Origin of the sequence: Cobetia sp. 2AS, from assembly GCF_029846355.1 — a bacterium.
GTDB classification, from domain to species: Bacteria; Pseudomonadota; Gammaproteobacteria; order Pseudomonadales; family Halomonadaceae; genus Cobetia; species Cobetia amphilecti.
The window spans coordinates 1,153,431-1,211,101 of record NZ_JARWKQ010000001.1 but is presented as its reverse complement, the minus strand read 5'-3'; the positions used below and the strand labels follow the sequence as shown (position 1 = coordinate 1,211,101).

The 57,671-nt window shown below is 61.8% G+C and carries 47 protein-coding genes (2 of these 47 cut by a window edge); 22 read left to right on the top strand and 25 right to left on the bottom strand.

Going from position 1 to position 57,671, the window contains the following annotated elements:
- The 3 genes from QD356_RS05135 to uraH all read right to left on the bottom strand — a co-directional run.
- Nucleotides 1–1,095, bottom strand: partial view of a methyl-accepting chemotaxis protein gene (locus QD356_RS05135; RefSeq protein WP_192838213.1) — the 5' portion only. Its footprint begins 1,047 nt before the window's first position; only the first 1,095 of its 2,142 coding nucleotides appear in the window; its start codon is at nucleotides 1,093–1,095; the stop codon falls past the left edge of the window.
- Nucleotides 1,096–1,285: 190 nt separating this feature from the next.
- Nucleotides 1,286–2,533, bottom strand: coding sequence for a urate hydroxylase PuuD (locus tag QD356_RS05130; protein ID WP_192838212.1), 1,248 nt, complete (start codon nucleotides 2,531–2,533; stop codon nucleotides 1,286–1,288).
- A 9-nt stretch (nucleotides 2,534–2,542) separates the two neighbouring features.
- Nucleotides 2,543–2,896, bottom strand: coding sequence for a hydroxyisourate hydrolase (uraH, locus tag QD356_RS05125; RefSeq protein ID WP_192838211.1), 354 nt, complete (start codon nucleotides 2,894–2,896; stop codon nucleotides 2,543–2,545).
- Nucleotides 2,897–3,293: 397 nt separating this feature from the next.
- Between uraH and uraD the strand changes: the two genes are divergently transcribed.
- A complete protein-coding gene (gene uraD / locus QD356_RS05120; protein ID WP_192838210.1) occupies nucleotides 3,294–3,827 on the top strand; it encodes a 2-oxo-4-hydroxy-4-carboxy-5-ureidoimidazoline decarboxylase in 534 nt (177 codons plus the stop codon).
- A 64-nt stretch (nucleotides 3,828–3,891) separates the two neighbouring features.
- Here the strand turns inward: uraD and QD356_RS05115 are convergent, their stop codons facing one another.
- Both QD356_RS05115 and QD356_RS05110 read right to left on the bottom strand, forming a co-directional pair.
- The gene (locus QD356_RS05115; RefSeq protein ID WP_192838209.1) at nucleotides 3,892–5,229 is read right to left on the bottom strand and encodes an allantoate amidohydrolase; all 1,338 of its coding nucleotides are present in this window, start codon (nucleotides 5,227–5,229) and stop codon (nucleotides 3,892–3,894) included.
- Complete coding sequence (locus tag QD356_RS05110; protein WP_279876985.1) at nucleotides 5,226–6,509, bottom strand: alanine--glyoxylate aminotransferase family protein; 1,284 nt, start codon at nucleotides 6,507–6,509, stop codon at nucleotides 5,226–5,228. Before QD356_RS05110 ends, QD356_RS05115 begins: the two co-directional genes overlap by 4 nt.
- Before the next feature lie 467 nt (nucleotides 6,510–6,976).
- Between QD356_RS05110 and QD356_RS05105 the strand changes: the two genes are divergently transcribed.
- Nucleotides 6,977–7,801 carry an inositol monophosphatase family protein gene (locus tag QD356_RS05105; protein ID WP_176676991.1) on the top strand — a complete coding sequence of 275 codons (825 nt, stop codon included), beginning with the start codon at nucleotides 6,977–6,979 and terminating at the stop codon, nucleotides 7,799–7,801.
- A gap of 156 nt (nucleotides 7,802–7,957) precedes the next feature.
- Here QD356_RS05105 and QD356_RS05100 read toward each other — a convergent pair whose 3' ends face one another.
- The 3 genes from QD356_RS05100 to QD356_RS05090 form a co-directional block, all read right to left on the bottom strand.
- Complete coding sequence (locus QD356_RS05100; protein WP_192838208.1) at nucleotides 7,958–9,022, bottom strand: ParA family protein; 1,065 nt, start codon at nucleotides 9,020–9,022, stop codon at nucleotides 7,958–7,960.
- Between the two features lie 103 nt (nucleotides 9,023–9,125).
- Nucleotides 9,126–9,791 carry a 7-cyano-7-deazaguanine/7-aminomethyl-7-deazaguanine transporter gene (locus QD356_RS05095; RefSeq protein WP_107334879.1) on the bottom strand — a complete coding sequence of 222 codons (666 nt, stop codon included), beginning with the start codon at nucleotides 9,789–9,791 and terminating at the stop codon, nucleotides 9,126–9,128.
- A 337-nt stretch (nucleotides 9,792–10,128) separates the two neighbouring features.
- Nucleotides 10,129–11,580 (bottom strand): sodium:alanine symporter family protein, encoded by a 1,452-nt coding sequence (locus tag QD356_RS05090; protein ID WP_054556053.1) that lies wholly within the window; start codon nucleotides 11,578–11,580, stop codon nucleotides 10,129–10,131.
- Nucleotides 11,581–12,087: 507 nt separating this feature from the next.
- Here QD356_RS05090 and QD356_RS05085 point away from each other — a divergent pair.
- Nucleotides 12,088–13,689, top strand: coding sequence for a Na+/H+ antiporter NhaC family protein (locus QD356_RS05085; RefSeq protein ID WP_192838207.1), 1,602 nt, complete (start codon nucleotides 12,088–12,090; stop codon nucleotides 13,687–13,689).
- A gap of 128 nt (nucleotides 13,690–13,817) precedes the next feature.
- Here QD356_RS05085 and QD356_RS05080 read toward each other — a convergent pair whose 3' ends face one another.
- Nucleotides 13,818–15,788, bottom strand: a complete 1,971-nt coding sequence (locus QD356_RS05080; protein WP_192838206.1) for an AMP-binding protein — start codon at nucleotides 15,786–15,788, stop codon at nucleotides 13,818–13,820.
- A 567-nt stretch (nucleotides 15,789–16,355) separates the two neighbouring features.
- Here QD356_RS05080 and QD356_RS05075 point away from each other — a divergent pair.
- Nucleotides 16,356–16,670 (top strand): metalloregulator ArsR/SmtB family transcription factor, encoded by a 315-nt coding sequence (locus tag QD356_RS05075; protein WP_054556050.1) that lies wholly within the window; start codon nucleotides 16,356–16,358, stop codon nucleotides 16,668–16,670.
- A 166-nt stretch (nucleotides 16,671–16,836) separates the two neighbouring features.
- Here the strand turns inward: QD356_RS05075 and sohB are convergent, their stop codons facing one another.
- Entirely contained in the window at nucleotides 16,837–17,940 is a 1,104-nt protein-coding gene (gene sohB / locus QD356_RS05070; protein ID WP_192838205.1) for a protease SohB, read from the bottom strand.
- Nucleotides 17,941–18,499: 559 nt separating this feature from the next.
- On the opposite strand from sohB, the gene QD356_RS05065 reads away from it, so the two are divergent.
- Nucleotides 18,500–18,817 (top strand): SCP2 sterol-binding domain-containing protein, encoded by a 318-nt coding sequence (locus tag QD356_RS05065; protein WP_043332726.1) that lies wholly within the window; start codon nucleotides 18,500–18,502, stop codon nucleotides 18,815–18,817.
- A gap of 124 nt (nucleotides 18,818–18,941) precedes the next feature.
- On the opposite strand, the gene nudC is transcribed toward QD356_RS05065, so the two are convergent.
- The 4 genes from nudC to QD356_RS05045 all read right to left on the bottom strand — a co-directional run bounded on the left by nudC (nucleotide 18,942) and on the right by QD356_RS05045 (nucleotide 22,325).
- Nucleotides 18,942–19,715, bottom strand: a complete 774-nt coding sequence (nudC, locus tag QD356_RS05060) for an NAD(+) diphosphatase (RefSeq protein WP_107334885.1) — start codon at nucleotides 19,713–19,715, stop codon at nucleotides 18,942–18,944.
- Nucleotides 19,715–20,521, bottom strand: coding sequence for a DNA polymerase III subunit epsilon (gene dnaQ, locus QD356_RS05055; protein ID WP_192838204.1), 807 nt, complete (start codon nucleotides 20,519–20,521; stop codon nucleotides 19,715–19,717). The genes nudC and dnaQ overlap by 1 nt, the downstream gene beginning before the upstream one ends.
- Nucleotides 20,522–20,670: 149 nt before the next feature.
- The gene (gene rnhA, locus QD356_RS05050) at nucleotides 20,671–21,105 is read right to left on the bottom strand and encodes a ribonuclease HI (protein ID WP_054556047.1); all 435 of its coding nucleotides are present in this window, start codon (nucleotides 21,103–21,105) and stop codon (nucleotides 20,671–20,673) included.
- A 353-nt stretch (nucleotides 21,106–21,458) separates the two neighbouring features.
- Nucleotides 21,459–22,325: a class I SAM-dependent methyltransferase gene (locus QD356_RS05045; protein WP_192838203.1), complete on the bottom strand. Its 867-nt coding sequence runs from the start codon at nucleotides 22,323–22,325 to the stop codon at nucleotides 21,459–21,461.
- Between the two features lie 747 nt (nucleotides 22,326–23,072).
- Here QD356_RS05045 and gloB point away from each other — a divergent pair.
- From gloB to QD356_RS04995, 10 genes are all read left to right on the top strand, one after another.
- A complete protein-coding gene (gene gloB, locus QD356_RS05040) occupies nucleotides 23,073–23,861 on the top strand; it encodes a hydroxyacylglutathione hydrolase (RefSeq protein WP_192838202.1) in 789 nt (262 codons plus the stop codon).
- A 208-nt stretch (nucleotides 23,862–24,069) separates the two neighbouring features.
- Nucleotides 24,070–25,476, top strand: a complete 1,407-nt coding sequence (locus QD356_RS05035) for a LysM peptidoglycan-binding domain-containing protein (protein ID WP_225996428.1) — start codon at nucleotides 24,070–24,072, stop codon at nucleotides 25,474–25,476.
- Nucleotides 25,477–25,847: 371 nt separating this feature from the next.
- Nucleotides 25,848–27,848 carry an extracellular solute-binding protein gene (locus QD356_RS05030; RefSeq protein WP_225996427.1) on the top strand — a complete coding sequence of 667 codons (2,001 nt, stop codon included), beginning with the start codon at nucleotides 25,848–25,850 and terminating at the stop codon, nucleotides 27,846–27,848.
- A 198-nt stretch (nucleotides 27,849–28,046) separates the two neighbouring features.
- The gene (gene yejB / locus QD356_RS05025; protein ID WP_192838201.1) at nucleotides 28,047–29,135 is read left to right on the top strand and encodes a microcin C ABC transporter permease YejB; all 1,089 of its coding nucleotides are present in this window, start codon (nucleotides 28,047–28,049) and stop codon (nucleotides 29,133–29,135) included.
- A gap of 1 nt (nucleotide 29,136) precedes the next feature.
- On the top strand, nucleotides 29,137–30,261 hold the full coding sequence (locus QD356_RS05020; protein WP_192838200.1) for an ABC transporter permease: 1,125 nt from the start codon (nucleotides 29,137–29,139) through the stop codon (nucleotides 30,259–30,261).
- A complete protein-coding gene (locus QD356_RS05015; protein ID WP_192838199.1) occupies nucleotides 30,258–31,913 on the top strand; it encodes a dipeptide ABC transporter ATP-binding protein in 1,656 nt (551 codons plus the stop codon). The genes QD356_RS05020 and QD356_RS05015 overlap by 4 nt, the downstream gene beginning before the upstream one ends.
- A gap of 323 nt (nucleotides 31,914–32,236) precedes the next feature.
- A complete protein-coding gene (locus QD356_RS05010) occupies nucleotides 32,237–33,547 on the top strand; it encodes an imelysin family protein (RefSeq protein WP_225996426.1) in 1,311 nt (436 codons plus the stop codon).
- Nucleotides 33,548–33,742: 195 nt separating this feature from the next.
- Nucleotides 33,743–35,245, top strand: coding sequence for a di-heme oxidoredictase family protein (locus QD356_RS05005; protein WP_225996425.1), 1,503 nt, complete (start codon nucleotides 33,743–33,745; stop codon nucleotides 35,243–35,245).
- Between the two features lie 16 nt (nucleotides 35,246–35,261).
- Nucleotides 35,262–36,440, top strand: a complete 1,179-nt coding sequence (locus QD356_RS05000) for an imelysin family protein (RefSeq protein WP_192838198.1) — start codon at nucleotides 35,262–35,264, stop codon at nucleotides 36,438–36,440.
- A gap of 101 nt (nucleotides 36,441–36,541) precedes the next feature.
- Entirely contained in the window at nucleotides 36,542–37,708 is a 1,167-nt protein-coding gene (locus QD356_RS04995) for a DUF1513 domain-containing protein (RefSeq protein WP_192838197.1), read from the top strand.
- Between the two features lie 73 nt (nucleotides 37,709–37,781).
- On the opposite strand, the gene QD356_RS04990 is transcribed toward QD356_RS04995, so the two are convergent.
- Complete coding sequence (locus QD356_RS04990) at nucleotides 37,782–40,229, bottom strand: DNA polymerase II (RefSeq protein WP_279876963.1); 2,448 nt, start codon at nucleotides 40,227–40,229, stop codon at nucleotides 37,782–37,784.
- A 216-nt stretch (nucleotides 40,230–40,445) separates the two neighbouring features.
- On the opposite strand from QD356_RS04990, the gene QD356_RS04985 reads away from it, so the two are divergent.
- The 3 genes from QD356_RS04985 to QD356_RS04975 all read left to right on the top strand — a co-directional run bounded on the left by QD356_RS04985 (nucleotide 40,446) and on the right by QD356_RS04975 (nucleotide 44,480).
- Entirely contained in the window at nucleotides 40,446–41,837 is a 1,392-nt protein-coding gene (locus tag QD356_RS04985; protein WP_192838195.1) for a diguanylate cyclase, read from the top strand.
- Nucleotides 41,838–42,033: 196 nt separating this feature from the next.
- Nucleotides 42,034–43,125: a GlxA family transcriptional regulator gene (locus QD356_RS04980; protein WP_225996424.1), complete on the top strand. Its 1,092-nt coding sequence runs from the start codon at nucleotides 42,034–42,036 to the stop codon at nucleotides 43,123–43,125.
- A 128-nt stretch (nucleotides 43,126–43,253) separates the two neighbouring features.
- Nucleotides 43,254–44,480, top strand: coding sequence for a TauD/TfdA family dioxygenase (locus QD356_RS04975; protein ID WP_192838194.1), 1,227 nt, complete (start codon nucleotides 43,254–43,256; stop codon nucleotides 44,478–44,480).
- 62 nt (nucleotides 44,481–44,542) lie between these two features.
- Here QD356_RS04975 and QD356_RS04970 read toward each other — a convergent pair whose 3' ends face one another.
- The 6 genes from QD356_RS04970 to QD356_RS04945 all read right to left on the bottom strand — a co-directional run bounded on the left by QD356_RS04970 (nucleotide 44,543) and on the right by QD356_RS04945 (nucleotide 50,847).
- Complete coding sequence (locus QD356_RS04970) at nucleotides 44,543–45,043, bottom strand: hypothetical protein (protein ID WP_279876959.1); 501 nt, start codon at nucleotides 45,041–45,043, stop codon at nucleotides 44,543–44,545.
- Between the two features lie 55 nt (nucleotides 45,044–45,098).
- Nucleotides 45,099–45,830 carry a cytochrome c gene (locus tag QD356_RS04965; protein WP_192838192.1) on the bottom strand — a complete coding sequence of 244 codons (732 nt, stop codon included), beginning with the start codon at nucleotides 45,828–45,830 and terminating at the stop codon, nucleotides 45,099–45,101.
- Between the two features lie 225 nt (nucleotides 45,831–46,055).
- Nucleotides 46,056–46,838, bottom strand: coding sequence for a copper resistance protein B (locus QD356_RS04960; RefSeq protein ID WP_192838191.1), 783 nt, complete (start codon nucleotides 46,836–46,838; stop codon nucleotides 46,056–46,058).
- A 9-nt stretch (nucleotides 46,839–46,847) separates the two neighbouring features.
- A complete protein-coding gene (locus tag QD356_RS04955) occupies nucleotides 46,848–48,776 on the bottom strand; it encodes a copper resistance system multicopper oxidase (protein WP_192838190.1) in 1,929 nt (642 codons plus the stop codon).
- Between the two features lie 84 nt (nucleotides 48,777–48,860).
- Nucleotides 48,861–50,195 carry an ATP-binding protein gene (locus QD356_RS04950; protein ID WP_225996423.1) on the bottom strand — a complete coding sequence of 445 codons (1,335 nt, stop codon included), beginning with the start codon at nucleotides 50,193–50,195 and terminating at the stop codon, nucleotides 48,861–48,863.
- On the bottom strand, nucleotides 50,173–50,847 hold the full coding sequence (locus QD356_RS04945) for a response regulator transcription factor (protein ID WP_192838189.1): 675 nt from the start codon (nucleotides 50,845–50,847) through the stop codon (nucleotides 50,173–50,175). The genes QD356_RS04950 and QD356_RS04945 overlap by 23 nt, the downstream gene beginning before the upstream one ends.
- Before the next feature lie 306 nt (nucleotides 50,848–51,153).
- Between QD356_RS04945 and QD356_RS04940 the strand changes: the two genes are divergently transcribed.
- On the top strand, nucleotides 51,154–51,960 hold the full coding sequence (locus tag QD356_RS04940) for a sulfite exporter TauE/SafE family protein (RefSeq protein WP_192838188.1): 807 nt from the start codon (nucleotides 51,154–51,156) through the stop codon (nucleotides 51,958–51,960).
- A gap of 380 nt (nucleotides 51,961–52,340) precedes the next feature.
- Here QD356_RS04940 and QD356_RS04935 read toward each other — a convergent pair whose 3' ends face one another.
- Entirely contained in the window at nucleotides 52,341–53,054 is a 714-nt protein-coding gene (locus tag QD356_RS04935; RefSeq protein WP_192838187.1) for an FRG domain-containing protein, read from the bottom strand.
- A 377-nt stretch (nucleotides 53,055–53,431) separates the two neighbouring features.
- Nucleotides 53,432–54,898: an aldehyde dehydrogenase family protein gene (locus tag QD356_RS04930; protein ID WP_192838186.1), complete on the bottom strand. Its 1,467-nt coding sequence runs from the start codon at nucleotides 54,896–54,898 to the stop codon at nucleotides 53,432–53,434.
- Between the two features lie 135 nt (nucleotides 54,899–55,033).
- Here QD356_RS04930 and QD356_RS04925 point away from each other — a divergent pair, with 135 nt between their 5' ends.
- Nucleotides 55,034–55,246: a DUF3820 family protein gene (locus QD356_RS04925; protein WP_052384432.1), complete on the top strand. Its 213-nt coding sequence runs from the start codon at nucleotides 55,034–55,036 to the stop codon at nucleotides 55,244–55,246.
- Between the two features lie 78 nt (nucleotides 55,247–55,324).
- Here QD356_RS04925 and QD356_RS04920 read toward each other — a convergent pair whose 3' ends face one another.
- Both QD356_RS04920 and QD356_RS04915 read right to left on the bottom strand, forming a co-directional pair.
- Entirely contained in the window at nucleotides 55,325–56,413 is a 1,089-nt protein-coding gene (locus tag QD356_RS04920; protein ID WP_192838185.1) for an NAD-dependent epimerase/dehydratase family protein, read from the bottom strand.
- Between the two features lie 60 nt (nucleotides 56,414–56,473).
- Nucleotides 56,474–56,857, bottom strand: a complete 384-nt coding sequence (locus QD356_RS04915; protein ID WP_192838184.1) for a hypothetical protein — start codon at nucleotides 56,855–56,857, stop codon at nucleotides 56,474–56,476.
- 176 nt (nucleotides 56,858–57,033) lie between these two features.
- Between QD356_RS04915 and QD356_RS04910 the strand changes: the two genes are divergently transcribed.
- Together QD356_RS04910 and arsC are read left to right on the top strand one after the other, a co-directional pair.
- Complete coding sequence (locus tag QD356_RS04910; RefSeq protein ID WP_192838183.1) at nucleotides 57,034–57,438, top strand: helix-turn-helix transcriptional regulator; 405 nt, start codon at nucleotides 57,034–57,036, stop codon at nucleotides 57,436–57,438.
- Nucleotides 57,431–57,671, top strand: the 5' portion of a protein-coding gene (gene arsC, locus QD356_RS04905) for an arsenate reductase (glutaredoxin) (protein WP_192838182.1). It continues 191 nt past the right edge of the window; the window shows 241 of its 432 coding nt (coding positions 1–241); the start codon lies at nucleotides 57,431–57,433; its stop codon lies beyond the right edge, outside the window. The genes QD356_RS04910 and arsC overlap by 8 nt, the downstream gene beginning before the upstream one ends.

Sequence of the window (57,671 nt, the reverse complement as noted above, 5' to 3'; positions counted from 1 at the left end):
TGACACCAGCGCATCCAGCGGACGACTGATCAGACGACGCTCGAGGAAGTAGAGAATGCCGGCCACGGCCAGCGCCAACAGCAGTGCCAGCCCGAAGACCTGATTGCGAACCTGCGTGATGCCCGCCGTCACTTCCTGCTTGTCGATCGTGGTCGCCACCACCCAGTCCCACGCCGGATAGTGCTGGAAGCTGGTGATACGGTCACTGTCTTCGCCCGCCAGGCGGTAATCGATCTGACCGCTGTCGGCGGCGAAGAGCGGCGCGAAGGCCGGCTCGCCCTGCGCATTCTTGAAGTCCATCAGCGAGCGGCCCTGCCACTGACCCGTCGTCAGCACCTTGCCCTGCTGGCCCGGCGCCGTGCTCGCCACCAGACTGAAGTCCTTCTCATGCAACTGGATATTGGTGATGGTGGCATACAGCTCATCGATCTGCTCGCCGACATCCACCCCGATGAACGAGGCCCCGATGAGGTTGTCATTGAAGTCGGTGATCGGGCGATAGCGCGTCATGTAGTGACGGCCCGCCAGATAGAGCATGCCGGTATAGGGCTGGCCGGCATTCAGCGCATCCTTGACCCCACCACTCAGCGTCAGCCCGAGCAGGCTTGAGCCATCTTCGGTCTTGAGAGTGGTGGCAATGCGCACGAAATCCTCACCATCGCGCACGAAGAAGCTGACCGGCGCACCGGTGCGATTGGCGAAGTCGGCCAGATAACCGGATTGATTGTTGAGCATGAAGCCGGCATTGAGCAGCGCCGGTGCATCACGCTCGCCGATCGGCAGACGTCGGTCCTCGATCAGCGTGAAGTTGTCAGGAATGGTCGCCAGGAAGGCATTGAGCATGCGCGTCACGCTGGACTGCATGGTGGTGTCGAACAGCTCGATGGTGTTGGTGATCTGTTGCTGCTGCTGAGCGAGAGCGCGTTCGGTGCCCTCTTCTACCTGCATCTTGCTGGCCGTCGAGAACACCAGGCCCAGCGCCGTGAAGGCCGCCATCATCAACAGCAATACCAGCAAGGCGAGCTTGCTGCCGACACTGGCGCGGGCCAGACGCTTTTTTATTGTCATCACTACGCGATACCCCGATCGATCCATGAGAGAAGTATCACGTCTATCGGCCACCGGACTCAGAACTGTAGCGTTGCTGCTGACGAGTGGGTGTTGACGAGTTCTGACGACTGGACTCAGACCAGCGGCGACTTGGAGCGCCGCTGGTCAGGACGCCCTCATTCATGACTCTCTCAGCCATCGCTCCCTAATTCATTGCCCTCGCATCCATTGCCCCTCAGCGTGTCGCCTGCCACCAGTTATCCAGCAGCTGGCGTTCGGCATCGGTCATCTGGGTCATGTTGGCCAGCGGCATGCTCTTGTCGACCACCGTGCGCTGATGGATACGCATGGCCTGACGCTGGATGTCATCCCAGCCATTGAAGGCCACGCCGGCTGCCGGAGCCGTCAAGCCGATCAAGTTCGGCGTATCACTGTGACAGCCGGCGCAGCGTTGCTCGACGATATGAGTGACCTTGTCTCGCAAGGCCTGATTCTCCCCCGGGGCCTCATTGTCAGCGGCGCTGCTGGCCGCAATGGACGCTGAAGGCGCGCTTGTCTCGACAGTCGCGGGCGCCGTCTGTGAGCGCGGCGCGCAGAGCAGGATCACGCCGATCAGCGCCAACACTGCCCCCGCGGGTACCCACAGGCGCTTGATGCCCTTGTGGTGATCCACCGTGGCGATACGGATCAGACCGCCCGTCACCAGCAACAGCAGGATGACGCCCAGGCGATAGTCATTGGCATACAGCAGCGGGTAGTGGTTGCTGATCATCATCAGCACCGCAGGCAGCGTGATGAAGGTGTTGTGCACCGAGCGCTGCTTTGCGCGCTGGCCGTGGATCGGGTCCGGCGTTTCCCCACGCTTGGCAGCAGCCAGCAGGGCCTTCTGACCCGGGATGATCACATTGAAGACGTTGCCCGCCATGATGCTGCCCATCAGCGCGCCCATCAGCAGGAAGGCGGCACGCCCCGAGAACAGTTCGGTCGCGACCCACGCCGCCAGCGTCAGCCACACACCGACGGCGACGAACAGCGCCCCGGCATGGCGCTTGAAGGGGCTGCGGCACAGCGCCTCGTAGCCCAGCCAGCCGCCGACGAGCACGCCCAGAGCGCTGCACACGGCCAGGGGGCCGCTCATCTCGAACACGCGCGGGTCGATCAGGTAGGCGTGCGGCTGCAGCAGGTAGATCAGCGTGAACAGCCCCATCCCGGACAACCAGGTGACATAGGCCTCCCACTTGAACCAGTGGATCTCGCTGGGCAGCGTTTCACTGACCCCATCATGACGAAACAGATGATAGAGACCGCCACCATGCACCGCCCACAGCTCGCCGCCGGGGCGGCCATCCACCGCATGAGTGGCCGGCTTTCGCCGATTGTCGAGCCAGATGAAGAAGAACGATGCGCCGATCCAGGCGATCCCCGCCATGACATGCAGCCAGCGGGTCAGCAGCATCGCCCAATCGAGAAGATATGCGCTCATGCCGGCTCCTTAGCTGCCGCGGTAGACACTGTAGGCCCACGGAGTGACCAGCAGCGGAATGTGATAATGGCCACTGGCCTCGAGGGTGAACTCGACCGGCACGCGGCCGAGCATGCCCTGGCCCACCGTGCGGCTGGCAAAGTAATCCCCGACCTGAAACGTCAGACGATAGACGCCGGAGAGATCAGCGGAAGCGTCGGTTTCCTCAAGCAGCGGCGCATCGAGACGCCCATCGGCATTGGTCGTGACCTGCGCGATCTCGTGAAAGTGACCCTGCGCATCCTGGCGCTCCAGGGTGATATGCACACCGCTGGCAGCGATGCCTTCGGCCTGATTGAGCACATGCGTCGTCAGTCTGGGCATGGCGATTTCCTGTTCTTGTGTGGATGTGGCGGGTACGACTCGAATCTGGGCAGATGGAAGCTGTACGAATGAAGACTGTGTTTCGGTTTTCTGGCCTGGCCTGTTCTGGCTTGTCCTGCTCTGGCCTGCCGTCAGCGGTTGGTGGTATTGCACCCGATGAGTGCATTGCTGCATTCTGACCGATCGGTCAAGGTGCAGGCCGTATCGCCCCATGACAGACGCCGCTCGGCGCCGTCAGGCAGGTCAGTGGCGATACAGCCTTGTCGTCAACCGCTGGCATGGCGATGCAGCGTGTGACACAGCGTTGGTCAGACGCGTTGCCAGCGACGGCATGCGCCTTGCAAGCTGATGATTCCTTGAGCTTTTCAAACCTATCCCCCTCTCTGGAGCAAGGCGCATGCCAATCGAGACCCCGATGCACTATCTGGTGATGCTGGACACGCTCAACGCCCTGCCACCCGAGGCGCTGGCACGACGCTTGAGTGGTCTCTATGAGCACTCGGACTGGGTGGTGGAACGCGCCGCGGCAGAGCGTCCGTTCGCGAGCATGGAAGTCCTGCTGACGGCGTGTGCCAATGCGGTACGCCAGGCCAGTGATGTCGAGCGCCACCAATTGATTCTGGCCCATCCTGAGCTGGCTGCCGGCAAGCTGGAGACCCTGACGCCCGCCTCGCAGGGCGAGCAGCGTGGCGCAGGCCTCGATCAGCTCGATGACGCCACCCGTGAACGTTTCCTGGCGGCCAATGCCGACTACCAGGCCCGCCACGGCATTCCGTTCATCATCTGCGTCAAGGGCCACAGCGCCACCAGCATTCTCGAGGAACTGGAGCGCCGTCTGCCGCAATCCACCGAGGCGGAATACCAGGAGGCTTTGGCCCAGATAAATGCAATTGCCGCAGTGCGCCTGCCGGGGCTGCTCGAGGCCAGTTAGTGACGAGCGCCCCTGCGGCCGCCAAGGCGTGCTGTCTACCGCGTTCTGCCTCATGCGTGCTGTCCTACACGTGCCTGGCGGCCACGGCCTCGATACTGGCGATCAGTGCCGCCAGGGCCTTGGCGACATCGTCTTCGGTCACCGCCTCCAGCGGGTGGTGGCTGATACCGCGCTCACAGCGCAGGAACAGCATGCCCACCGGACACAGATGACTGACCGCCATGGCGTCATGCCCGGCACCACTCGGCAGCCGGAATGGCGCCTGACCGGTAGCCGCGATACCGGCATCGACGGCCTGCATCAATCCCTCGTCACAGGCCACGGCATCGGCCGCATGCGTCTGCTCGCAGTGGAAGGTGAGGCCACGTCGCGCTGCGATTCGATGTGCCTCATTCAAGAGTTCATCCAGCGCACGATCCCGCTGCGCATCGTCCAGCGCGCGGATATCCAGACTCAGTGCCGCCCCCCCGGGGATGACATTCACCGCCCCGGGACGCAGCTCGCAACAACCCACGGTCGCGACCAGCGAGTGGTCCGCCATATCAGCGCGCTTGCCCGCCTGGACATCACGCGCCAGCGATTCCACCGCCAGTGTCCACTCCGCCGCCGCACACAGCGCATCCTGACGCAGTGCCATCGGCGTGGTGCCGGCATGTCCCGCCTGGCCGACGAAGTTGACCGCAAAGCGTCGCGCACCGGCGATACCCGTCACGGTGCCCAGCGCCAGATTCTCGGCTTCCAGCACCGGGCCCTGCTCGATGTGTACTTCCAGATAACCCAGCGGCGGATCCTCCTGCAGGCTGGCCTTGGCGGCCGTCTGCCCGGAAAGCCCGAAGCGTTCGAGCGCATCGCCAAGCGGGATGCCGTCCTCATCCTCTATCCGCTCCCAGTCCGACTGCCAGCGTCCGGCGATGGCATGGCTGCCGAGCAGAGTCGCACCGAAGCGGGTGCCCTCTTCATCACCGAAACCGACCACTTCCAGCGCGAAGGGCAAGCTCTGCTCGCCCGCATCGGCGCGCTGCCTGAAATGTGTCAAGGCGGCCACCCCGAGCAGGACACCAAGAATGCCGTCATAACGGCCGGCGTCCGGCACGCTGTCCAGATGCGAGCCGATCACCAGTCGCGGCACGCCGACTTCGCTGTCAGCGGCAGCGGTGAGAGCGGGTGGACACCAGCGGCCCCAGAGATTGCCGGCGCCATCCTGCCAGCTGCGCAGACCGGCAGCCTTGAGCCAGCCAGCCGTGGTGGCATTGGCGGCGGCGTGTTCCGGCGTCAGATAGCGGCGGTCGATCCCGCTGTCGCTGCGCGAGATCGCCGCCAGGGTGTCGCAGGCGGTCAGCACATCGGCGGCCGTTTCCAGCGGCGCGGTGGCGTCCGGGGGTATGGATCCGGCATCGCTCATGACTGGCCTCCCGTGCCGGGATTGGCACGGCCATTGGCCGCCTGATCCTGGTGCTCCTGATAGAAGTCCAGCGCGGCGCCGACGCCACCGCCGGCCACTGTCTTGACGCCACCCCGGCGCAGAGTCTGCTCCAGCGCCGCCAGCGTGGTCAGCACGGTATCGCGACGCGCGTTGTAGCCCATCACGCCGAGACGCCAGACCTTGCCATGCAGCGGGCCGAAGCTGGTGCCGATCTCGATGCCGAAGTCCTCCAGCATGCTGCGGCGCAGGCCATCGCCATCCAGGCCGTCGGGAATCATCACCGCGCTGACGTTGTTCATGCGGTGGGCCTGATCGCCGAACAGTGCAAGTCCCAGCCCCTTCAAGCCCTCGACCATCGCCTGGCCATGCAACGCATGACGCGCGATGGCGTTGTCCATGCCCTCATTGACCAACAGGCGCGCACACTCACGTGCGCCATACAGCATGCTGGTGGCTTCGGTGTGGTGATTGAGGCGCAGCTCTCCCCAGTAATCGAGCACCATGGAGAGATCGAAATAGTTGGAGCGGATGCGCGCGCCCGGCTCGGCCAGACGATCGCTGCCGCTGCTGATGCCCGCCTCGACATGCCGCCGGGCATGCACGACCTCCACCGCACGCGGCGACAGCGTCAACGGCGAGCTGCCTGACGGCCCCGCCAGACACTTCTGCAAGCCTGCGGTGACGGCGTCCAGCCCCCACTCATCGGTCTTGAGCGGATTGCCCGCCAGAGAGGCCGTGGCGTCGCTGTAGAACAGCACGCCTTCGCGGCGACAGATGGCGCCGATGTCTTCCAGAGGCTGGCACATGGTGGTCGAGGTATCGCCCTGCACCAGTGCCAGCACGCTGGGCTTGACCTCGCGAATGGCGGCTTCGATCTGCTCCGGTCGGAACACCTGGCCCCACTCGCATTCCAACGTATGCACCTCAGCACCACAGCGTTCGGCGATCTCGCGCAGCAGATGACCGAAGCGGCCGAAGATCGGCACCAGCACACGCTCCCCCGGCTGGATCAACGAGACCAGCACCGCCTCGATACCGGCACGCGAGGTACCATCGATCAACAGGGTGGCATCATTGGTGGTCTCGAAGACGCCGCGATAGAGCTGCATCGTCTCATTCATGTAGTGCGTCATCGCCGGGTCGTACTGACCGATCAAGGGAGCGGAAAGCGCTCGCAATACACGCGGGTCCGCGTTGATCGGCCCGGGGCCCATCAGCAGGCGCTGGGGAGGATGAATCTGGTCAAAGGTCGGGCTCACGGTCGCTCCTCGTGCAGCAGGGCATGGAATGCGGGATGACTCGCCAACTCGCCGAGCCTCATGCCCAGACTACTGCAACAAGTGCGCCAGAATTTAAGAAATGAAACAAATGTTGAATTGCGGATGTATTCGACGGGAACTCCCCCTGCCATGGTGTGCGCATCGAGGCAAAAGGCTCTCTGATAACCGAGTGACAGAAAGGCAGCCCGGTAAAAGACGGCATGGCTACAAGATAACGCTATAATCTTGCTAACCACACTGAACGATGTCGCTCTGACAGTGCATGCCTTGCCTGCCAGGCACCATGACGGGGCATGAATGAGCTGAATCGACGCTTTCATTACCTGTTTCATGCGCCGGCGCTCACTGCCCGAGGCTGAACTCGCCACATGAGTCTGTTATACAAGGAGGCATCGGATGAGTGAGGGTTGCCTCATCCGACCTGATCATCGCTGCCGGAGAGCCACATGACGCTGGAACAACGCCTGGAACGAGCAACACAACTGGCCAGACAGGCTGGTGAACGCATGGTGCAAGCGCGCGAGGAACAGGGTTTCGCGCACCATTACAAGAAAGGCGATGAGCTGGTCACCGACATCGACGTGGCGATCGATACCTTCCTGGCGGAAGCGCTCGAAGCCGAATTTCCCGAGGATGCGCGCCTTACCGAAGAGCTGTCACCTGAGCGGGATGTGATCGGCACCAAGGGTGGCCTGTGGGTGATCGACCCCATCGACGGTACCGTCAATTTTGCCCATGGCTTGCGCCATGTCGCCGTGTCCATCGCCTGGTGCGAGCGCGGCAAGATCCAGATGGGGGTCGTGCATGCGCCCTTCCTCGGCGAGACCTTCACCGCCATCCGCGGCAAGGGGGCCTGGCTCAACGGCGAGAGCATCTCGGTCAGCGAGACCGATGAGATGAGCCGCGCACTGGTCGCGACCGGCTTCCCCTACAACCGTGACAGCCGTCCGCCGCTGCTCAAGCGCCTCTCGGCCATGCTGCTGGTCTGTCAGGATGTGCGCCGCAACGGCAGTGCCGCGCTGGATCTCTGTGATGTGGCGTGCGGACGTCTGGATGCCTACTACGAAAGCGTTTCCCCCTGGGACTTTGCGGCGGGCCTTCTGATCGCGCGTGAAGCCGGCGCACGCACGGGGCACCTGTATCGCTGCCCGGACGGCATTCCCGATGAGCTTTATGGCGAGAATATCGTGGTGGCCTCACCGGCCTTGCATGCTCCGCTCAAGCGCCTGCTGGAAGAGGCCGATGCCAGTTCAGGGCTGCCGGGGCTGTAGTGAAGAACTCACATACAGGACTGTAGTGACGCGGCGGTGATGGCATGACTTTCATGACCTGACTTTCATGACATAACTTTAATGACAGACTGCCGCTGCAATACGCAAGAGCCCCGCCAATTGGCGGGGCTCTGTGTTTCTGGCTGGCACTCGGCATCAATCGCCCAGGTTACCGCCCTTCTTCTTGCCCTTGGCAGCCGACTTGCTGGTCGCCTTGCTGCTGTCTTTGCTGGCATCTTTGCTGGCAGAGTCCTTGCTCGCCGGCTTCTTGTCAGCGCTGGGCGCTTTCTTGCTTGAAGCTGCCTTGCTGGCAGGCTTGGCCGCTGGCTTGCTCGAAGCTTCCTTGCTTGCGGGCTTGGCGGCGGGCTTGCTGGCCGCCTCCCCTTTGGCGCTGGCCTTGCCGGTGGCAGCACCTTGAGGCGCGGTGGCGGTTGATTCAGCCTCAGAGGCCTTGGCAGCGGCTGGCGCCACCGTCGGCTCCTTGAGCAGGCTCAGGCGTTGGCCGATTTCCTGCCACAGGCTGCGATAGCTGACCGCCGGTGAGCTGTTGCGCGAGAAAGTCCCGATGGGCTTGCGCTCGATCCCCATGCGCTCGACCACGCTGGAATACGGGATGAAGCCACTGAGCTGCAATGGATAATCCTGCTTGAGCGATTCCATCACATCCTTGTGTAATGTCTTGCGGCGATCCACCAGAGTGAAGAACGGCCAAACGGGCACATCGAGATCGATCTCGGCCAGATAGGCGTTCAATTGCTCCAGGGTACGCAGTGACAGAACCGTGGGAATGATCGGCACCAGCAGGGTATCGGCAGAGGCGAAGACCTGCTCGGAAAGACTGGAAATGCTCGGCGGACAATCGAGGATGACGAGGTCGTAGTCATCGCGTACCGGCTTGAGGACCTTGCGAAGTCGGGTACGCTTCTCTTCCTCGAGTATGTGGTCAAGATTGCGGTAGGAGAATTCCGCCGGCAGAACATCCAGGTTCTGATAATCCGTGGAACGAATCACGCGGGACATGTCCTGCTTGCCGCTGATCAGTTTCTCGACCCCGCCCTTCAGCTTGGGCTTGGTACGCACATAGAAGGTCGCAGCGGCCTGCGGATCAAGATCCCACAGCAACACACGCAGGCCACTGTTGGCGGCACAATGCGCCAGATTGATGGCAGAAGCAGTCTTGCCCACGCCCCCTTTGATGCTGTACACCGCAGCGATTTTCATGGCTCCCTCCCGTCATTCCAGTTTGTGCAACGTTAGCACAATCCGGCGCCATATCCCTGACTGACAACGGCGAAACGGGAGAAAATGATATGACAGTTTTATGTCACACAGGCTCTCGCTCATCGACCAGGCCGCGCTTGAGCAACTGATTCGTGAGGCGATTGAGCAACAATCCGTACATCGGCAAGAACAGCAATATCGAGATGGCCAGCTTGATCGCGTAATCCACCCAGGCGATCTCGACCCAGTGAGCCGCCATGAATGCATCGGGCCCATTGCGGAACGCCACCGAGAAGAAGGCAAAGGTGTCAGCAAGATTGCCGAACAATGTCGACGCCAACGGCGCGATCCACCAGTGGGCATTGCGACGCAGACGATCGAACACCTGTATGTCGAGCAACTGACCGATTACGTAGGCAATGAAGCTTGCCAGCGCGATACGGGCCACGAACAGATTGAAGTCAGCCAGTGCCTCTACCCCGGCAAAGCTGCCCGCCTGAAACATCACCGAGACCATGTAGCTGACCAACAGCGCCGGCAGCATGACCAGCGCAATGATGCGCCGCGCCTGATGCTTGCCGAACAGACGCACCGTCAGATCCGTTGCCAGGAAGATGAACGGGAAGCTGAAGGCTCCCCAGGTGGTATGGAAGCCAAACAGGGTCATCGGCAACTGCACCAGGTAATTGCTGGCGGTGATGATGAGGATGTGAAACAGGGCCAGGGCGACGAGTGCGCGCTGCGTCTGGGCAGACGAGAGGAGTAGCATTGCAGGTCCTTTTTGGATCAAAGCCGTCGTCCAGGGGTGAGGGAACCCTGTCACGAGCGTGTTGAGGTTTGCGTCGTCGATTCTGACATCAGCTGCCATGGCCTGACATCGGCCTTGACGCCTTGTCGCAGCGATTGAGCGCTGCAGGCATGCGTCACTGACAACCGCAGTGAGACTTGCACGTCGCCAGAACGCAAAATGGCCGCGCATCGTATCACGATGCACGGCCATTGACAGGTACCTGCGGGGAAAATCTGGCCAGATGGTCAGGCCGTCAGTCTCCCCCGGCGCCCCTTATGTGGCAAAGACAGCGATGCAATGAAAGCGAGTGTCAGAGTCACTTCTTCCAGATGCTGGCATCGACCTTGCCCTTCAGCTCCGGGAACTGCTCCGGATCAAAAGTCGGCTCCTTGCCGGCCTTATGCTGACGGTCGTAATCCTTGAAGATACGGAAGGCCAACGGCGACAGTAGCAGGATGGCGATCAAGTTGATCAAGGCCATCGCGCCCATCGACAGATCAGCGAAGTTCCAGATGTTCTTCAGGCTGGCGACAGCACCGAGCATGACCATGCCGAGCACGGCGAAGCGGTAGACCATGATGACGGCCTTGGCGTTCTTCTTGCCGGCGATGTACTCGATGTTGGACTCGCCATAGGAATAGTTCGCCACCAGCGAGGTGAAGGCGAACAGCAGAATGGCGATGGCCACGAAGCCGCCACCCCAGCTGCCGACCTGTGAGGACAGTGCCGCCTGGGTGATCTGGATGCCGTCATTGCCGCCATCGTTGCCCAGGGTGCCGCTCATGATGATGATGGCCGCAGTCGCGGTGCAGATGACCAGGGTGTCGATGAACACGCCCAGCATCTGGACGAAGCCCTGGGACGCCGGGTGCTTGGTGGTCGCCATCGCGGCGGCGTTCGGGGCAGAACCCATACCCGCTTCGTTGGAGAACAGACCCCGCTTGATGCCGTTCATCATCGCCTGGGCGATGGTGTAACCCAGCGCGCCACCTGCGGCCTGCTCAAGGCCGAAGGCACTGCGGAAGATGGTGCCCAGCGCCGCCGGCAGCTCGGTGATGTTGATGGCCACGACGAAGATGGCCAGCAGCAGATAGAGCAGCGCCATGATCGGCACGATCAGCTCGGCGGTACGCGTGATGCGTTTCATGCCACCGAAGATGATCGGCACCATGACCACGACCAGCACCACGCCCATGATCCACGGCGGCACGCTGAAGGCCTGCTCCATGGCCAGTGCGATGGAATTGGACTGCACGGAGTTGAAGGCCAGGCCGAAGGCGATGATCAGGCACACGGAGAACAGGATCGCCATCCAGCGCTGACCGAGGCCCTTCTCGATGTAGTAGGCCGGGCCACCACGGAAGGTGTTGTCATCGTGGGAGACCTTGTAGGCCTGCGCCAGGGTGGACTCGATGAAGCTGGTGGACATGCCGACCAGCGCCGTCATCCACATCCAGAAGATGGCGCCCGGGCCGCCCAGGGAAATCGCCACGGCAACACCGGCGAGGTTACCGGTACCGACGCGCGCCGCCAGAGAGGTGGCCAGTGCCTGGAAGGAAGAGATGCCGCCTTCGCTGCCCTGACGAGACGTGGCCAGCAGCTTCCACATGTGTCCGAAATAGCGGAACTGGATACCCTTGGTCATGACCGTGAAGAAGAGACCCGCTCCGATGAGCAGGTAAATCAATACACTGCCCCACAGCAGGCCATTGCCTGCATCGATCAACGCCAGAATCGGCGCTGGAATGATGGACGTTGTTTCCGACATGTCGGTCTCGCTTTGGCGGGTTTTTGGTCTTGTCGACGCTGCCAGGGCAACGGAAAGCCCATGACTTTCCTGCGACTGACAGCGAGCAACCACTACGATGGGGTTGCTCGACATGCTTTGGTGAGCGCCATTCTTCATATCCCACGGGGATAAGCAAGAAGAGCCCACTGTAAAGCGGTCTTCTACGCCCGAATTCTAGGGGAAAAATAGCGCAATGGCGGTGTTTTTCACTGCGACCTAGACTTTAGGTGAACACGGTAATGTTTCACGTCTTGTTTGGCTCGGGCATAATGCGCCCCCTTCCGGAAGTCGCCGCCTGCCAGTGGCGGCCCAGGACTTGTCGGGCGCAGGCTCGCGACTCATCGATTGCCGTTGCGCAACGGCGATCCCGCGAGTGTGCGCTGCGATCAGGCGGTGCAACTCCCTGACACCCACGCACCATAACCGCCATAACGGCACCCGGTAGCGCGCTTTGTCCCGGCGCCTGCCTTTGATTACAGGTGATACATGGAACTGACCAGCTACGCGGCGTCCCCGCTTTCGCTGCTCGCCCCGATCATAGCCATCGGTCTCGCAATACTGACACGTCGTGTCATGCTCTCCCTCGGGCTGGGTATCGTGTCAGGCGCCCTGCTGCTGAATGATTTCTCGCCGCTCGTCACGCTGCACTATCTCTGGCAGCAGCTGGTTGCCGTCTTCATCGAGATGCCGGACAGCGGTCAGCTTGCCGAGGCCAGCCTCAACAGCTGGAATGTCTATATCCTGCTGTTCCTGCTGGCACTGGGTGCCATGGTCGGCGTGATCACGCTGGCAGGCGGCACCCGTGCCTTCGGCAACTGGGCGCGGGCGCGAGTCACTACCCGTCGTGGCTCGCAGCTGATGACCGTGCTGCTGGGGGTATTCATCTTCATCGATGATTATTTCAATAGCCTGGCCGTGGGCAACATCTGTCGTCCGCTGACCGATCGTCAGGGGCTGTCGCGCGCGCGCCTGGCCTATCTGATCGACTCCACCGCCGCGCCCGTCTGCGTGCTGACGCCGATCTCCAGCTGGGGTGCCTACATCATCAGCCTGATCGCCGGTATCCTGGCGACCCACCACATCACGGATGTCAGCCCGTTCGGAGCCTTCCTCGAGCTGTCCGCCCTCAACTACTACGCGATTGCGGCGCTGGTGCTGGTGATCGCCTCGGCCTGGTTCGACATCAACTTCGGTGCCATGCGCCGTCATGCCATCGCGGCGCGCGACGGTGAGCTTTTCGATGCCAAGCGCGGCAACCCGCCGGGCAACACCCACGTGGAAGAGTCCGAGCGTGGCCGCCCCATGGACCTGCTGATCCCGATCATCGTGCTGGTCATCGCGACCTTCTTCATGATCGTGCAGACCGGCGCCAGCGCACTGGCCGCCGAGGGCGAGGCCTTCGGCCTGATTCGCGCCTTCGAGCTGACGGATGTCGCCAAGTCGCTGATCATCGGCGGCGCCATCGGCCTGCTGGCCGCGGTAGTGATGCTGCTGCGTCATCGCATGGGCGCTGGTCGCAGCCTGAGCGCCATCGCCCAGGGCGCCAGTTCCATGCTGCCGGCCGTCTATATCCTCGTCTTCGCCTGGTTGCTGACCGGCATCATCGGCTCTCTGGGGACCGGACAGTACCTGGCCACGCTGGTCGAGGGCGTCGTGTCTCCGACCTGGCTGCCGATGCTGCTGTTCGTGCTCTCCGGCCTGATGGCCTTTGCCACCGGCACCAGCTGGGGCACCTTCGGCATCATGCTGCCCATCGCCGGTGACATGGCGGCCGCCACCGAGCTCGCCATGATGTTGCCGATGATGGGCGCGGTGCTGGCCGGCTCCGTGTTCGGGGATCACTGCTCGCCGATTTCCGACACCACCATCCTGTCCTCGACAGGTGCCAGCTGCCATCACATCGATCACGTGATGACCCAGCTGCCCTACGCCCTGCTGGGTGCCGCGATCTCGCTGATCGCCTACCTGGTGATGGGCCTGACCGACAGCACCCTGTTCGGCTGGTTGAGCCTGGCGGGTCTGCTGGTCATCAGCATCGCCTGGCTTGCACGTCGCGAGATGGCCAATCCGGTCGTGGCACGCACGTGATGCAATAAATGCTGCCTTGCTGAAAAAAGCCCCCGCCATGTCTCATGGCGGGGGCTTTTTCATTATTGGAGCAGCGCGGGCCGCGTCAGGCGTCCGCGATATCACTGCATCGGTTCATGCGCTTCGGTTCATGCGCTGCGTGCCTCACTGGCCTGACCGACGCCGGCCTCGCTCAGCGCCTCACGTACATCTTCCAGGCTTGAGGGGTCATCTATCGTCGAGGGCACCTGGTATTGCTCGCCTGCGGCGATCTGACGGATCATCTTGCGCAGTATCTTGCCGGAGCGCGTCTTGGGCAGGCGCTCGACGATCAGCACCTCCTTGAGCGAGGCAAAGGCCCCGATTTCCTGGCGTATCCGCTGGGCAAGCTCGGCGCACAGGCTGGCTCCATCCCCCTGCCAGCCATCCTTGAGAATCACCAGTCCCAGCGGCATCTCGCCCTTGAGCGAATCCTCGATGCCGATCACCGCGCATTCCGCGATCGCAGCGTGTGCACCGAGTACCTGCTCCATCTCACCCGTCGACAGACGGTGCCCCGCCACGTTGATGACATCATCAATGCGTCCCATCACGAACAGATAGCCCTGCTCATCGAAGTAGCCGCCATCACCGGACAGGTAATAGCCGGGGTAGGCGGCAAGATAGGCAGAATGGAAGCGTCCGGGGTCCTGATAGAGTCCGGTCAGGCAGCCCGGCGGCAGCGGTTGGCGCAACACGACATTGCCCTGCTCTCCCGTGGGCACCTCATCCCCCATGCCATCGAGAATCTGCACATTGAAGCCCGGCAATGGCCAGGTGGCGCTACCGGCGCGTGCCTCGACCGGCGCCTTCACCTCGCGGCTGCCTTCGGTGAACATGTCGAGGCCCAGCAGGTTGCCGGCGATGGGCCAGCCGGTTTCGGTCTGCCACCAGTGATCGACGACCGGCACCGGCAGGAGATCGGCGAGCCAGTGATAGGTCGGCGGGTCCAGTCGCTCTCCGGCCAGGAACAGACTGCGCAGGCTGGAAAGGTCGTAATCGGCCATATGACTGGCTTCCGGGTCTTCCTTCTTCATGGCGCGAAATGCCGTCGGCGCAGTGAAGAAGCAGTTGATGCGGTATTCCTCGATCAAGCGCCAGAAGGCTCCGGCATCCGGTGTCTTGACCGGCTTGCCTTCATACATGACGGTACTGGCCCCCATCAGCAGCGGGCCATAGACGATATAGGAGTGGCCGACGACCCAGCCGATGTCCGAGGCCGCCATGAAGGTATCCCCGGGGCGGGTCGCATAGAGAAGCTCCATTGAATAATGCAGCGCCACGGCGTAACCGGCGTGATCGCGCACCACTCCCTTGGGCTTGCCGGTGGTGCCGGAGGTATAGAGGACATAGAGAGGTTCGCTGCCCAGCATGCTGACCGCTTCGGTGGCCTGGGCGCTGGCCAGACATTCACGCCAGTCATGATCACGCGGCCCGAGTGTCGCCCGCTGCTGTTCACGCTGCAGGATCAGACAGGCTTGCGGGGTATGCTCGGCAAGCTCGATGGCTTCATCCAGCCAGGGCTTGTAGGGAATGATGCGATCGACTTCCACCCCGCAGGACGCCGCCATGATCACCTTGGGCGCGGCGTCATCGATACGTACCGCCAGCTCCTTGGGAGAAAAGCCGCCGAAGACCACCGAATGCACCGCCCCGAGGCGTGCACAGGCCAGCATCGCCATCATGGCCTCGGCAACCATCGGCATGTAGAGCACGACACGGTCGCCCTTCTCCACCCCGAGATTGCGCAGCGCCCCCGCCAGCAGGGCCACCTCATCTCGCAGCTCACGAAACGTGTACTGCCGCTTGCTCTGGGTGACCGGCGAATCCCAGTACAACGCGACCTGATCCGCGCGCCCATTGGCGACGTGATGATCCAGCGCGGCATGGCAGATGTTCATCTCGCCATCGATGAACCAGCGCGCATGCTGTTGCTCATCCCAGGCCAGAATGGTCTGCGGCGGGCGAAACCAGGCGATGCGTTGCGCCTGCTCAGCCCAGAAGTCTTCTGGCGTCTCGATGGCTCTTGCCGTCAGAGCTAGATAACGCTCGCGTGCACAGGAGTGATTGGCGTCGGGCATGGCGTACCTCGTGATCCACGAATGGCTTTGTGGGCATCTCTTGCCTGTCCTGACGCAAGACCTTGTCTCCGGGGCCCGTTGACCGGACCTCTTTTCATGTCGTCAATGATGTCGCTCGCCAACGGCGATGCGACAGACGACGATGGAGGAAGGACAGGCAGGACAGAGATGCCTGAACCGATAGTTACGTTGAAACCTTAGGCCAAAAATCGCCCTTCAAACGCGCTCGGCTCACCGTTTTCAGCGTCTGATGGTCTTATACTCAATCCTTGGTCGCAGAAGGCCTGACAGCGTGAAAGGCGTCATTCGCGTAATAAAACATACGCTTGAATGCGGCTTCACAGCAGATGCGACAAAAAGTCAAAGCCTGAGAACGACAAAGTCGATGATTTATCGTTTAAGATTGTCTTGGACGTAGCACGCGGAGTTATTGATCATTCACTAAAACAAGGTTAGGTCATAACAACATGCCAATGGCCCATTGCGTCCCTCGGGATGCACCAAGATAGACCGACCGGGAGATACCGCATGAACGCAACACTTTCTACAGCTGCAAGGAATAACCCCATGCCAGTGTCCAGCGATGCCATCACCCTGCACCAGGCCGGTGACCGCGTCATCGAAGAAGCCACTGCCCTGCTCAAGGCGATGGGCAACGAGAACCGCCTGCGCATCCTGTGCCTGCTCAGCGACAGTGAAATGTCGGTGAGCGAGCTCAACTCGCGCCTGGAACTGTCGCAGTCCGCGTTGTCGCAGCATCTGGCGATTCTGCGTCGTGAAGGCATGGTGCGGACGCGCCGCGCCTCGCAGACCATCTACTATTCGCTGCAAGGCCCCAACGCCGCAGGTGTCATTCGTGCCCTGCAGGACCTCTATAACTGAAAAGGGCGCCAGCCGGTGACTGACGCCCTTTGAGGGGAATGTCGCTGAGTCACGCTGATCGTGACCCGCTAGACAACTGTATCACTCGCCGACTCCAACAAGATCGGGCAGGCCACGGAATGGCCTTCCAAGCCTCTTCTCTTCGCCCGCGACGGCAATCTGTCGCTTATTGCTGATGCCAGCGCGACTCCGCATTGCGCTCCAGCACACGATCCAGCACACGATCCAGACTCGATGTCACGCCCTTGCCGAAACGGTCCATCACGCGGCGCGGCTTCTCGAGACTCACCTCGAAGATCTTGACCTCCTCCTTCAGATAGCGCGCCAGCAACGCCTGACTGGTACCGACCTCGTCGATCAGACCGATATCGATGGCTTCACTGCCATACCAGATATCGCCCTGGGACACTGCCTCGACGTCCAATTGCGGACGACGGCTGCCGACATGCTGCTTGAACAGCTCATGGGTGCGCGCCAGGTCCGACAGGAACTTCTCACGCCCTTCTTCACTGTTCTCGCCGAGCATGGTCAAGGTGCGCTTGTAACGCCCCGCCGTCAGAATCTCGACATCCACATCATGCTTCTTGAGAAGACGGTGCACATTGGGCACCTGAGCCACGACACCGATCGAGCCGATGACCGCAAAGGGCGCTGCCACCACGTGGTCCGCCGCACAGGCCATCATGTAGCCGCCACTGGCCGCGACCTTGTCGACCGTGATCGTCAGGCGCGCGCCACTGGCACGCAGGCGGTCCAGCTGTGCCGCGGCCAGGCCATAGGCATGCACCAGGCCACCACCGGACTCCAGTCGCAGCACGACCTCATCCTGCTCACCCAGCACGCCTTCCAGCGCCGTGATCTGCTCCGCCAGGCTTTCCACACCGCTGGCCTTGATGTCGCCGACGAAGTCGAGCACGAAGACCCGACGCCCACGCGTATTGGCCGGCGCATCGTCCTTGTCCGCATTGCCGCCCTTGTTGGCTTTCGCCTTGGCTTTGAGCGATTTCTTGAGCGCCTTGGCTTCCTGCTTGTGCTTCTTGGCCCGCGCCTTCTCCTTGGCGGCGTACTCGGCCTCTTCCAGTCCGGCGTGGCTCAATTCGCGTTGATAGCCCTTGATGCGCTCATGCCAGGGACGAATCTTCAGCTTGGCCTGGCGCTCTCCCGCTTCCCCCTGTCGTGCACGTGCAATGATGAGCACGATGGCCGCGATCGCGACCACTACGGTGATCGCCTGGGCCAGAAAGAGGCCGTACTGTGAAATCCATTGCATGCACTTGCTCCTGAAACATTGAAGAAGGTGTCTGATCTCTCGCCAGCACGTGAGCGACGATCGCTCGCTCTCGAGTGCATGGCTCTCAGGCAGAAGGTCAAGGCATCTGCCACACGACCTGGACCCCATAACGAAATCACCGGCTAAAGGGCCGGTGCGGGATGGTACTCGATATGGGGGCAAGCTTGCCCGCCTGCAAGGCTGGTTGGCGCCTGGGCATCTTTCACACTGCTCGTATTGTCATGGGACTGGCGTGCCGCCTGTGCGAGTTCTCCAGGTGACCTGGTCGCGATCTGTACGTTATATCTGTACGTTACCTCTGCACGTTACTTCTGCAGGTTCAGAGCTGAGCGCTGAAGCGCGGAACACGCCAGATCGATCACACGACTTGATTGGAACGCTCGTTTGAAATAGTCTGATGTCAGTCTTGAAGGTCAGCAGCGTGATCACTTCATGGTGAGCAAGGTGATGAATGACACCCCACCCCTCGCCATGCACGTCATCTTTCCGCGCGATCATTGACCTTTCTCCACCGCTAGCACTGACAAGGAATATCACCATGGCCGACGCCAACGCCGTCATCGACATGCTCAAGAGCCGTTTCAACCCCGAAGCCGCCAAGGGCATGGATGAGGTCTTTCAATTCAACATCACCGACAGCGATGACTACTACATGGTCGTCAAGGACGGCACTCTGGACGTCGGCGAAGGTGAGCACGATGACCCCTCCGTGACCCTGAGCACCGACAGCGACACCCTCAAGGGCGTGATGAAGGGCGAAGTCGACGGCATGCAGGCCTTCATGACAGGCCGCCTGAAAGCCACCGGCAACATCATGCTGGCCACCAAGCTGACGTCTCTGTTCCCGAACAAGTAAGCGTCTGCTTGAGCAGGTGCATCGTTGCGAACAAGCCCGATGGAAAGGTTCGCTTGATGCACCAGCCAAAGAAAACGCCCCGGCCAATGGTCGGGGCGTTTTCTTTGGGGAGAGGCCTGCAATATCAGCGGCCCGTCGCGACCGAGCGCAGGAAGTTGTCGATCAAGGCATGCGAGATCGAGAACTTCGGTGGCAGCCCCGGCAAGTCTTCCGGCGTGAACCACTGGGCATCCTCGATCTCGACACCATCGATGGTGATGTCGCCACCGGCATATTCCGCGTAGTAGCCCAGCATGAACGAGTGTGGGAACGGCCACGACTGGCTCTGGAAATAGCTGACTCGCCCGACTTCAACACCGACTTCCTCGTGCACCTCACGCCGCACGGCTTCCTCGGCACTTTCACCGGCTTCGATGAAGCCCGCCAGGGTCGAATACATGCCCGGCCCGAAGCGCGGACTGCGAGCCAGCAACATCTCGCGGCCCCGGGTGATCAGCGTGATGATGCACGGCGAGATACGCGGGTAGCTGCGATGCTGACAACCGGTGCAGTGCATGGCGAATTCATGCTCCAGACGCTTCATGCGCTTGCCACAACGGCCACAGAATCGATGGTCGCGCAGCCATTTGAGCACCTGCAACGCACTGGAAAGCAGCGGAAACTGATCACGTGGCAGCGTATGCAGCCATTGACGCGCGGCGGGCCAATCGGCACTGCCATTCTCACCGAACACCGCAATCGGTGCGCCCTGCCATTCCCCGAGGGCCACGGCGCCGCTGGGCCAGTCAGCGATAGGCTGGATGATGCCGCCATCCGGCGCAGGCGCCACGCCATCACGCCCCACACGAATCAGATAACCATGGCGCTGGGTCACACGCGAGAGATCACGAATCAACATCAGGCGTCGTCTCCGCGGTTGCCTCGGCTGTCCAGACTGGCGCCATCAAGACTGGCACTATCAATACTGCCCAGTGCATTGATCGAGAGGCGATCGAACAGGCACTCATCGGCCTTGCCACGAATCTCTTCACACCAGGCCGAGTGACGCTCAAGCTCCAGCGCGGAAAGCCCGGGTGTGACCAGACGTGGGCGATCGGCACGCAGGCGACGAACCCCGACGATACCGCCCTCCTCGCCATCGCCTTCCTCTATCACGTCCAGGCCCAGCGCCGTCTGGCCACCGGTCATCGCCAGATAGACGTCGCCGAGAATCTCGGCATCCAGCAAGGCGCCGTGCAGCACGCGATGCCCGTTGTCGATATCGTAGCGCTTGCACAGCGCATCCAGGTTGTTGCGCTGTCCGGGGTGCTTCTCTCGGGCCAGCTTCAGGGTATCGAGTATGGCGCAGTGATCGGCGACCGGGCCCAGCGGGTTGGCGCGCCCAGGGTTGATCAGCCCGAATTCGTGATCGATGAAGCCCACATCGAAGGGCGCATTGTGGATGACCAGCTGGGCACCCTTGATGAAGTCCCAGAAGGCATCGGCAATCTCGGCGAAGACCGGCTCGTTGGCGACTCGCTCATCGGTGATGCCGTGAACTCCGATCGCCTCTGCATCGATCAAGCGCTCTGGATTGACGTACTGATGGTAGGTGCGTCCGGTCAAGCGGCGGTTGATCATCTCCACCGCGCCGATCTCGATCAGGCGATGGCCTTCCTTCGGATCGATACCTGTCGTTTCGGTATCGAGAATAATCTGACGCATCTCAGACCTCTTGGTAAACAGTGACAGCTCCCTGATCGGTCCGCCTCAAGCTTCGGGCCGCGCATCAGGGTGCCTCAATATCGGATCCTGCATGTCCGTGCTCAAACACGGCTGGCCACCGCGCTCGGCGTGCCTGCCAGCCGAGGCACTCAGCGGCGGCGCTGCATCTCGTCGATGGCCTCGTTGGCCAGCGCATCGGCGCGCTCGTTGCCCTCATCGCCGCTATGCCCCTTGACCCAGCGCCACTCGATATCATGACGCTCACTCTGGGCCAGCAGTGCCTTCCACAGATCTTCATTCTTGACCGGCTGCTTGGCTGCCGTCTTCCAACCGCGCTTGACCCAGCCATGCACCCACTTGGTGATGCCGTTCTTGACGTATTCGGAGTCGGTCCACAGCACCACCTGACAGCGCTTGGTGAGCGCCGTCAGCGCCTCGACCGCCGCCATCATCTCCATCCGATTGTTGGTCGTCTGGGCCTCGCTGCCATTGAGTTCCTTGCGATGCTTGCCACTGACCAGAATCGCGCCCCAGCCACCCGGACCCGGGTTGCCACGACAGGCACCATCGGTGTGGATGACCACGCGAGTCGGCGCCGCCTTGGATTCGGACGTCGCAGCAGCGGAGGGATTCTGGGGTTCGGACGTGGATGCACTCTGGCTCACAAACGGCACTCTCGACAAAGGAAACGAAGACGGGCAAGTGCGACGCCGCTGGCTGTCACGACAGGGGCAAGCCTGGCTCGCAGAGGCGGGGCTTGGAAACCGCCCCCTGACAATCACTCTCCGGTAGCCCTCCCGCGGCAACAGCAGGCCTCGCCACAATGAGCGTCATTCTACCCACTCGCATGCAGCATGGCCAAAGTCCCTGTGTTTTTTTACAGCTTCCGCCAGACTGAAGCCTTGAAGAAAAGGGAGCCCTGCAGCGAGCCCTCGAGCTAGCCGTGCTCGGACAGATCTCTGCGCGACTCACGCTTCACATGCCCATCCCGGGAATGCACTCGCGTGGCCTGGCCGATGGAGACACCGGGGATGGCGACTCGCGGTCGCTTGGCATTCAAGGGTTGCACGTACCCGACATTGCGCCGCGCCCGTATCAACATCAGGCTGCCCAGCGGCAGGTTGTAGCGGCGCCCCATGCGTTCAAGCCAACCGTGTCGCAGGCGTAACCCCGGCAGATGGAAGCCGGCATAGTCGATACGCTCGATCTCGAAATCCACGAAGGCCAACCAATCGCGCAGGGCCGCCGGCGTCCGCCAGCTTCCCTCCCAGGGAGTGATGTGGCGACGCCGCGGGTCCAGACGCAGCAGCCCCTCACCGGAGAACGGCTGCCAGGCGACGATGACCAGACAGCCACTGGAGCGCAGCACGCGGGCCGCCTCACGCAGCAGTCGGTGCGGCTCCGGCGCGACCTCCAGTAGATGGTGGAGCATCACCAGATCCATGCTCTCGTCCGGCAAAGCCAGCTGCGTCAGCGGGCAGATCAAGGTGGAAGGTGACTCGGCAAGCGCTGCCTCGGGACTCCATTGGATGGCATGGCGGATGGCGGAGAGTGACAGGAGGTCATTGCCGCCCGGGCCCAAGTTCAGGCTGTGAAAACCGAAGCAGCGCTCGAACAGCGGTGACAGCATCTCGCGCTCCGCCGTCAGGATGTCCTGCCCATCCGGGCCCTCGAAAAAGGCACGCATGGCGCGCACATGGGCACTCAATTGGCGCGCATGCTGGCGCTGGCGCTCCTCGGCGGTCAGGGACGCGCTGGCCTTGTCCGCACCGGAGTCATTCACACCAAAGGGGCCTTTCCACATCTTGCATCTCCCGGGCTTCAGGCGGGGAGACACTCCCCACGGCATAGACAGGCTTTGACACTTGTCTACATTCTCACACCATAAGAGGTTTGACACTTACCTGCTGGCTCGTCAGGCTTGTTATCCGGAAAATTCAGATTCCCGCCACGAATCAATCCACTGGGCATCATCGTGCTGGCTATTGGCCTTGCGATTGATGGCGCTCATGGACTTTGGCACCGGCGGCCAGTCGTGACTTTTCCTGCTGGACTCTTCTTGTTGGGCTCTGCGTCAGCCACTCGGCGCCTGATCGCACACGGCGAGTCTGACCGGGAACGAAATCCCGACAAGCGAGTCTTGAACAGGACTGCGGGCACCGAGCGTCTCGACACGCCCGGCCCGACACTCAGGATAGAGTGAAGCAAGGTGTTGCCCAACATCCTGCGAATGACCCATATATATGCGTTGTCGATCATAGAGCATACGGATTGCCCCTCCCGCCCACATACGCGGCCAGGGGAGCGCCAGGAGCACGACCGTCCTGAGCCGTCTCTGAGCATGACTTTATGCTGCTTTCGACAACTAACTCTCAGTAAGGAGTCGATGGAACCGCCTGCCCATCAGCATTGCAGGCGACGATGACATGCCATGTTCATCTGCTTCAGCCTGGCCGATTCCTCGGCGAGGACGTATGAAGCCACTTTTCGCGTCACTGGCCTGTCATTGCCTCGATCGACGACTGCAAGACATCAAGAGCACCTGACCACCATGATGAGCGTTACGCCCATAGCGGCCTTTCAGGACAACTACATCTGGTTGATACAGAGCGACGACAACCCCCGCGTGGCGGTCGTCGACCCCGGTGATGCACGCCCGGTGATGGAGACCCTGGAGTCCAGAGGCCTGACCCTCGACACCATCCTCATCACCCATCACCACCAGGATCACACCGGCGGCCTGCCGGAGCTGATCGAACGCTATCAGCCTCGCGTGGTTGGCCCGCACAATCCGGCCATCCACGGTATCGACGAGCGTGTCGGCGATGGCGACAGCTTCCGCCTGCAGGGCCGCCTCTTCGAGGTGATGGAAGTGCCGGGCCATACGCTGGACCACATCGCCTTCGTCAGCTCCGGCATGCCGGGGCTGCTGTTCTGCGGCGACACCCTGTTCAGTGGCGGTTGCGGTCGCCTGTTTGAGGGCACGCCGGAGCAGATGCATCACTCCTTGTCGCGCCTGGCCGCCCTGCCGGAAGAGACGCTCGTCTTCCCGGCACACGAGTACACGCTGGCCAATCTGGCCTTCGCCAGTGCCGCCGAGCCGAACAACCCGGCGCGGGACACCCTCAACGCAGAATGTGAACAGCTGCGTTCACTGGGCCGCCCCACGCTGCCCACCCTCATCGGCCGAGAAAAGCAGATCAATCCGTTCCTGCGCAGTGATGAGGTCGCGCTGCAACGCCACCTCGAGCAGGAAGGACGCCTCTCGGCACCCTCGGGTCAGGAAGCTTCCCCACTGGCGGCCTTCACGGCACTGCGTCAGTGGAAGGACAACTTCTAGCCCTGCTGCCCGCGTGCCATTGCCCCCGTTCCGACGCCACTCAGGTGAGCGGTTGGAGCGCGGCGTGAATGGCATTTCGCGTGACAGCGGGTCGAGAACATTCCTGATCTCGATCAGCCCCCGCAGTCACTGATTCGTGCCGGCATGACCGGCCAGCCGAGCCGCTGCTGCCCCATCCAGCCGCGGCTCGCCAGAGAGTATTTCGTCAATGCATCAGCAAGACCTCCGTACCGACGGCCAGATGGCCGCCGACACGCCGTGTCGTGTCACTCCGACCCAGGCCCCCTTCCGTCCGGCTCGACTGCGTCACCTGATTCGCCTCGCCTCTCTGGGTGCTACCCTGTGCCTGATGCCGCTGACCGCCAGCGCCAACTCAGCGATGGTGTCCGGGGTCTCGCCCACCAGTGAATATCAGCGCGCCCCGCTGAACTTCATGGAGGCCGTCGACGCCATTCCCGCGCACTACGACGACGTCTGGGAGCGCCTGCGCGCCGGCTATCAGCTGCAGCAGGACACCGGTCGTCCACGCGTGCGCAAATGGATCAGCTGGTATCAGGAGCACCCCCACCACGTGGAGCGTATCGCGGAACAGGCCCGCCCCTGGATTCGCTACGTGACACTGCGCACCGAAGCACGCGGCCTGCCGGCAGAGCTGGCACTGCTGCCCTTCATCGAGAGCGCCTACGATCCGGATGCCGCGCATCCGGGCGGTGCGACCGGCATGTGGCAGTTCATGCCGCGCACCGGTGACGCCATGGGGCTGACGCGCAACCGCTGGTATGACGGTCGCAAGGACGTGTTGCTGTCCACGGATGCCGCGTTGGATTACCTGGAGACCCAGGGCGAGCGCTGGTATGACGGTGACTGGGAGCTGGCGCTGGCCGCCTACAATGCCGGTGCCGGCACCGTGAATCGTGCACGCCGCCGCGCCGGTGGCGATGAGGATTACTGGAACATCAAGCTGCCCAACGAGACCATGGAATACGTGCCGAAGCTTCTGGCACTGGCCGCGGTGATTCGCGACCCTGAGGAATATGGGCTCTCGTTGCCGAAGATTGACGACAAGCCGGAAATCGCGGCCGTCGAGACAGGCGGACAACTGGACCTGTCTACCGCCGCCAAGCTGGCCGGCATCAGTGAAGACGAGCTGCGCGCCCTGAACCCGGCCTACAAGCGCTGGGCCACCACGCCGGGTGACAGCTCGCTGGTGATTCCCGCCACCGCCCGCGACACCTTCCTCAGCCAGCTGGCCACGCTGCCTGAAAAAGCGCGCCAGAGCTGGGCCAGCTATCGCGTCAAGCGCGGCGACACCCTGTCCGTCATCGCGCGCCGCAATGGTCTGACGCTCTCCGAGCTGAAGCAGAAGAACCGCCTCTCGGGCAACACCATCCGCATCGGCCAGGCACTGATGGTGCCTGACCGCGGCGCCTCGGTGGCCACCCAGCTGGCCTCGGCCAACGGCGAGAAGAAAGTGCGCGTGAAGAGTGGCGATTCCCTGTCCTTGATCGCCGCACGCCACAATGTCAGCACTCGCCAGCTCGCGCGCTGGAACAAGCTGTCATCTGCGGACTACCTGCGCCCCGGTCAGATGCTGACCCTATACAGCGCCAACTGAGTCAGTCGATTCACGCGTCGTTGCACGACGCTTGATAGGCGATTCCTCAACGCCCCTGCCATCCGTGATGGTGGGGGCGTTTGCGATTCAAACGCCGCAGCATGGCCGCTGACAAGGAACTTCGTTACTCTTGGCGGGGTCGATGCAAGGAGACCGGCCGCAGCCCGGCGCGTGGCGTGCACCTGCTGCACCGCTTCTGCAGTTCTCCATCAGCTCATCGCAGCTCACGGTCGACAACTGTGCAGTCAGCCGCTGAGGCCACCCAAGCCAGCGGAGTTGATGCCGAGTCAGGCGCAAATCAGCCGCTTCCCAGATGCCGGTCATTTCATCACGGCCGCGAGGCCCGGGTCATTCAGTCAAGGAAGTCTTCGATGCAGCGTGTTTCTTCACTCACCCACCGTCGCTGGGCCGCGCTTCGCGCGCTATGCCTGGGGGCGCTGATGGTGAGCGGCTCGTTCACGGCCACGGCCAACGCGGCTGAGCCCAATGCAGCCGGGTCCAATGCGAATAGCGAGCAATCTGCCAATTCACGCCCCAGCGCCGACATGGCGTCGGGCACGCAGACAACCAGCGCGCAGGCGACCAGTATCCCCACCTCGGACGTGCAGACGCCGCTGGACGTCCCGACCGTGCACGGCCTGGCCATCTACGGCGAGCCCGCCCACAAGCCCGGCTTCACGCACTTCCCTTACGTCAATCCAGAGGCGCCGGTCGGCGGTCGCATGACACGCGCCGCCATCGGCAGTTTCGACTCCACCAATCCCTTCATCCTCAAAGGCAATTCGGTGGCAGGACTCAACTACTTCGGAGGACTGATCTACGACACCCTGATGATCCCCTCCGCCGATGAGCCCTTCACCGAATACGGATTGCTGGCCAGTGGCGTCCGCCTGGCAGAGGACCGCAGCGCCATCGAATTCGATATCGACCCTCGGGCGCGCTTTCACGATGGCGTGGCGGTGACTGCCGAAGATGTCGTCTTCACCTATCGCCTGCTCAAGGATGAAGGCCTGCCGTTCTTCAAGAGCTACTACCACGATGTCACCGGCGTCAGCGTGATCGATGCCGACACCGTGCGCTTCGAGATGGCGCCAGGCGCGGCGCGCGAATTGCCGCTGATCATCGGCCAGCTGCCGGTGTTGCCGGAGCACTACTGGAAGAGCCGCGACTTCACGCGCGCCACCCTGGAACTCCCGCTGGGTTCCGGCCCCTATCGCATGGCGTCTCTGGATGCCGGCCGCCAGGTTCGCTATGAGCGTGTCGATGATTACTGGGGCAAGGACCTGCCGGTCAACAAGGGCCGCCACAACATCCAGACACTGGTCTACGACTACTACCGGGACCAGACCGTCTCGCTGGAAGCCTTCAAGGCCGGCAGCATCGATCTGCACGTCGAAAGCAGCGCCAAGAACTGGGCGACCGCCTACGACACTCCCGCGCTGCACGAGGGCCGCCTGAAGAAGCTGGAAGTCCCGGACAGCAACCCGGCGGGCATGCAGGGCTTCGTGCTCAACGAGCGCCGCGAGCGCTTCCAGGACCCGAGGGTCCGTGAGGCACTGGCGCTGGTCTTCGACTTCGACTGGATCAACCGCAACCTCTTCTACGGCGCCTACCAGCAGACCCACAGCTATTTCGAGAATTCGGACATGGCCGCGGACGGCATGCCCACCGGCAAGGAGCTCGCGCTGCTTGAGCCCTTCAAGGATGAGCTGCCCAGCGCGGTCTTCGACAAGCCACTGCCGATCGATGAGCCACAGGAATTGCGCCCTCGCCTGCGCAAGGCGTTGGGGCTGCTGCGCGAAGCGGGCTATGAAGTGGTCAAGGGCCAGCTGGTCAGCCGCAGCAGCGGCAAGCCGCTGACGCTCGAGGTGCTCAACTACGACACCCAGTTCGAGCGCATCATCCAGCCGTGGATTCGCAATCTGGCGCGCATCGGCATCAAGGCGCGGATTCGCACCGTCGACGTCAATCAGTACATCAACCGCCGTCGCAGCTTCGACTTCGACGTGGTGGTCGGCAGTTATCCGCAGTCCAACAGCCCCGGCAGCGAGCAGCGTGAATACTGGACCAGCGACTATGCCGACGTGGCCGGCTCACGCAATCTGATCGGGCTGAAAAGCCCGGTGGTGGACGCGCTCACCGATGCCTTGATTCAGGCGCAGACCCGCGAAGACCTGCTCAGCGCGACACGGGCACTCGACCGCGTACTGCGTTGGGGCTTCCATGTCGTGCCCCAGTGGCACCTGGCGGCGACGCGCATCGCGCTCTGGAACAAGTTCGGCTATCCGCAGCCCTTCCCGGAATACCAGCTGAGCCTGGACAGCTGGTGGATCGAGCCCGACAAGGATGCATCACTCGAACCGGGAGAATGAACCAGGTGAATGAGCCGGGTGAACATGCCTGCTCAGCAAGCCTGGTCAACAAGCCTGAAGAACACGCTCGGCGCATATGCCAGACATAGACGCCTGGCGGGACTGACGCCTTGCTGATGCGTCCACGACACCAATAACCGATGTCCCTTGCACCGCACATCAGATGCCGGCGATGAGGGGCACGCAGGGAGATTGCCATTGGGTGCCTATATTCTGCGCCGGATTCTGTTGATGATTCCGACGCTGCTCGGAATCCTGTTGCTGAATTTTCTGATCGTTCAGGCCGCCCCCGGTGGCCCGATCGAACAACTGATGTCACGTCTGGACGGCATGAGTGCCGGTGCCAGCACCCGCCTCAACAGTGGCGGCGGTGATGGCGTCACCAGCGGTGGCGGGGGCTCCTCGACCTATCGCGGCGCGTCAGGGGTCGACCCGGCCTTGATCGCGGAGCTGGAGCAGCAGTTCGGCTTCGACAAGCCGGTCTGGGAGCGCTTCACCGACATGGTCGTCGACTACGCGCAGTTCGATTTCGGCGACAGCTTCTTCCGTGATCGGCCGGTGATCGACCTGATGCTGGAGCGGCTGCCGGTCTCCATCTCGTTGGGGCTATGGACCACGCTGCTGGTCTATCTGGTCTCGATCCCGCTGGGTATCCGCAAGGCACTGGTGCATGGCTCGCGCTTCGACATCTGGACCTCCGGCGTCGTCATCGTCGGCTACGCCATTCCGGGCTTCCTGTTCGCGATCCTGTTGATCGTGGTATTCGCCGGCGGCAGCTATCTGGACTGGTTCCCGCTCAGGGGGCTGACCTCGCCGGACTTCGATGAGCTGTCCACCGCCGGCAAGATTCTGGACTACTTCCATCACATCGCCCTGCCCGTGCTGGCCTCCGCCATCGGCAGCTTCGCGACCCTGACGATGCTGACCAAGAACAGCTTCCTGGACGAGATCCACAAGCAATACGTCCTGACGGCACGCGCCAAGGGCGCCAGCGAGAACCGTATCCTCTACGGGCATGTCTTCCGCAACGCCATGCTGATCATCATCGCCGGGTTGCCAGCGGCGCTGGTCGGCATCTTCTTCACCGGTTCGCTGCTGATCGAGGTGATCTTCTCCCTCGACGGCCTGGGGCTGCTCGGCTTCGAGGCTGTCCTGCAGCGCGACTATCCGCTGATCTTCGGCACGCTGTATCTCTATACCCTGATCGGCCTGATCCTGAAGCTGGTCTCTGATCTGATGTATGTGTGGATCGACCCGCGCATCGACTTCGCGACACGGGAGGCCTGACATGCGTCATGAGACAACCCTTCACGAGACACCCGCTCACGACAAGAGCGACGACAGCCAGCAGGCACTGCATCGGCCGCGCGCCTCTCGCCTGTCGCCCATCACCCGACGGCGCATGGCGGCCTTTCGTGACAACCGTCGCGCCTGGTGGTCGCTGTTGATCTTCGGCGTGCTGTTCCTGCTCTCGCTGGGGGCCGAGCTGATCGCCAATGACCGCCCGCTGCTGGTCGAGTATCAGGGCGAGACCTACCTGCCGATGCTGCACGAGTATCCTGAGACCACCTTCGGCGGCTTTTTGCCCACCGCCACCGACTATCGCGACCCCTATGTGATCGAGGCCATTGAAGCGCAGGGCTTCATGCTCAACACCTTGATTCCCTACTCCTACGACACCCTGGATCTCAATCTGGGCTCTCCGGCGCCGTCGGCTCCCAATGCCCGTCATTGGCTGGGCACCGATGATCAAGGCCGTGACGTACTGGCGCGCGTCATCTATGGCTTCCGACTGTCGGTGATCTTCGCGCTGGTACTCACGGCGGGGTCGCTGGTGCTGGGGGTGTTGATCGGTGGCGTGCAGGGCTACTTCGGCGGCAAGGTCGACCTGATCGGCCAGCGTCTGATCGAGGTATGGTCTGGCCTGCCGGTGCTGTTCCTGCTGATCATTCTCGCCAGCATCGTCGAGCCGAACCTGTGGTGGCTGACCGGCATCATGCTGCTGTTCTCGTGGCTGGGCATCGTCGATATCGTACGCGCCGAATTCCTGCGCGCACGCAATCTGGAATACGTGCGCGCCGCTCGCGCCATGGGCCTGCCCTCGCGCCTGATCATGTGGCGTCATGTGCTGCCCAACGCGATGGTCGCCACCCTGACCTTCATCCCCTTCCTGTTCACGGGCGCCATCACCACCCTGACCGCACTGGATTTCCTCGGCTTCGGCCTGCCGGCCGGTTCACCCTCGCTGGGCGAGCTGGTCGCACAGGGCAAGAACAACCTGCAGGCACCATGGCTGGGCATGACCGCCTTCCTGAGCCTCGGCATCATGCTGACGCTGTTGGTCTTCATCGGCGAAGGGCTGCGCGATGCCTTCGACCCACGTCATATCAGCGCCCGGGAGCAGAACGCATGAGTCATTCCTCCATCCCCCCGACGCCATCCCCGAGCGCGGAAAATGAAAGCAACACTCCCTGCGTGCTGCGCCTTGATGACCTGTGCATCCGCTTTGGCAAGACACCGGTGGTCAAGCACCTCTCGCTTGAGGTCAGGCGTGGCGAATGCCTGGCTATCGTCGGTGAGTCCGGCTCAGGCAAGTCCGTCAGCCTGCTGGCCAGTCTCGGGCTGCTGCCGGGCCATGCCCATGTCACTGGGCAGCGCGAATTCACGCGCCCTGACGGCAAGGCGCTGGATCTGGCCGCGCTGACGCCACGCCAATGGCAGCGGGTGCGCGGCGGTCAGATCGGCTTCGTGTTCCAGGAGCCGATGACCTCGCTCAACCCACTGACGCGTGTCGGCGAACAGATCAGTGAAAGCCTGCGCCTCCAGCAGGGGCTGCGTGGCAATGCCGCCCGCCAGCGAGTGCTGGAACTGCTCTGCCAGGTGCAGCTGCCGCGCCCCGAGGAGTTGATCGATGCCTGGCCGCACCAGCTCTCTGGCGGCCAACGCCAGCGCGTGATGATCGCCATGGCGATGGCCAATCAGCCACCGCTGTTGATCGCCGACGAACCGACCACGGCGCTGGATGTCACCGTGCAGCAGGAAATACTCCAGCTACTGGATCGCCTGCGTCGCGATCAGGGCATGGCGATGGTTTTGATCAGTCATGACCTCAATCTGGTGCGCCGTCACGCCGACCGCGTGATCGTGATGCGCGACGGGGAATGCATCGAACAAGGGCGCGTCGACGAGGTATTCGATGCGCCACAGGCCGATTACACCCGCGAGCTGCTGGCCGCCGAACCCGAAGGCCTCGCCAGCGACTTGAGTGCCGAGGACGCCGCGACACCGGTTCTCGCCGCGCGCAAGCTGGAGGTGCGCTTCGCGCGCAGCAAGAAGCTCTTCCAGAAGCGCCCCGCTGACTTCGTCGCCGTTCATCCGCTGGATCTGACGCTGGCGCGCGGTGAGACGCTCGGCGTGGTCGGGGAATCGGGGTCCGGCAAGACAACACTCGCCCTGGCGCTCTTGAAGCTGCAAAGCGCCAAGGGCGAGATCCACCTCGAGAACGAACGCATCGATACGCTGGATCGCAATACGCTGCGCCTGCGTCGCCGCCAGATGCAGATCGTCTTCCAGGACCCCTATGGCTCGCTGTCGCCACGCATGCCGGTGGCGGACATCATCAGTGAAGGTCTGCGCTTTCATCATCCAACGCTCAGTGAAGACGAGGTTCGCCTGCGTGTGGCGCAGGTGCTGGAGGAAGTCGAACTGCCCTCGGCGTGTGCCGATCGCTATCCCCACGAGTTCTCCGGCGGCCAACGTCAGCGGATTGCTCTGGCGCGCGCCCTGATCCTCGAGCCCAGACTGCTGGTGCTCGATGAGCCCACCTCGGCACTGGACCGCAGCGTGCAGAAACAGCTGATTGCCCTGCTGCGTGAACTTCAGACACGCCGAGGCCTGAGCTATCTGTTCATCAGTCATGACCTGGCGGTGGTACGCGCGCTGTCCCATCGGGTGATGGTGTTGCGTGAAGGACGCCTGGTGGAGACGGGCACGACGGCAGAAGTGCTCGGCAATCCCCGCGAGGACTATACGCGTGCCTTGATACAGGCCGCGGGTCTGGCCTGACACGCTCTGCCATGGCCTGACCAGAGCTTGTTGGTCTGGGCTGACCTGACCTGCTCTGTCCTGCTCTGCCATAGCATGCCGATCGCCCTGCTCGGGCAGCCACAGATGATGAGCAGGGCGTTGGCGCATTGCAGTCAGTGCACCCCTGCGTTGCAAGACGCACGTTTTGTCGATTGCAAATAATAAAGGTTCTCAATATGATCCAGTGAGATGCGGGCCGACCATCGAGAGACCGTGTAATGACTTCCCGCCCCCTCTCGAGCGGCCCCACGCACTGCCGTTCTGCGCGCACTGCATAACAACAGACCGATCAAGGGATCCACATGACTGCCTCTTTCCGTTTTGCCTCACGCAAGCCGCTGGCAGCTGCCATCGCATTGTCAGCCTCCATGTTCACCGGTGCCGCTCTGGCAGAGCATCATGGCGACGCGCATGACAAGGCGCTGACGGCCGAAGCTGTCGTCGCCCAGTACGCCAACGTCGCACATGCCACCTACAGCGATGCCCTGGCCAGTGCCAATGCTCTGCGCGCCGCCAATGCCGCACTGATCGAGTCTCCGTCCGAAGATACGCTGGCCGCGGCACGTGCCGCCTGGAAGCAGGCGCGCGTGGCGTATCAGCAGAGTGAAGTGTTCCGCTTCGGCAATGCCATCGTCGATGACTGGGAAGGTCAGCTGAACGCCTGGCCGCTGGATGAAGGGCTGATCGATTACGTCGAAGGCGACGGCTATCAGGCCGAACTGGGCAACCCGGGTGCCAGCGCCAACATCATCGCCAGCGACAGCGTGCAGATCGGTGCCGACAAGATCGACACCACCGAGATCACCCCGGAGCTGCTGGCGTCCCTCAACGAGCTGGGCGGTTTCGAGGCCAACGTAGCCAGCGGCTACCATGCCATCGAATTCCTGCTCTGGGGCCAGGACATGCACGGCTTTGAGGCCGGTGCCGGCGAGCGCCCGGCAACAGACTTCGCCAAGGGCGATGCCTGTACCGCCGACAACTGTGACCGTCGTGGCGCCTACCTGCTGGCCGCCAACGACCTGCTGATCAGCGACCTGGAATACATGGTCGGCCAGTGGGCACAGGGCGAGAAGGACAACTACCGTGCGGAACTGACCTCGCTGCCGGCCGGGGAAGGCCTCGAGAAGATGCTGTTCGGCATGGGCTCCCTGTCACTGGGTGAGCTGGCCGGTGAGCGCATGAAGGTCGCGCTGGAAGCCAACTCCTATGAAGACGAGCACGACTGCTTCTCCGACAACACCCACTACTCGCACTTCTACAATGCCAAGGGCATCCAGAACGTCTACGAAGGCAAGTACGTGACCCTGGACGGCCGCACCTTCGAAGGCCCGTCACTGCATGCACTCGTCGCCCAAAATGACCCGGAACTGGCCGAGAAGATGCATGAGGCGCTGGACACCACCATGGGCCAGCTGCAGGTGATGGTCGACACGGCAGAAGCCGAGGGCGGCATGAAGTTTGACCAGATGATCGCCCCGGGCAATGCCGAAGGCGCCGAGATCATCAATGCCAGCATTCAGGATCTGGTCGCCCAGACCCGCCTGATCGAAGAGATCGCCGACGATGTCGGCATCAGCGGCATGAAGGCCGATACCGCGGACCATGAGTTCTAAGCACACGCTCGAGATTGCCAGTCCATGGGGTGACGATTGATCCTCCCCATGCAGCGCAGCCCCACGCCCGAACCCGTCTACGCACAGGTTCGGGCGTTGATGCTTTTCGCGCCAGCATTTGATGCGCGTCTGCCGATAGAGTCCTGAGAGGCGACTCTTCGAGCAGCCTGACCGCGCAAGCCGGGAAAACCCTGTATGCCAATATTGCACCACGACATGATGCTGCGTCCCTCCCTGACCCGCTCCCTCCCACTTGCCATCGCCCTGGCGTGTCTGCCTGCTCAGTCGGCATCGGCCGATCATCCCAAGCCCACGGCAGATTCCGCGATGACAGTGATGAGCTATCTGTCTTCCCTGCCATTGCAGGACACCGACAGAAGCGGTGGCGACGGCAGCGTGCCCAAGCACGATACCAATGCCTATTCACTGCCGGCCAAGAACCTGAGCTTCGATCAGCGCCTGTCCTTCAGTGTCGGCAACAGCTTCTTCAAGAGCCCCTGGGTGATCGCGCCCGCCAGCACCACTGCGCGCGATGGCCTCGGCCCACTGTTCAACACCAACGCCTGCCAGAACTGCCACGTCAAGGATGGCCGCGGCAGCCTGCCGGCCGAGGGCGATCCCTCGGTGGGCCTTTTCCTGCGCCTGGGTCTGCCGGACAGTCACGAGGACAGCTGGAGCGATGAGGAGCGTGAATTCCGGCGTATCGCCGGGGTGATGCCGCATCCTGTCTATGGCACCCAGCTGCAGAATGCCGCCGTGCCCGGCATCGAGCGCGAAGGCCGCATGCAGGTGGATTACGAGCAAGTGACGGTGACCCTGGCGGACGGGGAAGTGATCGCATTGCGCAAGCCGCGCTATTCCATTGTCGAACCCGGCTTCGGTGACCCGGGCGCCATCGCGCTCTCCCCGCGTCTCGCCCCTGGCATGGTGGGGCTGGGGCTGCTCGAGGCGGTCAGCGACGAGACCTTGCTCGAGTGGGCCGACCCGCAGGATGCGGATGGCGACGGCATCAGCGGGCGCGCCAATACTGTCTGGTCACTTGCCGAGCAACGCGAGGTCATGGGGCGTTTCGGCTGGAAGGCCGGCCAGCCCGATGTGCGACAGCAGAGCGCCAAGGCCTTCGCCGGTGACATGGGGCTGACTTCCAATCTGGTCAGCTCCACCGACTGCACCCCGCTCCAGAAGTGCGAGGCATTGCCCGATGGGGGGGAGATCGAGGTCGACGACAACGTGATGGACAACGTGGCCTTCTACTCGCGCAATCTGGCCGTGCCCACCCGGCGTGATATCGATGACCCGACGGTGCGCCAAGGCGAGCACCTGTTCCGCGAGCTTGAATGCGCCAGCTGTCACCGCCCACGCCTGACCACCCAGTCCGGCGGCGTGGCGGAACAACTGGCCGAGCAGACGATCTGGCCCTACAGCGACATGCTGCTGCATGACATGGGCGAAGGACTGGCAGATGATCGCCGCGAATTCGAGGCCAGCGGCCAGGAATGGCGCACGCCGCCCCTGTGGGGCATCGGCCTGGCCCAGACGGTCAACCCTGCCACGGGCTTCTTGCATGATGGCCGTGCACGCACCCTGCTCGAGGCCGTGCTCTGGCATGGCGGCGAAGCCCAGCCCAGCCGCGATGCCGTCGTGGCCCTGCCGACTGACCAGCGTGAAGCCCTGTTGCGCTTCCTCGAGACTCTCTGACAAGGAATACCCGTTCATGCCCCGCGACACCTTCACCCCAGCTGCAACCCCGATGAAACCTGCACAGTGCAAGACCTCGCCCCTGGCCCTGATGGCCTGTGGCATGACACTGTTGGGCGCCGCGCTGTTCTCGACGAGCACACTGGCGGCGACGGACTCTCCTGCTGCCAACACAGACGCCGCCACCACTGACACCAACAGCGCAAAGGCCGTAAGCCAGTTTGCCGCTGACACGCTGAGCGAGGCGCACCAGCAACTTGCCAGCCGCCTGCAACAGCTCGCGCAGCATACTCAGGCGTTCTGCTCCGCCGAGGGTGACGTCACCCTCGACACCCTCAAGCAGGACTGGCGCAGCGCCATGCTGGGGCTGAATCAGGTCAACTGGGTGGAAATGGGCCCGATCCTGCAGAACTCGCGTCAGTGGCAGCTGTATTTCTGGCCGGACAAGAAGGATCTGGTCGCGCGCAAGACCCGCGCCCTGCTCGCCGGTGATGCCCCGATCACGGTCGAGAGTCTGGCGGAGCAATCCATCGTCATGCAGGGCCTGGGCAGCGTGGAGTATCAGCTGTTCGATGCCCGCTATGCCGACTCGCCCCTGACGGCCGACTCACGTCGCTGCGAGTTGATGACGGCCAACACCGCCTACGCCGCCAATACCGGCAAGACGCTGCGTGATGAGTGGCAACAGTTCGCGCCGCAACTGGCCGAAGGCACTGGCGCCTTCAGCGATTCACGTGACGCCGTGCTGTCTCTGGTTCGCGCGCTGACCGTGCAGCTGGAAGCCATCAAGGACCGCAAACTGCGCCGGCCGATCGGCCTCGACAACGGCGGCACGGCCAACCCCTATGCGGCTGAGTCCTGGCGTGGCGGCATGGGGCTTGCCAACATCGCGGCGACCCTGGCGATGATGGAACGCCTCTGGCTCGGCAATGACGATGTCGCAGGCATTCAAGGCTACCTGAATGGCCAGGTCGACCCGCGCATGGTGGCCTCCACCACAAGCGATTTCGTCGATGCGCGCCAGGCCTTCGCCGCCCTGCCGGATGACCTCGCCGGCATACTGCGCGATGACCCGCGCAATGGTGAGCTGCAGCAGGCCATGATCCATGTCGAGACCCTGCAAGCCGGTTTTGCCGACACGCTCAACCCGGCGCTGGGCCTGTCACTGGGCTTCAACAGCACCGATGGCGACTGACAAGGACGGGGGAATTGTGAGTGGCGAATGGCGAATGGCGACTGAGGAATTGAGAGCGGCGAATGACAACTGACAAGGGGCCAGGCGAGATGCCTCACGGCATGACAGACACACACGCAGCCGACGCCCGCCAGCGACGTCGGCTGCTCAAGGCGTTGGCCTGCACGCCCCTGATGGGGCTGCCCGGCGGCATGGCCGTGGCAGGCGGCAACAACGCCGCCAGCGCCCAGGGGCGCGAACCACTCGGGGTGGCCATCTCGGCATGTGATGATGACACGGGGCAGCACTTTGCCAGCTGCACCAGTTATCAGGGAGTGGAGCGCTGGCGCCAGCCGATACGCCAGCGCGCCCACGGCGCCACCCGACATCCTCACAAGCCGTGGGCGCTGATCTTCTCACGGCGTCCGGGGACGGAAATCAATGTCTTCGACCTCGACAGTGGCGAGCGGATCGCACGCATCGAAGCCGCACCGGACCGTCACTTCTATGGGCATGGCGTGTTCAGCCCGGATGGCGGCCTGCTCTACACCACCGAGAATGCCATCGCGCCCGGAGAAGGCCGCATCGGCATCTACGACGTGAATCGCGACTTCGCGCGTATCGGCGAGTTCGCCAGTGACGGGATCGGCCCGCATGAAATTCGCCTGCATCCGGATGGCCAGCAGCTGATCATCGCCAATGGCGGGATTCTGACGCGGCCCGAAACCGGTCGGGTCAAGCTCAACCTGGACAGCATGCAGTCGAATCTGACCTTGCTCGACCGTGTCTCGGGCGAGATTCGCTGGCAAGGCGAGCCCTCCCATCACCAGCTGTCATTGCGCCACCTGGACGTCAGCCGCGAGGGCACCATCGTCGCGGGCTATCAGTATCAGGGCCCCGCGGCGGACCACCGCCCGCTGGTGGTGATGAAGCACCCCAGCAGTGACCGCTTGCAGGAACTGCCGTTACCGCGGGAATACGTCCCACAGTTCAAGCAGTACATCGCCAGCGTCGCCGTCTCCCCCAATGGGCGACTGGCCGTGGCGACCGCCCCACGCGGCAATCTGATCACGCTCTGGAATCTCGCGACGGGAGAGCTGGACACTACCCTGGACTTCGCCGACTGTGCAGGCGTGCTGGCGGTGCCGGCCACGCAGCAGACGCCGGCAGGCTTCGTGGTCAGCAATGGTCGCGGCGAGTGGCTGCTGATCGATGAGGAGGGGCTGCCGGCGCTTGGCCCGGTGCGGCTGGCGAATACCCACTGGGACAATCACCTGGCGCTGATGTAGGCAGGCATCTGGAGCTTCGATAACCGGGTGCAGGCGCTGTGGTGACGGGAGCTGGAGCGCCTAAGCGTGCGAATCACCACAGCGTCATCTGACGATCCAGCAGGCGATCGAAATCATCGTCCACGAACGGCAGGATGCCATCGGCGACGGGCTTGAGCTGGCGACTCAGGTAGTGCTCGACATCAATGGGCGAGCGCAGGTACTCGACGGGTTCCGGGCCGGAGGTGGTCATCACATAGCGAATCCAGCCGCCGCGCTGATAGCGTAACGGCAGGCCCCGCCGGCGGTTCTCGTCATCCGCCAGACGCGCCGCACGGACATGGGGCGGCACGTTGCGCTGATAATCGTCGAGCTTGCGCCGCAGTCGCTTGCGGTAGATCAAGGCCTCGATATCCGTGGTGTCCGCCGCGCCATGGGCATGGCGTTGCAGGTAATCCTGCACGTAGCCTTTCAGATACTCCTGATAGGGGCTGCCTTCGAAGATGCGACGATAGAGCCCCTGCTGGAAGGTCTTGGCCAGCGGCGTCCAGTCGGAGCGCACCGACTCCAGTCCCTTGAACACCAGTTCCGTCTGGCCGCTGCAGCCTGTCTGTTGCAGTCCGGCGTAGCGTTTCTTGCTGCCCTCTTCGGCCCCGCGAATGGTCGGCATCACGAAGCGCTGATAGTGGGTCTCGAACTGCAGCTCCAACGCGCTGTCGAGATCGAGACTGTCCTTGAGATGCCGTCGCCACCAGTCAGTGACATGCGCCGCCAGCTCACGGCCGATCCGGCTGGCCTCGGCTTCCTCATGCGCAGCGCCCAGCCACACGAAGGTGGAGTCGGTATCGCCATAGATGACGCGGTAGCCCTGCGCCTCGATCAATTCCACCGTCTGCTGGATGATCTGATGGCCACGCCGCGTGATCGAGGACGCCAGCCGTGGATCGAAGAAACGACAGCCGCGTGACCCCAGCACGCCATAGAAGGCATTCATGATGATCTTGAGCGCCTGGGTCAGCGGGGCGTCACCCGCCGCGCGGGCGGCGTCACGTGACTGCCAGATCTCGGCGACGATGCCCGGCAGACAGTGTCGGTCACGCGAGAACCGCGCGCCGAGAAAGCCGGGCACACCGGTCTCAGGGGCATCATCCGAGCCGTTCTCCGACCCACGCAGCCCTTCGATCAGGCCCAGCGGGTCGATCAGGAAAGTGCGGATGATGGAGGGATACAGACTCTTGAAATCCAGCACCAGCACCGAGTCATAAAGCCCGGGCTGGGAATCCATCACGAAGCCGCCGGGGCTGTCCTCCCCCACCACGTCTCCCAGATTGGGCGCGACCTTGCCCAGCCGGTGCAATCTCGGCAGATACAGATGCGTGAAGGCCGCCACCGAACCACCGCTACGATCCGCCTCGAGCCCCGTGGCTGCCGCCCGCGCGAGCAGAAACTCCATCAGCCGCGTCTTCGCGAAGATACGCGTGACCAGCTCGCAATCCTTGAGGTTGTAGCGCGCCAGGGAAGGCTTGTCCTCGGCGAACATGCGCAGAATCTCGTCCAGCCGGCCGTAGGGGTCATCGATGGCCTTGCCTTCCTGCAACAGCTCACGCGAGACATTCTCGAGACTGAACGACTCGAAATGCCAGAAGGCCGACTTGAGCGCCTCGATGCCATCCACCACCCAACGCCCGGCGATCTCGGCAAAGAAGTGCTCGGCCTGGCGGGAATGAGAGCGCCACTGCATCACGCTGGCGTCACGCCCCAGTCGCAGTGGCAGGCCTTTGGCCTCTGACAACCGCACCAGCATGCGCAGATCGAACTGGATGACGTTCCAGCCGATGATGACATCCGGATCATGCCTTGCGACCCAGTCCAGCAGGCATTGCAGCAGCTCACGCCGGCTATCGCGGTACTCCAGCGAGAAATCGCGGCTGGTGTCCTCCTCGCCATTGGGGGGGCCCAGCATGTAGACCTGACGCTGTCCGCAGCCCTCGAGCGCGATGGAATACAGATTGCCCCGCGCATCGGTCTCGATATCCAGCGATGCCCAGCGCAGCGGTGGCCGATAGCCCGCAAGCGGTGTCAGGCGCGCATTCCTCACGCTGCCATCAGGCTGGCGCTCGCCGCGTGCCGTGACGCCTGCCGTGATGAAACGCTCCATCAGGTAGCGGTCCGTCGGACGCACATCCGCTTCATAGACGTCGACGCCAATCGCCTTCAAACGGCGCGCCAGCTGGCCCAGGGTGCGATATTCACGACAGTAGAGCCCCACCACGGGGCGATGATGGAAGTCTTCCAGTGCCAGCGGTCGCAGCTCGGCGCCGGCCTCAAAGCTCACCAGTGCCTGAGCCAGTACCTGCTGTTCGGCGGGCAGGAAAGCGACGACTTCCTGGGGCGCACATTCGACACGTACGGCGCCTTCGTCAGTGCGGACCCAGAAGCTGATCACCACCCCCTCGGGCGTGTCCCGCCAATGACGGGTCAGCACGAAGCCATGAAGTTCAACAGGAGCGTGGCGGGAATCTTCGGATGCGGCCTCTGGCACTGCATTACCTTTACGTTGAATATACGAATGCCGGGCAGGATGAGAGCAAGACGCGTCTGCATCCTCATACGATAATATGAATTCTGTATCGTACAACATCCGGCGTGAAGCCTGAGCTTGACGACGGAAATACCGTGCCTTCCCGGCGACAGGATGGATGTCTGCGGCAAGGAATGCCTCTCCCGAGATAGCGGCACCCCACAAGGAGCCTGCATCATGCAACGCTTTGAGATGATTCAAACCCTGCTGGGCCAGATGCTGGGCCAGATCGACGACATCATCTTGCTTGCAGATGATCAGCGCCATATCACCTACCTGAATGACAGCGCGGTGAAGGCATTCGGCTACCCGCGTGAAGCGTTGATCGGCAAGCAGACACGTATGCTGTATGCCTCCAGCGATGAGTTCGAGCGCCAGGGGCAGAGGCGCTTTCGTGTCGATGCCCAGCCCGCCAAGGAAGGCCGGGTCATCCGCTACCGTCGCCAGGATGGCACCTACTTCTATGGTGAGACGCTCGGCGGCCCCATCAAGGACCCCACCAGCGACAACATCTTCATGTTCGGGCTGATCCGCGATGTCTCACGCCGTGTGACGGCGGAACATACTCTCCACAGCCTGCATGCCATCACCTCATCACGTGAACTCAACTTCAATGAGCGCATCGATGAGCTGCTGAAACTGGGCTGCGCCCATTTCGGCCTGCCGATCGGTATCTTCAGCCGCATCCAGGGCGGCGAATACGTCGTCCAGCGCGCCTGTCACCCGGAAGACCTGCTGGAACCGGGACTGAGCTTCTCGCTCAGCGATACCTATTGCGATCACGTCTACAAGGCCGACTGCGTCCAGGCCTTCCATCATGTGGCCAGCAGTGAGATCCGCAACCATCCCTGCTATGCCAACTTCAATCTGGAAGCCTACATCGGGGCACCGGTGATCGTGGATGGTGAGCGCTACGGCACCTTCAACTTCTCAAGCCCTGACCCGGTGCCGCCCTTCACCGCTCAGGACATCGAGCTGGTACGTCTCATCGCCTTGTGGGCCGGCCACGAAGTCGCGCGTGCCAATGACATCAATGCCCTGAAGGAAGCGCATCAGGCGCTCGAGAAGATCGCGATCACCGATCCGCTGACCGGTCTCTACAATCGCCGTCATGCCCAGCAGGTACTGGATGACAGCATCGCGGCACTGGCCACCGCCGAGGTTGACCACCCCCTGTGCGTGGCACTGCTGGATTTCGACCATTTCAAGAAGATCAACGACAATCATGGCCATGACGCCGGTGATCTTGCCTTGCAACACTTGAGCGTGCTCGCCGAGGAGATTCTGCTGCCCGGCGACACCCTCGCCAGATGGGGTGGCGAGGAATTCCTGGCGATTCTGCCTGACTCGCTGCTCAGTGACTCGGCCACGCGCATCAACCTGCTGCGACAACGCATGAAGGACAGTGTCGTGGAATACGCTGGCCAACGTCTGCCCCTGTCATTGAGCATCGGGATGACCTGCCTGGCACCCGATGACAGCGCCACCCGCGAGCAGTTGATCGCACGCGCCGATGAAGCCATGTACGCGGCCAAGGAAGAAGGACGCAACTGTCTCAGGATGCTGTAACGCAATGATGCGTGAATTGCTCCGTCCTGCCTGTCCTGATCAGGAGCCACAAGCAGGACGGAGCCTTCTCACCAAAGCCCGCTCACAGAAGCCCTCGCGCCCCGCCATCACCCCTCTCGCACTCAGGTGGCGAACACGCTAAGGTCAGGCCCATCCCCTTCTGCCGAGCCACCCGACGTCGTCGTTGCCTATCCTCATGCCTTCACACGATTCCAGCGCTACGCCGCCCGATGCGTCCTATGCCTTCGGCCTCCCGGAAGACGGCGTGCTGTCTGACCAGCCCACCAGCATTGCGCCCTTGACCGCCACCCTTGCCTCGCCTGCCCCCACTGACCGTCACCAACTCGGCATCTTCCTGCTGCCGGGCTTCGCGATGGTCGCGCTGTTCTCGATGATCGAGCCGCTGCGCATCGCCAATCGACTGCGCGGAACACGCCTGTATCAGTGGACACTCGCAAGCCAGGATGGCGCGTCGGTCAAGGCCTCCAACGGCATGGTGCTGCCGGTGGATACCGCACGTGATGACCTCGCCGCAGTGGACACGCTGGTGGTGTGCACCAGCTTTGCCCCGGAAGCCTATCTGGAAGACCGCACCTTGCACTGGCTGCAGGAGCGCTCCCATAGCGGCTGCCAGCTCGGCGGCGTGGACACCGGCTGCTTCGTGCTGGCGCGTGCCGGCCTGCTCACCGGCAAGACGGTGACGCTGCACTGGGAAAGCCTGCCGGAATTCAGCCAGCGCTTCGATGAGGTGGACGCCGTGGAGTCACTGTATGAAATCAGTGACGATGGCTTCTTCTGCGCCGGCGGCAGCGCCCCGCTGGACATGAGCCTGGAGCTGATTCGCCGCCAGCATGGTCAGGCGCTCTATCAGGCAGTACGCGAACAGCTGATTCTCGATCAGGGTCGCCTGCCGGCCAGCCGCCAGCGCGGCATCAGTCAGCAGACGGCCGATCTGGCCGACCCGCTGCTCAGGCGTGCGATCACGCGCATGGAGAACACCCTGGAGGCCCCGCTCAGCATCGAGGCACTCGCCGAGGAGCTCGGCCTCTCATGGCGCCAGCTGGAGCGCCGCTTCCAGCAAGGGCTCGGCTGCACGCCTCGCGCCTATCATGGGGAGCGTCGCCTGCTGCACGCACGCAGCCTGCTTCACGATACCCGCCATGGCGTCACCGATATCGCCCTGGCCTGCGGTTTCACCTCGCATTCGAGTTTCACCCGCGCCTTTCGCCGTCGCTTCGGCATCACCCCGACCCAGGCACGCCGCCAGCCACCGCGCCCCTTGGGTTGATCCACACCCGTTATCCGCATCGCAATGTCGAATTGGGCACAGTCGGTGTCGAATTGGGCACAGTAGCGAGCGCCGTGGGCTGCCATTCTGTCGGGGAATCGCTCACCTGACAGAAGGAAGGACTCTCCATGGCGCTCCCGATCACACCCGATTACGACAGCTGGCCAATTGACGAGACTCTCGTGAAGGTCATTCACGAAGCACGCTATCTGAGCGTGACCTGGAGCGATGGCCGCGTCAGCCGTTTTCATAGTGTCTGGTTGCGCGAGAACGCCGCGGACGATACCACCGTCAATCCGGCGACGCGCGAACGCATTCTGGACCTCTCCCAGATTCCCGCCTGGCCGGAAATCGCCGAGGCCAGCATCGATGAGGACGGCGCACTCAGCGTGCTGTTCACGCCCGAAGACCGCCGCCTGCGCTTCCACCCGGGCTTCCTGCGCGCCAATGACTATGACAACCAGGACGCGCTGCCGCCGGAACTGCCGCCGCTGACGCTCTGGCACGGTGAGCAGTTGGTTCAGCCGCCGACCATCGATGCCGCCCGCCTGGCCGAGGCCGACCATGGCAGCGCGCAGGAGGCGGAGATTCTGTATGCGACCCTGCACGAACTGCTCGGCAAGGGACTGGTGCGCCTGCGCAACCTGCCGACGGAAGAAGGCGCCATCGAAAAGGTCGCCGAGCGCATCGGCTCGATCCGCACCACCAACTTCGGCCACCTCTTCAATGTCCGCGCGATCCAGAACCCGGATTCCAACGCCTATACCTCCATCGCCTTGCCGCCGCATGTGGACCTGCCGACCCGGGAATATCAGCCGGGCCTGCAGTGCCTCTACTGTCTCGAGAACACCGTGGAAGGCGGCATGGCGGTGATGATGGACGGCTTCGCCATCGCGGCGGCGCTGAAGGAGGAACACCCCGAGGCCTACGAGACACTCACCACGGTGCACTGGCGCTACGCCAATACCTCGCGCAATACCGATCATGTCTGGTACTCGCCGATGATCGTGCTGGGTCAGGCAGGAGAACTGCTGGAGGTGCGGATCGCCGACTTCCTGCGCGGGCCGATGATGGCCCCGTTCGAGCAGACCGAGACCGCCTATGAAGCACTGATGACGCTGCAGCGCATGTTGCGTGAGCCGCGCTTCGCCATGCGTTTCACCTATGCCCCTGGCGACATGGTCATCTTCGACAATCGCCGCCTGCTGCACGCCCGCGATGCCTTCGAGGGCGACAGCGGCAGCCGCTGGTTGCAGGGCTGCTACCTGGAGCGTGACGAAGTGCGCTCTCGTTATCGCATGCTCAAGCGTGCCGAACGCGCCGAGCGGGTCGAGGAAGCCACCCAGGCGGTGTGATTCGGTTCGTCGTGCCTCTGCTCACGCCGATGGCCGACATGAGAATGAGGACGTGCGGGGAATCAGGGCGTGCGTGGCGTGATGACGAGCGTGAAGCCGGGGTCCTGCGGGATCAGGGGCGGCAGACAACGCACCTCATGACCGGGCAACTGGCGGGAAAGACATCGGGTCAGCGTCGCAGGTTCAAAGGCGCTGACCCATGCCGGCCTATCAGGCTTCTCGCCCCGCCAATGGACGGCATGCATGCCCCATTCCGGCTCCAGCATGTGACGTGACAGGGTCTGCCAGGCCAGTTGATGGCGACCGCTGCCCGACACGATGCGCGTGGACAACGGCAGACGTTCGACATCACAGGCATCGATCACGATTCGCAGGCGTGGATGACGAAGAATCACCTCGACGAGTCTCGCGAGTTGCTCGCCCTGCTGCCAGTTGGCACTGATGCGACAGCTGATCGCCACGCAGGATGCCGGCGTCTCGGCCAGCACATCGAGAATGTCGCCGTGCACCACCTCTTCAAGCTGAGGCCGGCTCTGGCATCGTACGCCTGTCAGGCAGGTCATGTTGTTTGCGGCTGGCCGTGTACGTCACTTCCGATGCCTGATGCTGGCCCTGGCCTCAATGTTGATGCTCTGCATCATGTGATGAGTGAGGATGATCCTCAGCCCGGCCACTGTCCTTCGGCTCATGATTCTCTTTCGGCTCATGACTGCCCTCCGGCTCATGGCTGTCTTGTAAATCAGCAGGCCCATCAGCTTCCCTAGCGTGATGTGGTTGGCGGGTGTCATCGTCATGATGCGATGACGGTGATTGTGCAGTCTCCCCTCCGCCATGTTGATGACCATCACTTGCTGCCACAAGAGCTGTATAACGCGCAGCACTCATGCCCGGTAGCTCTTGCATGAAAGCGACCATCTGCCAGATATATTCATCCTGCATGCTCTTGCCCCATGCCGGCATTCCACTGGCTTTTATCCCATGCTTGATGACCCAGAAGTGCTCTCTAGGCTCACCATGGATATCCGAAGTCACAAAATTCGGTGGACTGGGATAAAGCCCCTTGCTGAGTTCAGTCTCTTGCATGCCTGGCGCGAGATGGCAGGAGGCGCACATCGATGCATAATTACCGGCCCCCGCCACTTTCATGGCTTCATCATCGAGGGATGGCGTTGCGATATCACTCGCGTGGCTCTCGATCGAACGATCACGCGCCGTTTCAAGAATTCCATAGACCCATGGCCCATGCGGATCATCTGCCGCGACACTGACGACGCCGGAGTAAGTGACTCCAGCCCCGGCTGCCAGCAGCACCAGGAATGCCAGACACATCCCTACCAGTACTTTTTTCATGTCAGTCCCCTTGATGAAACAACATGATTCAACGCCCAGACCGCTATGTAAAAAAGCCGGTGGCTGACGGCCAACAATACCAGCGACATGACGCGATGCATCGGGCAGCGCCTTGGCACCTGAAACGCTTGTCCGATTTCATTGAGCTGTCTCTGCATCATTCAAGGAACACCTCCAGAGAATGACTTCGACCACCATCAGCCAACACACGACAGCCATCGAGATTCAGAACATCAAGCGCACACCGATCACGACAGCCGTATCCTCAACCTCCTCACCTTCTTCACGCTGCATATCGGCGGTTTCGCCATACTCTCTCTGCCAGTACATGCCGACGTAAGGCGCTACCCGCCGAGTTATCTCATAGCGAGCACGCAAGCCGATTCGTAATGAGTTGAGGCCCGTCCCAATCCCCTGTTGCCTGGACTCATTGGCAGCGAAGACCATTTCACTACGTGGCTGTAGATACCAGCGCTGGGTCAGGCGCACATCATGTTCAAGCTCCAGGCTGGCAGTCACGATACCTTCCTCTCGGTACTGCACTGCGGCATCCGTCTCGATCCGGTAGGGGGCGGTTCCCTGAAAGCCGAACACCCCATACACGCCTTCATCATGATCATCGTTGAACACACCACCCTGATAGCCAGCGCCGATCTGGAACTCCCAGAAATCGGCAACCAGCTGACTGTAGAGAAGCTCAAGGGATTCAAACTCGGCTTCTTCCCCATCGCCCTGGACATTCTCCCCTTCTGACTTGAGATAGACGCGGTGGGTATCTCCGCCGTACCAGGCCTGAAAATCCCACACCAGGGAGTCCTCGCCCTTGTCCGGAAGGCTATATTCCAGGCGATCGAAGACTGCACTCCACTGGAGATGTTCGGCCATGGGCGATGGCCATGACGCCGGGGCATCATATCCGTCCTGGGCAAATGCCTGGGAGACACCAGCACCGGAGAATAGACATACCGTCACGCAGGCAAGACGAAATGAATGCTGACTGATTGACATGATGACTCCTCAGGAAACCTTTACGACACGGAACATACCTGCATCCATGTGGTATAGAAGATGACAATGGAAAGCCCAGCTACCTTCTGCATCGGCAGTGATCAACGCTGAAACGCGCTCACCGGGTTTGACATTCAAGGTGTGCTTGCGAGGGATCAGGTCACCGTGGCCATTCTCGAGCTCCATCCACATCCCATGTAAATGAATGGGATGCTCCATCATGGTGTCATTGATCAAGATGAGACGGAGGCGCTCATCTTTATGAAAATGAATAGGGCCATTGACTTCGCTGAACTTCTTGCCATCGAAGGACCACATATAACGTTCCATATTGCCGGTCAGATGCAACTCCATCTCGCGCATGGGGCCGCGTCTGTCCGGCCATGGTGAATAGGCCTTGAGATCCTGATAGACCAGTACACGACGCAGCGATTGGTCCAGACCGATTCCCGCCTGGTCATAACGAGCCCCTTGCTGAACAGCACCCGCCATCAGCATGCCGCCCTGGGCTGCATCGGCTTGCAGGCCAGTCATCTTCGAATGGTCCATACCTGCCATCTTCGAATGGTCCATGCCTGCCATCTTCGAATGGTCCATGCCTGCCATCTGCGAATGGTCCATGCCAGCCATCTGCGAATGGTCCATGCCCGCCATCTGCGAATGGTCCATGCCCGCCATCTGCGAATGGTCCATACCTGCCATCTTCGAATGGTCCATGCCTGCCATCTGCGAATGGTCCATGCCCGCCATCTGCGAATGATCCATACCTGCCATCTGCGAGTGATCCATTCCAGCATGAGCGCCCATGGCCTCCATCCCGCGATCAGCGATCTGCCGTCGTTCAGGTATGGGCGCCTCCATTCCAGGGCGGGGTGCCAACGTGGCTCGCGCGTAGCCACTGCGGTCCATGGCTTCGGCGAAGATGGTGTAGGCCTTGTCATCTTCCGGTGTCACCAGTACATCGTAGGCTTCCGCCACGGCAATACGGAACTCATCCACTTCTACAGGTTGCACTGGCTGTCCATCTGCCGCTACCACGGTCATCTTCAAGCCGGGAATGCGTAAATCGAAGTAGCTCATTGCCGAGCCATTGACGACACGCAGACGCACTGTTTCCCCGCGCTTGAATAGCGCGCTCCAGTTTTCTTCTGGTGAATGACCATTGAGAAGATACGTATAGGTACTGCCGGTGACATCGGCAATATCCCGTGAACTCATGCGCATCTCTGCCCACATGCTGCGCGACTCGATCGTGTCCACCCAACCACCCCGTCGTACATCCGCAAAGAAATCAGCGACGGTACGCTCCTGATAGTTGTAGTAGCCTTCCATGGTCTTGAGATTGCGAAATACGGACTTGGGGTCTTCGAATGTCCAGTCAGTCAGCAGCAGGACATGCTCACGATCATAGGTGAAGGCTTCCGGTGTTGCGGAGTCGATGATCAATGGACCTGCGTGGCCCTCCTGCTCCTGGAGGCCTGAATGACTGTGATACCAGTAGGTACCGCTCTGAGTGACAGGGAACCGATAGGTAAAGGTTTCGCCCGGTGCTATCCCTGCGAAGCTGATACCCGGCACACCGTCCATTTCCGGGGGAAGTATGATGCCATGCCAGTGAATGGAGGTTGGCTCATCGAGCAGGTTTGTCACCTTGATGACAGCATCCTGCCCTTCCTTCAAGCGCACCATGGGCCCGGGACTACTGCCATTGATGCTGATGGGACGAGCGAATTGCCCGGCAATGTCGATGTCTTCACGTCGAATGACAAGAGAGATCTCGGGCCCATGCTCAACCCCCTGGGAGTAACCTGATGTGCGCCCCCAGGGGTTGGCCCAGGCGGGTGCCACGCCTGACACCATTGCGCCCAGCCCCAGGGCAGAACCTCCCTTGAGCAACTGACGACGTGATACAGAAAATTCAGACGGTTTTGGTGCCATGGCCGTAGCTGCTCCCGAGTCATGAATGATGAGTCATGACATGGATGAAGCCACGGCAAGCTGAAACGAACCTGAATGGAGTGCCTATTTGCGGGTGGGCAGATGCACCTCGGCTCTCAATCCCCCTGCGGCTGCTGTTGAGTAGCTCACGCAACCAGCGTAATGCTTGACGAGATGCGCAAGAATGGAGAGCCCCAGCCCATACCCCGGGTGAGTTTCGTCCTGCCGCCACCCACGCTCGCCAAGATGGGCCAACTGTGCCTGCGGCACCCCCGGACCATCATCCTCGACGCAGAGCACGATCTGGTCTCTCTCTATCGTCAATCGGCATTGCACCTGATTGACAGACCACTTGCCCGCATTATCCAGCAATATGCCGAGCATTTCGGTGAAATCCTGTGTCTCGACATTCACCCAGCTATCCGCATGCTGATTAGATACGCCCAGACACTCCAGCAAGAAGGTACGCTGCGGATAGATCCCCTGGAACATCTCGATCAAGCGCTGGGCCTCTTCAACCGGCCGTGTTGTCTGACCGGCGCGCGGGCCAGCAATGCGGGCTCGCCTGAGCTCTGTCTCCAGCTGGGAATGAATCGTCTCTACACGTTGCAGCATCTTGCCACGACGTACCTCATTGATCGGTCGCTTGCCACGCAGCACCTGTGTCAGTGCCGTCAGAGGTGTCTTGAGCGCATGGGACAGATTCGCGACAGACTCTCGTGAACGAGACAACCGACGATCAAACTCATCCAGCAGGGTGTTGAGCTGTGATACCAACGCATCAAGCTCGGAAGGGGCCTCAAGCACAATCCGCTTTCGGTGCCCGGACTGGAGTTCACTCAATTGATGACGCAGGACACTCAACGGCCTGAGCCCCCGCCTTACCGCCAGCAGATTGAGTGAGATCAGAATTCCCCACAACAGGATGGCGCTGGCGGCGATCCACCAGTGAACTCGGGTCAAGCCCTGCTCCACTGGCGAGAAATTCTCGGCAATCAGCAATTGCACCGCGTCCCCGCGGATATCGAAGACGTGCCGATAGACCAACAGTGGCTGTTGCTGAAACTGATGCATGAACAACGCATCCCTCTTGCCCTCAAGCAAAGGGAGCATCTGCGTCGGCAAGGCAGGCAGCGAAGTACTGACCTTCTCCCCGACTCGCAACACATAGAAATGATGAAAGCTCAGGGACTCCTCTCGGGCCGCTGCCATGAGCTGGGCAACAGGTCGCTCATCCTTCTTGAGCAAGGTGACGATATGCGATGCCTCATCCTTGAGACGCTCGCCAAGAAAGTCCTTCGCCAGCTCGTGGAGAAAGAAGCCATGCAGATACCAGGCAAACAGCACCACCGCGAGAGATGCTCCTCCCAGGCGGGTCAGCAGGCGAAAACGAAGGCTACGACGATCGATGTGAAACAAGCAGATACCCCTGTCCGCGGCGGGTCTGTATCAAGTCCTTGCCCAGGCGGCGGCGAAGGCGAGCGATATAGACTTCTACCAGATTGGGCGCCGCGGCGTCCTGCTCCAGGGCATATAGCTGATCCAGCAACTGTGCCTTGGAGTGCACTCTGTCTGGATGATGCATGAGGTAGCGCAACAGGCGGAATTCGGTGGCCGTCAAGCTCGCCCACTGCACTCCATCGCAGCACACACGCTGCGCCTCTTCATCCAGCTGAATTCCGCTCACCTGAAGATACCCATGACTTGCCCCTTGGCGACGCCGAAGGAGCGCATGAAGCCGTGCCAGCAACTCTGCTTCATGAAATGGCTTGGTGAGGTAATCATCTGCCCCGCTGCGCAAACCGACGACCTTGTCTTCCCACGTGTCACGGGCCGTGAGAATCAGTATCGGAATATCCACCTGTCCTTGACGCCAGCGCTTGAGCAAATCCAACCCGGAGCCGTCAGGCAGTCCCAGATCCAGAATGGCCAGCGCGTACTGCTCGGTTGCCATGAAGGCTTGCGCATCATTCAAATTCGAGGAGACATCCAGCCGATAACCATTATCCTCAAGCAGCTCGGCCAGGCTTTCCGCCAGCAGGTCATCATCTTCAAGCAACAACAGCTTCATGCCAGCTTTCTCCTGATCCACAAAATACCCACTGAACACTGCGGCATAGGGCTAAACCAACATGTCATGGTAAGCCTCACCATCCTATGGGGGAAAGCTGATCACTGGCTGAAAAGACAGCAATACACAATCTCACCACCACGCGAAGCCGCTCGAATCTCCCATGTGCTATTCAGCCACGCACGCCTGGCTGGATAGCGCCTCTTGGTCACGGTAGCCTTGCACGCCTGTCAGGCAGGTCATGCGTCATGTCGGCTGCCTGAATCCCTATCCATCTTTATTGGCTATCTCCACAGGATGCCCGCAATGCTCGCCAATCCCGCCGATATTCCCTACCTCGCAAACCTGCTTGATGGCCTCGCGCAGTATTTCCCGCTCTCGCTGCCTATCGTCTGCGCGTTGTTGCTGCTTGCCCTGCTGACGTCAGCCATGTCTGCAGCTGTCGGGGTCGGCGGTGGCACCCTGCTGATCATGTTCATGGCGCAGTTGATGCCCGCCGCTGCCTTGATCCCGGTGCATGGCATGGTGCAGCTGGGCTCCAACGGCGGGCGCATGGCGATGACGTGGCGCCATATCGACATGCGCCGTCTGTTGGCCTTTCTGCCCGGCGTGGCGCTGGGTGCGCTGGTCGCGGCCTGGGTGTTGATCCGCTTGCCTGAAGGGGTACTGGAGCTTTCCATCGCGCTGTTCGTGCTGTTCACCTGCTGGGGGCCGGCACTGCCCAAGCGAGCTTTGAGCCGCACGGGCACCTTGATCGCCGGTGCCATCACCACCTTTCTTTCAAGTCTGATCGGTGCCAGCGGCCCACTGGTGGCGAGCTTCATCAAGCAAGGCGGCGGCGAGCGTCATACCAAGGTGGCGACCTTCGCGGCCTGCATGGTCGCGCAACACCTGACCAAGGCGTTCATCTTCGGCATGGCAGGGTTTCTCTTCCAGGAGTGGTTGCCCCTGATCGTGCTGATGATCGGCGCGGGCCTGATCGGCACCCGCCTCGGACTGCGCTTTCTGGATCGCGTCTCCAACCGGCACTTCGATGGCCTGTTCAAATGGGCGCTGTCATTGCTGGCGCTCAGGCTTGCCTGGCTGGGTAGCGCTTCTCTGATCAGTCATTGATCCGCCGCCAGACAGGGTCTGGGGGCGCGACATTATTGCGGGGGGCACGTCAGTGCTGGCTGAGGTAACATGCCCCTTATGCAAGTGCATGCCGATGGTCAGAGAGTGTGTGTGTGAATGCGCATGGCCAGCGCACCCACTTCAGCCCTCGATCCTCATATCTCTATGGGCAGATCCTCTCTGTCACGATAGCCTTGCGTGCCTGCCAGGCGGCACATGCGTCATCATGGCGGCCTGCTCTATGTCCTCGCCCAGTATTTCCGCTCTCGCTCTCGCTGCCGCTAAGACTGGTAGAGCGACAAACACCGGTCGCACCAAGCGCAAGTTGAAAACTTACAAAATCTCAAATACCGAAGAGAGCTTCTACGCGTTGGCTGAATTTACTTATTAGCAGTTTCACCAGCCAGCTCCCGCATATATTCGTCGTGATCTGACCAGTAGCGCCTGTTTTCAAGCGTCCAACACATATGAGAAGATAAACCATCTAGATCATCCATCAGCGTCAATCGATTTACCCCATAATGATTCAGCTCAAATAGCAATTGGGACTTATAACCTGAGCTAATCGTATGGATTTCTAGCTTGTCTTTCTCACTAATCCCATCTTTAAGGTCTGTTTCTGGATTAGGATGAGTTGTGAAAAGCCCGCTTTGGCGACCAATTCTAGATGCCACCATGTTAGGTTTGTATTTAGCTATTTTAGTTAAGTTGTTTGGACTATCTTTTTCAGGGGATATTATCCAATGTGGAAACAGGCAAAAAATCGTTGCATCCTTTTTTGGCTCGGAGAGACATGCGAAAAACGCAGCTACAAGCGGATTGTATGACCAATCTAGTAGCCTCGTAGGCAGACCATGATGTTGCGCAATTGCCATCCAATCCCAGTCGTTATCTGGCTTGCTCTGTATATATTCAGAAGCCTTCCTTTTCCAGCTAGCAAAATAATCTAGGTCATCTTTTTCACAGTACGGGCTACGGCCTGATTTTGGCTTTACTTGCCAGCTTGAATCGGCTTGACCACGAAACATCCATCGATTGTCAGACCGATATTTTGAAAAAGCTTCATGAAAATCAGAAAATGAACGGATCTCCATATCTATCCTTAATATCTAGGAGGTATTAGACCACTAGCTCGTTTATTGACTTGAACGAGCACGCGCGTGGAACTTTATTATGCCGGCACGCCAATCGATAGATTTTTCTAGCATATTCCCGTTGACGTGACTATATAACACCAATAAACCCGCTTACTGCCTTTGCCAGCAGGGCGGCTTTGGGCTTCAGCTCGCGAAACTTCTCCATCAACATAATCTAAAATTCGGCATCGGGCCATCAGCGGACGCTCAGCTGGCCTTGTTGCCTGTTCCGCCCATCATGACGCGTCAGCATTACCTACCATCAAAAGCGCCCCGCTCAGGCATCAGGCTGAGCGGGGCGCTGCTTGTCATGCGTCAACTGCAGGTCAGAGACATCAGAACGGATATTGGCGTGGCTCGACCTGCAGGCTGACCCACTGGTCGGTGGTGAATTCCTCAAGCACCCAGTCGCCATTGAAGCGCCCAAGGCCGGAGTTCTTCTCGCCACCGAAGGGTGCGCGCGGGTCATCATTCACCGGCATGTCATTGACGTGCACCATGCCAGCCTCGACCTGGCGCGCGAAGCGCTCGCCGCGTGCGATATCCGCGGTGAAGACGGAAGCCGAGAGGCCATATTCGGTGCCATTGGCAAGCTCCAGCGCATGCGCTTCGTCACGGGCTTTCTGGATGCCTACCAGCGGCCCGAAGATCTCGTTGCGCGCCAGACTCATGTCATTGGTGACCTCGGTGAACACATGCGGCGGCACCAGCTGACCCTGTGTCTCGCCCTCCAGCATCACCTGGGCGCCCTCGCCCTTGGCCGTCTCGATCATCTCGAGCAGACCATCACGCTGCTTGGCATTGATGATCGGCCCGATGACGGTATCGTCCTGTGCGGGATCGCCGACCTTCAGCTCACGGGCACGCGCCACGAAGCGATCGACGAAGGCGTCATGGACCGACGCATCGACGATGATGCGGTTGATGGCCATGCAGATCTGCCCCTGATGGAGGAACTTGCCGACCAGAGCGGCGTCCACCGCCTGCTCGATATCCGCATCATCAAGCACCACGAAGGGACTGTTACCGCCCAGCTCCAGGGCAACATGCTTGAGGTGATCACCACCGACGGCGCGCTTGCCGATCCCCTTGCCTACCTGGGTGGAACCGGTGAAGGAGATCAGCCTCGGCACCTCGTGATCCACGAAGGCATCGCCGATCTCGCTGCCTGAACCGACCACCACGCTCAAGACGCCGGCAGGCAGGCCCGCCTCCTCGAACAATCGGGCCAGCAGCAGGCCACCCGTCAGCGGCGTGTCACTCGCCGGCTTGATGACGACGCTGTTGCCGAGTGCCAATGCCGGTGCCAGGGAACGCTGGGTCAGATGCAGCGGGAAATTCCACGGGCTGATGATACCGATGACACCCAGCGGCTTGCGGAAGACACGGCTCTCCTTGCCCGGCACCTGAGCCTCCATCGCCATCCCGGCCACGCGGTTGGCCATCGCGGCAGATTCCAGCGTAATCGCGCGGGCCGCGGCCAGCTCCGCCTGAGCCTTGATGCGAGTACTGCCGGACTCACGAATCAACCAGCCGAGCAGCTCTTCGCGTCGCTCGTCCATCAGCTCCACCGCCTTGTGCATCACGCCCGCGCGCTCGCTTGCCGGCGTCTGGGCCCAGTCAGGCTGAACATCGCGCGCCTTGCGATAGCTGGCGTCGAGATCCTCGGCGTTGGCCATGGAAATCGAGAGCAGCGAGCTTTGATCGAAGGGGTCCACCACCTCGAGCGTCTTGCCGGCTCGTCCGGCACGCCATTCACCGGCGAGAGGTAGCTGCTCCAGGTTCTGGTAATCGCGAGGCATGAGTCTCTCCGTGCTATGGGGTTACAGGAGACATGGCGATAGTGTGGCAAAACCCAACCACCGCAACTCAGCTATGCCAGAATGGCACCGCCAACTGAGAGCCTCCCCCTACCGAAACCGAATGAGAGTCAAAGGATGAGCCCTGAAGACCTGCAGAAACTGACGACCCGCCAGATGCCCTATGGCAAGTATGCCGGACGCCTGATTGCCGACCTGCCCGGGGATTATCTGGGCTGGTTTGCGCGCAAGGGGTTTCCGCAGGGCGAGATCGGTCGCCTGCTCGCGCTGATGCACGAGATTGATCACAACGGGTTGAATGCGCTGCTGGAGCCGCTGCGGCGGCGCTGAGGGACTAAGACGCTGAGGTCGTGAGATACAGAAGAGCTGCACAAGCCGCAGCGTCGCTGACATACCAGCGAGTGGGAATCACGACAGACGGCCGCTGGCCTCCAGTTGATCGAACATGTCGTGCAGCGTCGTCTCGAGGGGCCGATAGATCAGGCCCAGCTGCTCGCGGCTGCGGGTATTGTCGAAGACGAAGGGATGGCCCACGTTGCGCGCGACGACCTTGCGGGTCACGGCCTTGTTGGCCAGCGGACCCGCCAGCCACACCAGCCATTTGGGTAGCTGGCGAGTGGGAATCGAGTACTGCGAGCCGGCGTGACGGCGCAAGGTCCGCCCCAGTGCAATGAAGCTTGAGGAGTGCCCGGCGACCAGATGACGCCCATTGGCCGTAGGCAGAAATCCTGCCGCCAGATGCGCCTCGGCCACATCCCGCACATCCACCACGCCCATGCCGTAATCCGGCGCGCCTATCCTGAGCGTGCCATCACATAGCTGCGTCATCAGGCTGAAGGATTCGCCGCGCGTGTCATCGCTGATCGCGGGGCCGAGCACCAGCGAGGGGTTGATCACCACCAGCCGCCAGCGCGACTGCTGCTCGGCAATCTGCCAGGCGGCCTGTTCCGCCAGCGTCTTGGAATGGGAATAGGCCTGATGCTCAAGCGACGCCGTGGTATTCCAGACACTCTCGTCGAAACAGCCGCGCGGGGTGTCTTGCGCATCGGCATTGTCGCTGTAGATGGCGGCACAGCTGCTGGTCAGCACCACCCGTTCGACACTGGCCTGACGATTGGCCTCTTCCAGCACATTGCGCGTGCCCTCCACTGCCGGACGCACCAGATCGCGCTCAGGGTCCTGGACACTGACCACGAAGGGCGAGGCAGTATGAAAGACCACCGCACAGCCTGCCATCGCCTGAGCGTAGGAGCCCGGTTTGAGCAGATCGCTGGCAAAGACACGTAGCTCCCCCGGTAAGCGCTCGCCTAGCGCCATGAGCGCCGCCAGACGTTCGCTATTGCCAGGATCGCGCACTGCGGCATGCACCGTCAGGCCTTCTTCCAGCAAGCGACGAATCAGCTGCCCCGCCACATAGCCGGTCGCCCCGGTCACCAGTACCGGGCGCGATCGCTCCAGGCCTGCCAATGAAGCTTGCGTAGACGCATTGAGCGGCATGGACGACTCCCGGAATGCAGTAATTGGCGATCTGACGGCACAGTGTGCGCGGCAATGGCGTCAGGCAGACAGCCTGACGAACCAGGTCCACAGGCCGCCCAGAATCAGCGACTCGGCGGCGAAGCGGAACAGATGGCGCATCTCGATGCCATCCAGCATCAGTCCCATCAGACGGGCCGTCATGATGCCGGCGATACCGGCCACCGCGAGCGTCACCAGCACCGGCAACACACCCAGGCCGATCGGCGGATACATCAGCAGATACCCCACCGCGATGACCCAGCCCCAACGAATGCGCCGCGAGATCGCCGCGCCGGTCTCCTTCGGCACGGTCTGCGGGGTATCGTTCGGGCCCTTGAAGCGGTTGACCAGCTCCGGCACTGCCGCCAGCAGTACCCCTGCTGTCAGCACGAAGCCGCCCAGAATCTGCAATACCATCATCATCGTGCCATCTTCCCTTGTGCGGTAATCAATGGCGCACATGCTACCAATACTGCCGGGCAAATGCCTGACCGGAATGCACGCCCCGGCATCGTCTCGTGCATCTTCCCATTCGCGGCACGCTGATCTATCATCGCATCATCGTCATTTCGACAAGTCTCGACATATGGACAGATCAAATGAGTGACTCCGACAGCCTGCCCGACCCGCAGGCCACGCTGGACACCTTCGCGGCGCTGTCCCAGGCCACGCGTCTGGACACGTTTCGCCTGCTGGTCCGCCATGAGCCACAAGGCCTGCCTGCCGGCGAGATCGCCCGTCGTCTCGAGGTGCCGCACAACACCCTCTCGACCCATCTGGGCGTATTGAGCCGCGCGGGGCTGATCCACTCCCAGCGCGAAGGCCGCTCGCTGATCTACCGCGCCAACCTCGAGCACATGCTCGCCACCGTGCAGTTTCTGGTACGCGACTGCTGCGCCGGCTCCTCGGTGGTCTGCGACCCACTGCTGGCCTCGCTCACCGTGCCCGACTGCAGCGCCTCTTCCACCCCCTGTGCTTCTCAGGAGCCTGGCAACGATGACTGATTCCGCCCGTTCTTCCGGCAAGATCACGATGTATCACAACCCGGCCTGCGGTACGTCACGCAATGTGCTGGCCATGCTCAAGGCCTCCGGCGAGACACCGGAGGTGATCGAGTATCTGGTCACCCCGCCGACGCGCGAGACGCTGGAATCCCTGATTGCCGCCATGGGAGATGGCCCGCGCCCGCTGCTGCGCCGCAAGGGCACGCCCTATGACGAGCTCAATCTGAATGACC

Coding starts and splice junctions, on each gene's coding strand:
- sohB (WP_192838205.1), bottom strand. CDS start 17,940: ATGCAATGGATTTCACAGTACGGCCTCTTTCTGGCCCAGGCGATCACC.
- QD356_RS05090 (WP_054556053.1), bottom strand. CDS start 11,580: ATGTCGGAAACAACGTCCATCATTCCAGCGCCGATTCTGGCGTTGATC.
- QD356_RS05015 (WP_192838199.1), top strand. CDS start 30,258: ATGAGTCATTCCTCCATCCCCCCGACGCCATCCCCGAGCGCGGAAAAT.
- QD356_RS05035 (WP_225996428.1), top strand. CDS start 24,070: ATGCATCAGCAAGACCTCCGTACCGACGGCCAGATGGCCGCCGACACG.
- QD356_RS05005 (WP_225996425.1), top strand. CDS start 33,743: ATGCCAATATTGCACCACGACATGATGCTGCGTCCCTCCCTGACCCGC.
- QD356_RS05130 (WP_192838212.1), bottom strand. CDS start 2,533: ATGAGCGCATATCTTCTCGATTGGGCGATGCTGCTGACCCGCTGGCTG.
- QD356_RS05105 (WP_176676991.1), top strand. CDS start 6,977: ATGACGCTGGAACAACGCCTGGAACGAGCAACACAACTGGCCAGACAG.
- QD356_RS05115 (WP_192838209.1), bottom strand. CDS start 5,229: ATGAGCGATGCCGGATCCATACCCCCGGACGCCACCGCGCCGCTGGAA.
- QD356_RS05100 (WP_192838208.1), bottom strand. CDS start 9,022: ATGAAAATCGCTGCGGTGTACAGCATCAAAGGGGGCGTGGGCAAGACT.
- QD356_RS05085 (WP_192838207.1), top strand. CDS start 12,088: ATGGAACTGACCAGCTACGCGGCGTCCCCGCTTTCGCTGCTCGCCCCG.
- QD356_RS04920 (WP_192838185.1), bottom strand. CDS start 56,413: ATGCCGCTCAATGCGTCTACGCAAGCTTCATTGGCAGGCCTGGAGCGA.
- QD356_RS04945 (WP_192838189.1), bottom strand. CDS start 50,847: ATGAAGCTGTTGTTGCTTGAAGATGATGACCTGCTGGCGGAAAGCCTG.
- QD356_RS04985 (WP_192838195.1), top strand. CDS start 40,446: ATGCAACGCTTTGAGATGATTCAAACCCTGCTGGGCCAGATGCTGGGC.
- QD356_RS05095 (WP_107334879.1), bottom strand. CDS start 9,791: ATGCTACTCCTCTCGTCTGCCCAGACGCAGCGCGCACTCGTCGCCCTG.
- QD356_RS05010 (WP_225996426.1), top strand. CDS start 32,237: ATGACTGCCTCTTTCCGTTTTGCCTCACGCAAGCCGCTGGCAGCTGCC.
- QD356_RS04995 (WP_192838197.1), top strand. CDS start 36,542: ATGACAGACACACACGCAGCCGACGCCCGCCAGCGACGTCGGCTGCTC.
- QD356_RS04910 (WP_192838183.1), top strand. CDS start 57,034: ATGAGTGACTCCGACAGCCTGCCCGACCCGCAGGCCACGCTGGACACC.
- QD356_RS04955 (WP_192838190.1), bottom strand. CDS start 48,776: ATGGCACCAAAACCGTCTGAATTTTCTGTATCACGTCGTCAGTTGCTC.
- nudC (WP_107334885.1), bottom strand. CDS start 19,715: ATGTTGATTCGTGATCTCTCGCGTGTGACCCAGCGCCATGGTTATCTG.
- uraH (WP_192838211.1), bottom strand. CDS start 2,896: ATGCCCAGACTGACGACGCATGTGCTCAATCAGGCCGAAGGCATCGCT.
- QD356_RS05000 (WP_192838198.1), top strand. CDS start 35,262: ATGCCCCGCGACACCTTCACCCCAGCTGCAACCCCGATGAAACCTGCA.
- QD356_RS05080 (WP_192838206.1), bottom strand. CDS start 15,788: ATGCCCGACGCCAATCACTCCTGTGCACGCGAGCGTTATCTAGCTCTG.
- QD356_RS05045 (WP_192838203.1), bottom strand. CDS start 22,325: ATGTGGAAAGGCCCCTTTGGTGTGAATGACTCCGGTGCGGACAAGGCC.
- QD356_RS04960 (WP_192838191.1), bottom strand. CDS start 46,838: ATGTCAATCAGTCAGCATTCATTTCGTCTTGCCTGCGTGACGGTATGT.
- QD356_RS05065 (WP_043332726.1), top strand. CDS start 18,500: ATGGCCGACGCCAACGCCGTCATCGACATGCTCAAGAGCCGTTTCAAC.
- QD356_RS04930 (WP_192838186.1), bottom strand. CDS start 54,898: ATGCCTCGCGATTACCAGAACCTGGAGCAGCTACCTCTCGCCGGTGAA.
- QD356_RS05020 (WP_192838200.1), top strand. CDS start 29,137: ATGCGTCATGAGACAACCCTTCACGAGACACCCGCTCACGACAAGAGC.
- QD356_RS04980 (WP_225996424.1), top strand. CDS start 42,034: ATGCCTTCACACGATTCCAGCGCTACGCCGCCCGATGCGTCCTATGCC.
- QD356_RS04935 (WP_192838187.1), bottom strand. CDS start 53,054: ATGGAGATCCGTTCATTTTCTGATTTTCATGAAGCTTTTTCAAAATAT.
- QD356_RS05075 (WP_054556050.1), top strand. CDS start 16,356: ATGCCAGTGTCCAGCGATGCCATCACCCTGCACCAGGCCGGTGACCGC.
- QD356_RS04965 (WP_192838192.1), bottom strand. CDS start 45,830: ATGAAAAAAGTACTGGTAGGGATGTGTCTGGCATTCCTGGTGCTGCTG.
- gloB (WP_192838202.1), top strand. CDS start 23,073: ATGATGAGCGTTACGCCCATAGCGGCCTTTCAGGACAACTACATCTGG.
- QD356_RS05030 (WP_225996427.1), top strand. CDS start 25,848: ATGCAGCGTGTTTCTTCACTCACCCACCGTCGCTGGGCCGCGCTTCGC.
- QD356_RS04975 (WP_192838194.1), top strand. CDS start 43,254: ATGGCGCTCCCGATCACACCCGATTACGACAGCTGGCCAATTGACGAG.
- QD356_RS04940 (WP_192838188.1), top strand. CDS start 51,154: ATGCTCGCCAATCCCGCCGATATTCCCTACCTCGCAAACCTGCTTGAT.
- uraD (WP_192838210.1), top strand. CDS start 3,294: ATGCCAATCGAGACCCCGATGCACTATCTGGTGATGCTGGACACGCTC.
- QD356_RS04925 (WP_052384432.1), top strand. CDS start 55,034: ATGAGCCCTGAAGACCTGCAGAAACTGACGACCCGCCAGATGCCCTAT.
- QD356_RS04915 (WP_192838184.1), bottom strand. CDS start 56,857: ATGATGATGGTATTGCAGATTCTGGGCGGCTTCGTGCTGACAGCAGGG.
- QD356_RS04970 (WP_279876959.1), bottom strand. CDS start 45,043: ATGACCTGCCTGACAGGCGTACGATGCCAGAGCCGGCCTCAGCTTGAA.
- dnaQ (WP_192838204.1), bottom strand. CDS start 20,521: ATGCGTCAGATTATTCTCGATACCGAAACGACAGGTATCGATCCGAAG.